This is a genomic window from Rhodococcus sp. NPDC019050, assembly GCF_055664235.1.
In genome coordinates this window covers 1-57,671 of sequence record NZ_JBVOON010000005.1, presented here as the reverse complement: position 1 = coordinate 57,671, position 57,671 = coordinate 1, and the positions used below count along the sequence as shown (strand labels likewise).

The 57,671-nt window shown below is 66.9% G+C and carries 50 protein-coding genes and 1 pseudogene (1 of these 51 running past the window's edge); 38 read left to right on the top strand and 13 right to left on the bottom strand.

Translation table 11 applies throughout. The features are described 5' to 3' along the window. The 7 genes from AC0B44_RS07925 to tuf form a co-directional block, all read left to right on the top strand. On the top strand, positions 1-619 hold the 3' portion of the coding sequence (locus tag AC0B44_RS07925; RefSeq protein ID WP_169619523.1) for a TetR/AcrR family transcriptional regulator. The gene continues 11 nt to the left of window position 1, outside the view; the window shows 619 of its 630 coding nt (coding positions 12-630); its start codon lies off the left edge, out of view; the stop codon is at positions 617-619. 10 nt (positions 620-629) lie between these two features. Continuing rightward, positions 630-1,184, top strand: coding sequence for a DUF3558 domain-containing protein (locus tag AC0B44_RS07920; RefSeq protein ID WP_378527999.1), 555 nt, complete (start codon positions 630-632; stop codon positions 1,182-1,184). After that, positions 1,184-1,741: a DUF3558 domain-containing protein gene (locus AC0B44_RS07915; protein WP_378528000.1), complete on the top strand. Its 558-nt coding sequence runs from the start codon at positions 1,184-1,186 to the stop codon at positions 1,739-1,741. Before AC0B44_RS07920 ends, AC0B44_RS07915 begins: the two co-directional genes overlap by 1 nt. Positions 1,742-2,077: 336 nt before the next feature. Next, positions 2,078-2,452: a 30S ribosomal protein S12 gene (rpsL, locus tag AC0B44_RS07910; protein ID WP_072704519.1), complete on the top strand. Its 375-nt coding sequence runs from the start codon at positions 2,078-2,080 to the stop codon at positions 2,450-2,452. Continuing rightward, a complete protein-coding gene (rpsG, locus tag AC0B44_RS07905) occupies positions 2,452-2,922 on the top strand; it encodes a 30S ribosomal protein S7 (RefSeq protein WP_072704522.1) in 471 nt (156 codons plus the stop codon). Before rpsL ends, rpsG begins: the two co-directional genes overlap by 1 nt. Before the next feature lie 144 nt (positions 2,923-3,066). Beyond that, positions 3,067-5,169 carry an elongation factor G gene (fusA, locus tag AC0B44_RS07900; RefSeq protein WP_471902359.1) on the top strand — a complete coding sequence of 701 codons (2,103 nt, stop codon included), beginning with the start codon at positions 3,067-3,069 and terminating at the stop codon, positions 5,167-5,169. Between the two features lie 95 nt (positions 5,170-5,264). Further along, a complete protein-coding gene (tuf, locus tag AC0B44_RS07895) occupies positions 5,265-6,455 on the top strand; it encodes an elongation factor Tu (protein ID WP_169651244.1) in 1,191 nt (396 codons plus the stop codon). Positions 6,456-6,545: 90 nt separating this feature from the next. On the opposite strand, the gene AC0B44_RS07890 is transcribed toward tuf, so the two are convergent. From AC0B44_RS07890 to AC0B44_RS07870, 5 genes are read right to left on the bottom strand one after another with little or no spacing between them, the layout of a single operon-like run. Next, a complete protein-coding gene (locus tag AC0B44_RS07890; protein WP_471902358.1) occupies positions 6,546-7,112 on the bottom strand; it encodes an Asp23/Gls24 family envelope stress response protein in 567 nt (188 codons plus the stop codon). Continuing rightward, the gene (locus AC0B44_RS07885) at positions 7,109-8,152 is read right to left on the bottom strand and encodes an Asp23/Gls24 family envelope stress response protein (RefSeq protein ID WP_471902357.1); all 1,044 of its coding nucleotides are present in this window, start codon (positions 8,150-8,152) and stop codon (positions 7,109-7,111) included. Before AC0B44_RS07885 ends, AC0B44_RS07890 begins: the two co-directional genes overlap by 4 nt. Continuing rightward, positions 8,145-8,339, bottom strand: a complete 195-nt coding sequence (locus tag AC0B44_RS07880) for a DUF2273 domain-containing protein (RefSeq protein ID WP_169619528.1) — start codon at positions 8,337-8,339, stop codon at positions 8,145-8,147. Before AC0B44_RS07880 ends, AC0B44_RS07885 begins: the two co-directional genes overlap by 8 nt. Then, the gene (locus AC0B44_RS07875) at positions 8,336-8,662 is read right to left on the bottom strand and encodes an Asp23/Gls24 family envelope stress response protein (protein WP_296549335.1); all 327 of its coding nucleotides are present in this window, start codon (positions 8,660-8,662) and stop codon (positions 8,336-8,338) included. The genes AC0B44_RS07880 and AC0B44_RS07875 overlap by 4 nt, the downstream gene beginning before the upstream one ends. Next, the gene (locus AC0B44_RS07870; RefSeq protein ID WP_169619529.1) at positions 8,659-9,117 is read right to left on the bottom strand and encodes an Asp23/Gls24 family envelope stress response protein; all 459 of its coding nucleotides are present in this window, start codon (positions 9,115-9,117) and stop codon (positions 8,659-8,661) included. Before AC0B44_RS07870 ends, AC0B44_RS07875 begins: the two co-directional genes overlap by 4 nt. Before the next feature lie 228 nt (positions 9,118-9,345). Between AC0B44_RS07870 and AC0B44_RS07865 the strand changes: the two genes are divergently transcribed. From AC0B44_RS07865 to AC0B44_RS07855, 3 genes are all read left to right on the top strand, one after another. Continuing rightward, complete coding sequence (locus AC0B44_RS07865) at positions 9,346-10,524, top strand: NAD(P)/FAD-dependent oxidoreductase (protein WP_471902356.1); 1,179 nt, start codon at positions 9,346-9,348, stop codon at positions 10,522-10,524. A gap of 74 nt (positions 10,525-10,598) precedes the next feature. After that, positions 10,599-11,399: a glutamate racemase gene (locus AC0B44_RS07860; protein ID WP_471902355.1), complete on the top strand. Its 801-nt coding sequence runs from the start codon at positions 10,599-10,601 to the stop codon at positions 11,397-11,399. Between the two features lie 46 nt (positions 11,400-11,445). After that, complete coding sequence (locus tag AC0B44_RS07855; protein ID WP_471902354.1) at positions 11,446-12,174, top strand: DNA alkylation repair protein; 729 nt, start codon at positions 11,446-11,448, stop codon at positions 12,172-12,174. Between the two features lie 49 nt (positions 12,175-12,223). Here AC0B44_RS07855 and AC0B44_RS07850 read toward each other — a convergent pair whose 3' ends face one another. From AC0B44_RS07850 to AC0B44_RS07835, 4 genes and pseudogenes are all read right to left on the bottom strand, one after another. After that, positions 12,224-13,279, bottom strand: a complete 1,056-nt coding sequence (locus tag AC0B44_RS07850; protein WP_471902353.1) for a 2Fe-2S iron-sulfur cluster-binding protein — start codon at positions 13,277-13,279, stop codon at positions 12,224-12,226. Between the two features lie 270 nt (positions 13,280-13,549). Beyond that, the gene (locus AC0B44_RS07845; RefSeq protein ID WP_378528011.1) at positions 13,550-14,029 is read right to left on the bottom strand and encodes an SRPBCC family protein; all 480 of its coding nucleotides are present in this window, start codon (positions 14,027-14,029) and stop codon (positions 13,550-13,552) included. Positions 14,030-14,055: 26 nt separating this feature from the next. Further along, positions 14,056-14,373 carry an ArsR/SmtB family transcription factor gene (locus AC0B44_RS07840; RefSeq protein WP_471902523.1) on the bottom strand — a complete coding sequence of 106 codons (318 nt, stop codon included), beginning with the start codon at positions 14,371-14,373 and terminating at the stop codon, positions 14,056-14,058. 101 nt (positions 14,374-14,474) lie between these two features. Beyond that, positions 14,475-14,914, bottom strand: a pseudogene (locus tag AC0B44_RS07835) (nitroreductase family deazaflavin-dependent oxidoreductase). Between the two features lie 171 nt (positions 14,915-15,085). Between AC0B44_RS07835 and ggt the strand changes: the two are divergent. The 6 genes from ggt to AC0B44_RS07805 all read left to right on the top strand — a co-directional run bounded on the left by ggt (position 15,086) and on the right by AC0B44_RS07805 (position 21,468). Then, positions 15,086-17,065, top strand: coding sequence for a gamma-glutamyltransferase (ggt, locus tag AC0B44_RS07830; protein ID WP_471902352.1), 1,980 nt, complete (start codon positions 15,086-15,088; stop codon positions 17,063-17,065). A gap of 109 nt (positions 17,066-17,174) precedes the next feature. Beyond that, positions 17,175-18,101 carry an ABC transporter ATP-binding protein gene (locus AC0B44_RS07825; RefSeq protein WP_471902351.1) on the top strand — a complete coding sequence of 309 codons (927 nt, stop codon included), beginning with the start codon at positions 17,175-17,177 and terminating at the stop codon, positions 18,099-18,101. Further along, positions 18,098-18,859, top strand: coding sequence for an ABC transporter permease (locus AC0B44_RS07820; RefSeq protein ID WP_471902350.1), 762 nt, complete (start codon positions 18,098-18,100; stop codon positions 18,857-18,859). Before AC0B44_RS07825 ends, AC0B44_RS07820 begins: the two co-directional genes overlap by 4 nt. Next, positions 18,856-19,938: a sensor histidine kinase gene (locus tag AC0B44_RS07815; protein ID WP_471902349.1), complete on the top strand. Its 1,083-nt coding sequence runs from the start codon at positions 18,856-18,858 to the stop codon at positions 19,936-19,938. Before AC0B44_RS07820 ends, AC0B44_RS07815 begins: the two co-directional genes overlap by 4 nt. Beyond that, positions 19,935-20,540: a response regulator gene (locus tag AC0B44_RS07810; RefSeq protein WP_471902348.1), complete on the top strand. Its 606-nt coding sequence runs from the start codon at positions 19,935-19,937 to the stop codon at positions 20,538-20,540. The genes AC0B44_RS07815 and AC0B44_RS07810 overlap by 4 nt, the downstream gene beginning before the upstream one ends. 88 nt (positions 20,541-20,628) lie before the next feature. Continuing rightward, complete coding sequence (locus AC0B44_RS07805; protein WP_471902347.1) at positions 20,629-21,468, top strand: alpha/beta fold hydrolase; 840 nt, start codon at positions 20,629-20,631, stop codon at positions 21,466-21,468. Position 21,469: 1 nt separating this feature from the next. On the opposite strand, the gene mftM is transcribed toward AC0B44_RS07805, so the two are convergent. Then, positions 21,470-22,279, bottom strand: a complete 810-nt coding sequence (mftM, locus tag AC0B44_RS07800; RefSeq protein WP_471902346.1) for a mycofactocin oligosaccharide methyltransferase MftM — start codon at positions 22,277-22,279, stop codon at positions 21,470-21,472. A 6-nt stretch (positions 22,280-22,285) separates the two neighbouring features. Then, positions 22,286-22,909, bottom strand: coding sequence for a mycofactocin system transcriptional regulator (gene mftR, locus AC0B44_RS07795; protein ID WP_471902345.1), 624 nt, complete (start codon positions 22,907-22,909; stop codon positions 22,286-22,288). Positions 22,910-23,030: 121 nt separating this feature from the next. Between mftR and mftA the strand changes: the two genes are divergently transcribed. Genes mftA through AC0B44_RS07760 form a run of 7 tightly spaced genes read left to right on the top strand, consistent with a single transcriptional unit; the run spans position 23,031 to position 30,659 of the window. Beyond that, the gene (mftA, locus tag AC0B44_RS07790; protein ID WP_068159438.1) at positions 23,031-23,126 is read left to right on the top strand and encodes a mycofactocin precursor MftA; all 96 of its coding nucleotides are present in this window, start codon (positions 23,031-23,033) and stop codon (positions 23,124-23,126) included. Positions 23,127-23,128: 2 nt separating this feature from the next. Next, positions 23,129-23,428, top strand: coding sequence for a mycofactocin biosynthesis chaperone MftB (gene mftB, locus AC0B44_RS07785; RefSeq protein ID WP_296550397.1), 300 nt, complete (start codon positions 23,129-23,131; stop codon positions 23,426-23,428). Positions 23,429-23,453: 25 nt separating this feature from the next. Then, positions 23,454-24,698 (top strand): mycofactocin radical SAM maturase, encoded by a 1,245-nt coding sequence (mftC, locus tag AC0B44_RS07780; RefSeq protein ID WP_471902344.1) that lies wholly within the window; start codon positions 23,454-23,456, stop codon positions 24,696-24,698. Between the two features lie 22 nt (positions 24,699-24,720). Beyond that, positions 24,721-25,935 carry a pre-mycofactocin synthase MftD gene (gene mftD / locus AC0B44_RS07775; RefSeq protein WP_471902343.1) on the top strand — a complete coding sequence of 405 codons (1,215 nt, stop codon included), beginning with the start codon at positions 24,721-24,723 and terminating at the stop codon, positions 25,933-25,935. 9 nt (positions 25,936-25,944) lie between these two features. Further along, the gene (locus AC0B44_RS07770; RefSeq protein ID WP_471902342.1) at positions 25,945-27,849 is read left to right on the top strand and encodes a mycofactocin system FadH/OYE family oxidoreductase 1; all 1,905 of its coding nucleotides are present in this window, start codon (positions 25,945-25,947) and stop codon (positions 27,847-27,849) included. A 32-nt stretch (positions 27,850-27,881) separates the two neighbouring features. Continuing rightward, positions 27,882-28,694: a mycofactocin-coupled SDR family oxidoreductase gene (locus tag AC0B44_RS07765; protein ID WP_471902341.1), complete on the top strand. Its 813-nt coding sequence runs from the start codon at positions 27,882-27,884 to the stop codon at positions 28,692-28,694. A 3-nt stretch (positions 28,695-28,697) separates the two neighbouring features. After that, entirely contained in the window at positions 28,698-30,659 is a 1,962-nt protein-coding gene (locus AC0B44_RS07760) for a mycofactocin system FadH/OYE family oxidoreductase 2 (protein WP_471902340.1), read from the top strand. A 15-nt stretch (positions 30,660-30,674) separates the two neighbouring features. Here the strand turns inward: AC0B44_RS07760 and AC0B44_RS07755 are convergent, their stop codons facing one another. Next, positions 30,675-31,658 (bottom strand): GNAT family N-acetyltransferase, encoded by a 984-nt coding sequence (locus AC0B44_RS07755; RefSeq protein ID WP_471902339.1) that lies wholly within the window; start codon positions 31,656-31,658, stop codon positions 30,675-30,677. Between the two features lie 215 nt (positions 31,659-31,873). Between AC0B44_RS07755 and AC0B44_RS07750 the strand changes: the two genes are divergently transcribed. From AC0B44_RS07750 to AC0B44_RS07715, 8 genes are all read left to right on the top strand, one after another. Then, entirely contained in the window at positions 31,874-33,163 is a 1,290-nt protein-coding gene (locus AC0B44_RS07750) for an ATP-grasp domain-containing protein (protein ID WP_471902338.1), read from the top strand. Further along, positions 33,121-35,256 (top strand): CocE/NonD family hydrolase, encoded by a 2,136-nt coding sequence (locus AC0B44_RS07745; RefSeq protein ID WP_471902522.1) that lies wholly within the window; start codon positions 33,121-33,123, stop codon positions 35,254-35,256. Before AC0B44_RS07750 ends, AC0B44_RS07745 begins: the two co-directional genes overlap by 43 nt. 48 nt (positions 35,257-35,304) lie before the next feature. Beyond that, positions 35,305-35,991: a mycofactocin biosynthesis peptidyl-dipeptidase MftE gene (mftE, locus tag AC0B44_RS07740; protein WP_471902337.1), complete on the top strand. Its 687-nt coding sequence runs from the start codon at positions 35,305-35,307 to the stop codon at positions 35,989-35,991. Further along, positions 35,988-37,406, top strand: coding sequence for a mycofactocin biosynthesis glycosyltransferase MftF (mftF, locus tag AC0B44_RS07735; protein WP_471902336.1), 1,419 nt, complete (start codon positions 35,988-35,990; stop codon positions 37,404-37,406). The genes mftE and mftF overlap by 4 nt, the downstream gene beginning before the upstream one ends. 1 nt (position 37,407) lies before the next feature. Next, a complete protein-coding gene (mftG, locus tag AC0B44_RS07730) occupies positions 37,408-38,877 on the top strand; it encodes a mycofactocin dehydrogenase MftG (protein ID WP_471902335.1) in 1,470 nt (489 codons plus the stop codon). A gap of 129 nt (positions 38,878-39,006) precedes the next feature. Then, complete coding sequence (locus AC0B44_RS07725; protein ID WP_471902334.1) at positions 39,007-40,293, top strand: GAF domain-containing protein; 1,287 nt, start codon at positions 39,007-39,009, stop codon at positions 40,291-40,293. A gap of 75 nt (positions 40,294-40,368) precedes the next feature. Next, complete coding sequence (gene adh / locus AC0B44_RS07720) at positions 40,369-41,892, top strand: aldehyde dehydrogenase (protein WP_471902521.1); 1,524 nt, start codon at positions 40,369-40,371, stop codon at positions 41,890-41,892. Between the two features lie 74 nt (positions 41,893-41,966). Beyond that, positions 41,967-42,563: a DUF779 domain-containing protein gene (locus AC0B44_RS07715; RefSeq protein WP_471902333.1), complete on the top strand. Its 597-nt coding sequence runs from the start codon at positions 41,967-41,969 to the stop codon at positions 42,561-42,563. Here the strand turns inward: AC0B44_RS07715 and AC0B44_RS07710 are convergent. Continuing rightward, on the bottom strand, positions 42,479-43,675 hold the full coding sequence (locus tag AC0B44_RS07710) for a DUF418 domain-containing protein (protein WP_471902332.1): 1,197 nt from the start codon (positions 43,673-43,675) through the stop codon (positions 42,479-42,481). The genes AC0B44_RS07715 and AC0B44_RS07710 overlap by 85 nt on opposite strands. Before the next feature lie 88 nt (positions 43,676-43,763). On the opposite strand from AC0B44_RS07710, the gene AC0B44_RS07705 reads away from it, so the two are divergent. The 7 genes from AC0B44_RS07705 to AC0B44_RS07675 all read left to right on the top strand — a co-directional run. After that, positions 43,764-44,348, top strand: a complete 585-nt coding sequence (locus tag AC0B44_RS07705; protein WP_471902331.1) for a TetR/AcrR family transcriptional regulator — start codon at positions 43,764-43,766, stop codon at positions 44,346-44,348. 166 nt (positions 44,349-44,514) lie between these two features. Then, complete coding sequence (locus AC0B44_RS07700) at positions 44,515-45,063, top strand: hypothetical protein (RefSeq protein WP_471902330.1); 549 nt, start codon at positions 44,515-44,517, stop codon at positions 45,061-45,063. A gap of 116 nt (positions 45,064-45,179) precedes the next feature. Further along, a complete protein-coding gene (locus AC0B44_RS07695; protein ID WP_471902329.1) occupies positions 45,180-46,847 on the top strand; it encodes an AMP-binding protein in 1,668 nt (555 codons plus the stop codon). 140 nt (positions 46,848-46,987) lie between these two features. Beyond that, on the top strand, positions 46,988-47,257 hold the full coding sequence (locus AC0B44_RS07690) for a GlsB/YeaQ/YmgE family stress response membrane protein (RefSeq protein ID WP_471902328.1): 270 nt from the start codon (positions 46,988-46,990) through the stop codon (positions 47,255-47,257). Between the two features lie 83 nt (positions 47,258-47,340). Next, on the top strand, positions 47,341-49,293 hold the full coding sequence (locus AC0B44_RS07685) for an acetoacetate--CoA ligase (protein WP_471902327.1): 1,953 nt from the start codon (positions 47,341-47,343) through the stop codon (positions 49,291-49,293). A 64-nt stretch (positions 49,294-49,357) separates the two neighbouring features. Then, positions 49,358-49,708, top strand: a complete 351-nt coding sequence (locus AC0B44_RS07680) for a hypothetical protein (protein ID WP_169619563.1) — start codon at positions 49,358-49,360, stop codon at positions 49,706-49,708. Positions 49,709-49,995: 287 nt separating this feature from the next. Then, positions 49,996-57,671, top strand: a 7,676-nt coding sequence (locus AC0B44_RS07675) for an amino acid adenylation domain-containing protein (RefSeq protein WP_471902326.1), incomplete at its 3' end; no start/stop codon positions are given.

Here is a 57,671-nt window from a genome sequence, read left to right as displayed (position 1 = left end):
ACCCAAGCAGGACCGCAGTCGAGCGACACGTCTGCGCCTGCTCGAATCCACGATAGATTGCCTGGCCGAGTTCGGCTGGGCGGCGACCACCGTCGGCGTCGTCGCGGAACGCGCCGGAGTGTCGCGCGGGGCGACCCAGCACCATTTCCCCACCCGTGAGGATCTCATCACGGCTGCTCTCGATTTCATGTTCGACAGCCGGATGGAACGCGCCCGGAACGAGACGCCCGACGTGCCGCCCGGCAGCGCTCGCACCGAGGCGGTCGTGTCACGTCTCGTCGAGCAGTACACCGGCAATCTGTTCAACGCGGCGTTGCAGGTCTGGACCGCCGCGGCGGCGGATCCCGCGCTGCGCGAACGCCTTCTCCCGCTCGAGGAGCGTTTCGGCCGGGTCGCGCACAAGGTGGCTGTCGAACAACTCGGCGCGGACGACTCCGATCCGGTGGTGCACCGCATGGTGCAGGCGACTCTGGACCTCGCCCGTGGCCTCGGCCTGGCCGACGTCCTCACCGACGACTCGGTGCGACGCCGCGAGATCGTCAGGCACTGGGCGGCCCAGCTCGACACCGTGCTGGAAGACGCCCGGCGTCGGCGCGCAGCAGGCCCTGCGGCTCGGTAGTGTCTCGGCCATGTCCTTCGAGCGGACCGGTAGCAGAGCGGCGACGGCGGCCCTGGCATTCCTGGCGATGCTCGTCGCGGCCGGATGCGGCTCCGGCGACGATGCCGCAGACCAGGTGCAGACCTCGACGACATCGGCTGTGACCGAGCCGGGCCCGCTTTTCGGGGAGTGCGGGTCGCTGACCGACGACGAGGTGGCGAATGCGTTCGCGCTCGGTCCGTTCTCGTCTGTCACCCGCAACTCCGTCGGCTGTGAGTGGGAACTCTTCGTGGGTGGGCCGAGCGTGAGTTTCAGCTGGTACCGGGGAAGTCCGATCGGCAGGGAACGGGCCGGGTCCGATCTGATCGGCCGTCCTGCAACGGATGTCGAGGTCGGGGGCAATCCCGGCTTCCTGGGTTCGTCCCAGTCGCTGGACGGGCAGACGACCCTGTGCGAGATCGGGGTGCAGTTCGGCGGCGACTTCATCCATTGGTCCGTCTCCTACGGGAACTTCCCGCCCGCGGCCGACGCGTGTGCGGTCGCTCGCAGCCTCGCGGAGACCAGCGTCGACAGGGCGCAGCAGTGATGCGCCGGGTCCCGCTCCGGCCGGCCGGTCGTCGTCTCGGCGCCGGCATGGCAGCGCTGGCGGTCTGCGCCACGGTGCTCACCGGATGCTCCCGGACGATCGAGGGCCGCGCGGTGCAGGAAGGTGCGGGTGGCGGCGGAAACACCGAGGAATTCACCCGGCTGCTCACCGAGTGCGACGCGGTCGCGGACCCGCAGATCGCCGAGGCGGTCGGAGCCGAAGCGGTGTACCGGGGGTTCTTCGGAGCGATCTGCCGGTGGGAGGGCGACGGGCCCGGCGGCGTCGTGAAGGTCACCTTCAACTGGTTCGAGACGGGCTCGCTCGACCACGAGCGCTCCGCTGCGGAACACCTCGGGTACGCGGTGGAGAACACCACGGTGGAGGGACGACGGGCCCTGCAGATGCGCCGGCCCGACGACCCGTCGTCGTGCGGGGTGAGTTCGGGTGCCTCGACGACCGGTATCTTCGGCTGGTGGGTGCAGTACCAGGGCGGTGGGCCGGACCCCTGCGAGGCCGCTGCTACCTTGGCACGGCTCACCTTGAACCTCAGCAGCTGACCGTGGCTGGGGCCGACCAGGGTCGAGCGGGTCCTCGGTTGCCTACCTCACTTTGACCTGATGCTCGCCAGCCGGGTATCGTTGTGGGTCGTGTCCGGCAAGCCCGGACCGGTCTGTGTGCCTATGCGAGGTAGTGCCGTGCGCGTCGTCTGTAGAAGTCTGCAGTTACGAGTTCCCGGCTGCCTGTGTGGGGGTACGCGACACACCCGACCTCGTGTGCACACGAGGGGCGAGTGAGGGGCAGCTAGCTCTCTTGTCCCAACCGATGGATCCCTAATTTCAGAACAGCCAGTGTTGCTCGTGTGAGCAGCTCCAGACAACGAAGAAAGCCGGTTAATGCCAACCATCAATCAGCTGGTCCGTAAGGGCCGCCGCGACAAGACCGTCAAGGTCAAGAGCGCGGCCCTCAAGGGCAGCCCGCAGCGTCGCGGCGTGTGCACTCGCGTGTACACCACCACCCCGAAGAAGCCGAACTCGGCTCTTCGTAAGGTCGCCCGCGTGCGCCTCACCAGCTCTGTCGAGGTCACCGCGTACATCCCGGGTGAAGGCCACAACCTCCAGGAGCACTCGATGGTGCTCGTGCGTGGCGGTCGTGTGAAGGACCTTCCCGGTGTCCGCTACAAGATCATCCGCGGCTCGCTCGACACCCAGGGTGTCAAGAACCGCAAGCAGGCCCGTAGCCGCTACGGAGCGAAGAAGGAGAAGGCCTGATGCCACGTAAGGGTCCCGCTCCCAAGCGTCCACTGATCGCCGACCCGGTTTACGGGTCCCCGCTGGTCACCCAGCTGGTCAACAAGATCCTGATGGACGGCAAGAAGTCCACCGCCGAGCGCATCGTCTACCAGGCGCTCGAGCAGGCACGTGAGAAGACCGGTACCGATCCGGTCGTCACCCTCAAGCGCGCGCTCGACAACGTCAAGCCCGCCCTCGAGGTTCGCAGCCGCCGCGTCGGTGGTGCCACCTACCAGGTGCCGGTCGAGGTTCGCCCCGGCCGTTCCACCACCCTCGCACTTCGGTGGCTGGTCACGTTCGCACGTCAGCGTCGTGAAAAGACCATGGTGGAGCGCCTCGCCAACGAGCTCCTCGATGCGAGCAACGGCCTCGGTGCCGCTGTGAAGCGTCGCGAGGACACGCACAAGATGGCTGAAGCCAACAAGGCGTTCGCGCACTACCGCTGGTGAGTCGAGGCCGATCGGGAGGCACCGTGATCCGGACCTCCCGATCGGCTGCTCGCACAACTGTGTCGGTCCCGTAAAGGCCGGCTGACAACACAAGAACATGGGTCCGCACAAAAGGACCGACACTAGCTACGAGCGGGGTTACCTGTGGCACAGGAAGTGCTGACCGACCTGAACAAGGTCCGCAACATCGGCATCATGGCGCACATCGATGCCGGCAAGACCACCACGACAGAGCGCATCCTCTTCTACACCGGTGTGAACTACAAGATCGGTGAAACCCACGACGGTGCTTCGACCACCGACTGGATGGAGCAGGAGAAGGAGCGTGGTATCACCATCACCTCCGCCGCCGTCACCTGTTTCTGGAACAACAACCAGATCAACATCATCGACACGCCCGGCCACGTCGACTTCACGGTCGAGGTCGAGCGGTCCCTGCGCGTCCTCGACGGCGCCGTTGCCGTCTTCGACGGCAAGGAAGGCGTCGAGCCCCAGTCCGAGCAGGTCTGGCGCCAGGCTGCCAAGTACGACGTTCCGCGCATCTGCTTCGTCAACAAGATGGACAAGATGGGCGCGGACTTCTTCTTCACCGTGCAGACCATCATCGACCGTCTCGGCGCGAAGCCGCTGGTCCTGCAGCTCCCGATCGGTGCCGAGGATGCCTTCGACGGCGTCGTCGACCTCGTCGAGATGCGTGCGCTGACCTGGCGTGGCGTCACCGAGATCGGCACTCCGCCGACCATCGAGGAGATCCCCGAGGATCTCGCCGAGCTGGCCGCGGAATACCGCGAGAAGCTTCTCGAGACGGTTGCCGAGTCCGACGAAGAGCTCATGGAGAAGTACTTCGGCGGTGAAGAGCTCACGGTCGACGAGATCAAGGGCGCCATCCGCAAGCTCACCGTGGCCTCCGAGCTGTACCCGGTGATCTGTGGCACCGCGTTCAAGAACAAGGGCATCCAGCCCATGCTCGACGCTGTCATCGACTACCTGCCGACTCCGCTGGACATCGGCGAGGTCGAGGGTCACAAGCTGAACGACGAGGAGACCGTCCTCACTCGTAAGCCGAGCAAGGACGAGCCGTTCTCGGCTCTCGCGTTCAAGATCGCGGCGCACCCGTTCTTCGGCAAGCTCACCTTCGTGCGCGTCTACTCGGGTCGTATCGATCCGGGTGCCCAGGTGCTCAACGCCACCAAGGGCAAGAAGGAGCGCATCGGCAAGCTCTTCCAGATGCACGCCAACAAGGAGAACCCGGTCGACGAGGCCGTGGCCGGCCACATCTACGCGATGATCGGCCTGAAGGACACCACGACCGGTGACACCCTGTGCGACCAGGCGAACCCGATCGTCCTCGAGTCGATGTCGTTCCCGGACCCGGTCATCCAGGTCTCGATCGAGCCCAAGACCAAGTCCGACCAGGAGAAGCTGGGCACCGCGATCCAGAAGCTCGCCGAAGAGGATCCGACCTTCTCGGTCGAGCTCGACGAGGAGACCGGCCAGACCGTCATCGGCGGCATGGGCGAGCTCCACCTCGACATCCTCGTCGACCGCATGCGTCGGGAGTTCAAGGTCGAGGCCAACGTCGGCAAGCCGCAGGTCGCGTACCGCGAGACGATCACCAAGCCGGTCGAGAAGCTCGAGTTCACGCACAAGAAGCAGACCGGTGGCTCCGGCCAGTTCGCGAAGGTCGTCATCGCTCTCGCGCCGTTCCGCGGCGAAGACGGTGCGACCTACGAGTTCGAGAACAAGGTCAGCGGTGGCCGCGTGCCCCGCGAGTACATCCCGTCGGTCGACGCGGGTGCGCAGGACGCGATGCAGTACGGCGTGCTCGCCGGCTACCCGCTGGTGAACGTCAAGGTCACGCTGCTCGACGGTGCGTACCACGACGTCGACTCGTCCGAAATGGCGTTCAAGATCGCCGGCTCGCAGGCCCTGAAGGAAGCCGCCCGCAAGGCAGCTCCGGTCATCCTCGAACCGCTCATGGCTGTCGAGGTCACCACCCCCGAGGACTACATGGGTGAAGTGATCGGCGACCTCAACTCCCGCCGTGGCCAGATCCAGGCCATGGAGGAACGCAGTGGTGCCCGTGTCGTGAAGGCGCTGGTTCCGCTCTCGGAGATGTTCGGATACATCGGTGACCTGCGGTCGAAGACCCAGGGCCGCGCGAACTTCTCCATGGTGTTCGATTCCTACGCAGAGGTTCCGTCGAACGTCTCGAAGGAAATCATCGCCAAGGCGACCGGAGAGTAACCTTCGGGTTATCTCCCTCGGTCACCTGCACGACCAAGTAATACAAACCGCACTGCTGCATACTGCAAGCAACAACAGTCCAGGAGGACATTCCAGTGGCTAAGGCGAAGTTCGAGCGGACCAAGCCGCACGTGAACATCGGCACCATCGGTCACGTCGACCATGGCAAGACCACCACGACGGCCGCCATCACCAAGGTGCTGGCAGACAAATTCCCGGACCTGAACGAGAGCTTCGCGTTCGACCAGATCGACAAGGCTCCCGAGGAGAAGGCTCGTGGTATCACGATCAACATCTCCCACGTCGAGTACCAGACCGAGAAGCGCCACTACGCGCACGTCGACGCCCCGGGTCACGCGGACTACATCAAGAACATGATCACGGGTGCCGCCCAGATGGACGGCGCGATCCTGGTCGTGGCCGCAACCGACGGCCCGATGCCCCAGACGCGTGAGCACGTGCTGCTCGCTCGCCAGGTCGGCGTGCCGTACATCCTCGTTGCGCTGAACAAGGCCGACATGGTCGACGACGAGGAAATCCTCGAGCTCGTCGAGATGGAGGTCCGCGAGCTCCTCGCTTCGCAGGAGTTCGACGAGAACGCTCCGGTCGTCCCGATCTCTGCTCTCAAGGCACTCGAGGGTGACGAGAAGTGGGTTCAGTCGATCGTCGACCTCATGCAGGCCGTCGACGACTCCATCCCGGACCCGGTCCGCGAGACCGACAAGCCGTTCCTCATGCCCGTCGAGGACGTCTTCACGATCACCGGCCGCGGTACGGTCGTCACCGGCCGTATCGAGCGTGGCGTTGTCAACGTCAACGAAGAGGTCGAGATCGTCGGCATCAAGGAGACCTCGACCAAGACCACGGTCACCGGTATCGAGATGTTCCGCAAGCTGCTCGATCAGGGCCAGGCGGGCGACAACGTCGGCCTCCTCGTCCGCGGCATCAAGCGCGAGGACGTCGAGCGTGGACAGGTCGTCGTCAAGCCGGGCACCACGACTCCCCACACGGAGTTCGAGGGCCAGGCTTACATCCTCAACAAGGAAGAGGGCGGCCGCCACACGCCGTTCTTCAACAACTACCGTCCGCAGTTCTACTTCCGTACCACGGACGTGACGGGCGTTGTTACCCTTCCCGAGGGCACCGAGATGGTCATGCCCGGTGACAACACCGAGATGTCCGTCAAGCTGATCCAGCCGATCGCCATGGACGAGGGCCTTCGCTTCGCTATCCGCGAGGGTGGTCGTACCGTCGGCGCCGGTCGCGTCACGAAGATCATCAAGTGAGCTAGTTCCTCACTGACGCCAACGGCGTCCACCCTTCGGGGTGGACGCCGTTCGGCGTTTCCGGGGGCTGTGCCGCCCAGGTTCTCGTCGTCAGTCGTGTTCGGGGTGCGGCGGATCGAGGTGCAGCAGCACCTGTGTGGCGACACGGGCGCCCCCGAGCGCGCACGCGGCGCGTTCTGCGGTGTCCTCGGCGTGCGCCGTGAACTCGGCGACGTCGATTCCCGGCTCGGCATGCACCACCACCGACAGAGTGGGCAGGTGCCGTTCCACCACCGCGCGGCCGCGCGCCGACCGCACCCCCGGGAGTCCTGCGAGTTCGCGTGCCACACCCTCCGCGACGGGGCCCAGTTCGACGCCCAGCGTCGCGTCGGTCACCTCGTCGAACAACTGCACCGTCGAGGTGCGACGGCGGGACAGATTCACCACGAGCAGGACGATGCCGATCGCGGCTCCTACGGCGAACACGGTCCATAATGCGGGTGTCCACCAGTCCTGGTCGGGAACGTCGATGACGCGTGGCCGGTCGAGTTGCGAGAGCCGGTCCCGCGCGAGGGGCACCTCCCACAACCAGGCGAGCGCGAAGGCGCCGATTCCGAGCAGGGCGAAGCCCGTCACGAGCGCGAAGAAACGGTTGGCCAGCACCGTACGGAGTTTCATCGGCGCGTTCCTCCCACGGCGTTCGCCCGCGTCTCTGCGGGGGTGATCTTCACGATCAGTGGAAGGGGATCGGCGAGCAGCGAGAGATTCGGTTCGACCTCGGCGCGCACGGTCGCGGTGAGTTCGGCGACCGGCACTTCGGGGTCGGCGACTATCCGCACCACCGCGCGCCGGCGATCGACCACAGTCAGCGCTGTGCGTACACCGGGGAGCGCCGACGCCCGGGCACTGCACATGCGGGCGACGTCGGTACGCCGCATCCACACCGTGTCGACGGGACCTGAGACTCGGAGCGGGAGGTGGGTGCGTCGCCGTGGCTTGACCGCCGCGAACAGCAGCGCGGCACCGAGCAGCACCAGCACCGCGGCCACCGGACCGATCCACGGTTCCCAGTGCAGCCTGCCGAACCACTCGAACGCGTTGCGGAGCCACGGCGCTCCCGCGTAGGTGCCGCGCACGATGAGAAGTTCGCGGGCGGCGACGAACGAGAGTCCGAGCGCGCCGATCGCGATGAGCGCCGCGGCCGGCGCCGCCGCCGGGGTCGCGAGCGGGGGCAGCGGTTGCACGACCGGTATCCGCGCGCGGGACTCGGTGTGAGCGACGATATCCGATTCGAGGTACTCGACAGGCACGGATTGCTCGGCCGGTTCGTCGTCGTGTGCCTGGGGGGTCGCGGCGACGAGGACGTTCAGTTCGGTGACGTGCAGGCCCGTGTAGTCGTGCAGGTGACGCGCGACGGCGTCGTGCACCCTCCGCGTCAGTGCCGCTGCGTCGTAAGGCCATTCGGCGGCGATGAAGAGATTCACCGCGACCGCCCGTCCGCCGGTGGTCACATCGGCACGAGGAAGTTCCCGGCCCGTGAGCAGACTCAGGTTGCCGGTGTGCCGGACCACGCCGGGAACCTGGAGTGCGGCCGACGCGGCGATGCGTTCGACTGCGCGGTCCTTGATGACGAGGGTGCCGCGGTTCCCGACCGTGTCGATGTCGTCGAGCGTGGAGCCCGGCAGTGGCCCGGTCTCCGTGGGGACGCCATCAGCCACGGCCGCGGCTCCGCAGAATCGCACCGAGGTCGAGCAGACCGTCCCGGTGTGCACCGATTGCGGCACCGAGCGCGCCGAGAAGGACCGCGAACAGCAGTCCGCTGACGCCCCCGAAGATCCCGGCAAGAGCGAGGAGGAGACCGGCGATCAGGCCGACCGCGGTGTTGCCGGTGGGAGTGTGGTTCACGGGGACACCTGTTTCTGTTCGAGGTGGACGTCTTCGATCGTCACATGCACCGGAGGGCCGACGACCGCTTCGACGAGCGCTCGCACGGTGTCGGCGAGGGCCGGCAGATCGGCGGGGTATTCCGCGGTGATGTGCACGGCGCACCCCTCGGGTCCGAGCCGGATCCCGGGGATCCGGCGTCCCGGCAGGTAGGTCGCGACCGATCCGAACGGGCCGCTGTTGAGCCCGGCGACGCCTGCGACACCCGTGACGATCTCGGCGACGAGGTCTGCGACCTCGGGGTCGGGATGCGTACGGGGGTCCGCGCCGGGAGACGAGGTCACTGCACTCGAGGCTTGAGCTCGTCGGCTGCTGCCGCCTCGTCGTACAGCACCACGTCGAAGACGGTGATGTTGACTTCCGTGACCTCGAGACCGGTCATGCGTTCGACGGCCGTGATCACGTTGTGCCGGATCGCGATCGCCAGCTCGTGGAGCGCCACGCCGTATTCCGCGACGATGCCGATATCGATCGCGGCCTGTTTCTCGCCGACCTCGACCGCGACGCCCTGCCCGTGGTTGATTCGTGCTCCGGGGATGCGGTCGCGCAAGGCGCCCACCACCCGGGCGGTTCCCGCCCCGACGTCGAACACGCCGCTGACCTCGCGTGTCGCGATGCCTGCGATCTTGGCGACCACCGCGTCGGCGATGATCGTCCGACCCTGGCTGTCGAGGGGACCGGAGAACGAACCGGTACCGAACTGGATGCGGCTGATTCCTGCGCCGCTGTCGCTGGTCATGAGTGCTCCTCGTGCCGTGTGGGTCGTGGGGAACGTGCGGGCCGTGCGTTGTCCATCATTATCCGCCCGGCAGGAGGGATATGCCGGGCAGGACCGTCACCGTGTTGTCCCGCGGTGTCGTTCGGGGCGCTGCCCGATCGGCGCGCTGTCCACCCCCGTACGTGCGTTTGGTATGAAGAGTGCACGCACACGGGTGGCCGAGGTCACGCGATCAGGAGGATGTACCAGGTGGCAGTCGAACGGATCGTAGTAGCAGGAGCCGGTCTTGCCGGTGTGCGAACCGCGGAGGAGTTGCGGCGTGCGGGGTACGAGGGCGAGATCGTCCTGCTCGACGACGAAGGCCACCTGCCCTACGACCGCCCGCCGCTGTCGAAGGACGTCATTCGCGGCGAGCGTGAGGACACCACACTCCGCCCCCGCGAGTTCTTCGAGGAACAGCGCATCGACCTGCGGCTCGGCAGTGCGGCCCGCTCCGTCGACACCGAGGCGCGCACCGTCACGCTCACCGACGGAACCGAACTTCCGTACGACGAACTGGTGATCGCGACCGGTCTTCGTGCCCGGCGCATTCCCGGTCTGCCCGATCTCGGCGGCGTCCACGTGCTGCGCTCGGTGGACGACGGCCGCGCGTTGCGGGCCGCGATCAGGCCCGGTGTCCGTGCCCTGGTGGTCGGCGCCGGATTCATCGGCTGTGAGGTCACCGCCAGCCTGCGGTCCCTGGGCGTCGACGTCGTCCTGCTCGAGCCGCAGCCCACGCCCCTCGCCTCGGTACTCGGCACCGAGGTCGGTTCCCTGGTCGCACGACTGCACACCGACGCCGGAGTCGACCTGCGTGCGGGAGTCGGGCTCGTCGAACTGCGCGGTGACGGACACGTCACGGCGGCGGTGCTCGGCGACGGGTCCGTGATCGACATCGATCTGGTGGTCCTGGGCATCGGCTCGGTGCCGGTCACCGAGTGGCTCGAGGGTTCCGGCATCGAACTGGACAACGGCGTCGTGTGCGACGACACGGGCCGCACGTCGGCCCCGCACGTGTGGGCTGTCGGCGACGTCGCGTCGTGGCAGGTTCCCGGTGGTGCCCGCAAACGTGTCGAGCACTGGACCAATGCAGGGGAGCAGGCCACCGTGCTCGCCAAGAAGATCGTCACCGGGGAATCCGGGGGCGTCGGCCAGGTGCCGTATTTCTGGAGCGATCAGTACGACATCAAGATCCAGGGCCTCGGTGCGGTTCGCGCCGACGACACGGTGCATGTCGTGCGCGACGACGGACGCAAGTTCCTCGCGTACTACGAGCGTGAGGGCCGCCTCGTCGGTGTGGTCGGTGGCGGACTCCCCGCGCAGGTGATGAAGACCCGGATGAAGATCGCCGCGGGCGCGCCCATCGAAGAGTTGCTCGCCGCAGTCTGAACATCGCCGCAGTCCGAATACCGGTATCCGCATCCCTCGATGCCGCCGGTGGGGCGAAGGGCTAGATTCGTAGGGTGATCGTTGCGCTCATCGACTCGGGATTCGGTCTGCTGCCGACTGCTGCATGGCTGCGGCGGATGCGTCCGGATCTCGACCTGATCCTGTCGATGGACCCGGAGTGCGCTCCCTGGGGACCGAAGCCGGCCGAATGGGTGTCCGAGCGGGTGGTGACCACCGCCCGGCGCGCCGTCGACCGCGGTGCCGATGTGGTCGTGCTGCCGTGCAACACGGCGTCGGTGACCGCTCTGGACGCTGTGCGCGCCACGCTCGGGGACGACGTTCCGGTGGTCGGGACCGTGCCCGCGATCAAGCCTGCCGCGGCCGTGTGCAAGTCGGTGGCGATCTGGGCGACCGCCGCGACGACCTCGAGCCGCTACCAGGCCGACCTCGTCGAGAAGTTCGGTAACGGCAGCGAGGTCGTGGGCATCGCGTGTCACGGACTCGCCGACGCCATCGACCGGGGTGACCGGGATGCCGCCGACCGGGCGATCGCCGACGCCGCGGCGCGCACTCCGGACGGCGTCGAGGGCATCGTCCTCGGCTGCACGCACTACCCGCTGGTGGCGGATTCGATCCTTGCGCGGTTCCCCGAGGGTGTGCGCTTGTTCGACAGCGCGGAGGCGGTGGCCCGGCAGACCCTGCGTCGTCTCGCCGACCTCGAGGCCGATGAGCCGGGCACCCGCGAGTTCGATGACAGTTCCGGAGTTTCCGGCCGCGTCGAGGTGTACCTCAGCGGCACACGCGGAGCGCTCCCGGCGGGCGCGGAGGCGTTCGCGGCGGGACGGGAACTGCTCGCCGCCGCGACCACGACGTAGGAGTCGATCGGCTCGGTGCTGATCTCTGCGCCGTAAGCTCCCTGTCGTGACCCCTGATCTGCCGAGCGCGGGAGACGTGCGCACCGAGCTCGATGCGCTGGCCGACCCGGACGCCGCCGTCGGCATGAGTCGCTTCTTCAAGACCGGTCCCGGCGAATACGGCGAGGGCGACGTCTTTCTGGGACTACGGGTTCCGCAGACTCGTGCTGTGGTCCGGAAGTTCCGTGACCTGCCGGTCGGCGAGGCACGTCTGCTGCTGGACAGTGAGGTTCACGAACACCGTCTCGCCGGGCTGCTGGTTCTCGTGGACAGGTTCGCGCGTGATCCGTCTGCCCGGTCCGAGGTGCTCGAGGTCTATCTCGATGCCCTCCGCTGCGAGCGGGTGAACAACTGGGATCTCGTCGATGCCTCCGCCGATCACATTGTCGGGGAGTGGGTCCACGCGCATCCCGGCGACGCCGGCCTGCTGACGACGCTGGTCGACGATCCGAATCTGTGGCGACGCCGCGCCGGGCTGCTCTCGACGTTCGCGTTCGTGAAGAGGGGAGAGGCCGAGCCGACCCTCGCCGCTGTCGAACGCGTCCTCGACGATCGTCGGGATCTGATCCAGAAGGCGACAGGATGGATGCTTCGGGAGGTCGGCAAACGCGTGGACCGAGCGGTTCTGCTGGACTTCCTGGAGCGTCACGCGGCCGCGATGGGCCGGACGGCGCTGAGTTACGCCACCGAACATCTCGGCGCGCAGGAACGCGCCCGGTTCCGGGCGCTTCGCTGACGCAGCGTGGGCGGCACCCGACGGTGCCGCCCGCGCTGTGTGAGGTCTGTCAGAACTCGATCTTGAGGTGGTCGGTCACCGGTCGTGCCTGGCATCCCAGGATGTAGCCGGCCTCGATGTCCTCGGGATCGAGCACATCGCAGTTCTCCATCTCGACCTTGCCTTCGAGGACCGTGCACGCGCACGACCCGCACTCACCCTCCTGGCAGGAGTAGGGCACGTCGATGCCCTTCGCGAGCATGATGTCGACGAGGGTCTGCTTGCGCGGCCAGGTCAGCGTATGGACCTCCCCGTCGAGTTCGACGTCGACGGTCGCCGCGTCCGCTGCCTCGTCGTCGCTGACCTCGACCGGCGCCTGGTCGGCGAACGGGTCACCGGAGAGTGAATTGAACACCTCGGCGTGGACCTGGGTCCGGGGCATCCCGATGCTCTGCAGCGCCTGGTGCACGGTGTCCATGAAGGGGCCTGGACCGCACATGAACGCTTCGCGATCGGCGTACGGCGCAGCGAGTGCCGCGAGTTGGTCGACGCTCGGGAGTCCCTGCACGGATTCGAGCCAATGGATGACGGTCAGTCGCGTCGGATACTTCTCTGCGAGGGTCCGCAGTTCGTCGGCGAAGATGACCGACGTCTCGTCGCGGTTGGCGTAGATCAGAGTGATCTTGCCGGACCCCTGGGTGAGCGCGGACTTCAGGATCGCGATCACCGGAGTGATGCCGCTACCGGCACCGAAGAGCACGAAGTCGTGATCGAAGGACTTCGGGGTGAACACCCCGGCCGGCGGCAGGACCTCGAGGGTGTCGCCCGCCGCGACGGTGTCGCAGAGCCAGTTCGAGCCGTAACCGTCGGAGGTGCGTTTGACGGTGACCTTGGGGGCGTCGTCGGTGTGCGGCGAACTTGCGAGCGAGTAGCAGCGCGCCACCGATCCCGTGCGCTCGCTGGGAATACGCAGTGTCAGGAACTGGCCCGGCTTGTACGCGAACTTGTCACGGAGTTCGTCCGGGACGTCGAAGACGATCGACTTCGCGTCGGCGGTTTCCTCGACGACGGCGGATACGGTGAGAATCACCGATCGTGAGCCGTGCGGCACCTCGACAGTCGTCATGGTGTGTGTCGTCCTCTCGTGCAGACCGTGCGTGAGCTGTGGCGCTACCCCGGATGTTCCCGTTCTCCGATGTTCTCGAACCTCGAATTCTAGAACGCGTTCTAGTTCAAGAGTAACAGCGGGGCGCCACCCCGGAAACGGTACCGGGCGCTCGTCGACGCACCGTCACCCCTCCCGCACAGTGGAAACTTCGCACCGGCGCCACCGGACCCACCCGCGCCGCCCGATGCGGCCGCGCCCGTGTCGGGTGCGGCCGCTTCCGGGTGAGGATCAGGCGGTGGCCTTCGAGAGAAGCTCCTCGATCCGTTCGTAACAGTCGACCATGCCTTCCTCCCATCCCGAGGAGGCCATACCGTCGCGTGCCTCGAGGCTGGGATACACAGCGTGGCCGCTGAGCTTGCTGCGGCCGTCGCCGAGGTCCTCGAAGGTCATGAACTCGATGCTCACGACATCGCGGAATTGATCGAATTCGAAGGTCTGGATGGCGAATTCGTTCTCCCGCACGGTGTGGAACACGCCGGAGAAGGTGTACGAACCGCTGTCGTCGCTGTGCGTGTACCGGTACGAACCACCGCTACGGAAGTCGTAGTGGTCCAGGTCAATGGACACCCCGCGCGGCCCCAGCCACTGAGCGACGAGAGCCGGATCCTGATGTGCTCGGAAGATTTCGGAGACGGGATAGTCGAACTCGCGCTCGTAATCGATGAACGGAACGCCGTCCGGGACGTTGACGTGCAGTGGGTTGCTCATGTCGATGCCTCTCGCAGGGAGCGGGATCACCCCGGTGGGGGGTCTGTGGTGTCGGCCGTGTCCCCGGCCAGCACAGCGTCGAGGCTGCGGAACTGCTGCTCCTTGACCAACCGATATCGGTCGATCCAGGAGGTCAGCGCCTCCAACTGCGCGGGATTCAGGTGGACGGGGCGTCGCTGGGCGTCGCGAGTGCGGGTGACGAGTCCAGCTTGCTCGAGTACCTGAATGTGCTTCGAGATCGCTTGGGTCGTGATCGCGAAGGGTTCCGCGAGTTCGTTGACGGTGGCCGGGCCCCGGCTGAGCCGGGCGACGATGCGTCGGCGAATCGGGTCGGACAGGGCCATGAAAGCCCGGTCGAGCCTGTCGTCGTCCGCGTTCACCTGCTTGCCACCGTCCTTATTCAACCTTTCGGTTGAATAAAGCATCCGCCCGGCCGACGGGCATGTCAAGACCCTGCTCGGATGCGACGCAACGCGAGCACCGGAATGGTGCGCACCCCCGCACCTTCTCCTCGTAGCCGGCGAACCCCGGATAGCGCGCCGCCTGCTCGGCGTAGATACGGTCGCGCTCGGCGCCGATGATCTCCTCGACGGCGACTTCGTAGGTGTCGGTGCCGATCTCGATCTCCGTGCGTCCCGCGGTGCTCAGGTTGTAGTACCAGGCGGGATTCGTGGGAGCGCCGCCCTTGCTTGCGAAGACGTATACCGTCGCGTCGTCGTCGGGGTCGGGCAGATACATCATCGGTGTGACCATCTCGCGTCCGCTCTTGCGGCCGCGGTGATGAACCAAAGTCATCGGTGCACCTTCGAAGGCGCCACCGACACGTTCCTCGTTGCTCCTGAACTCTTCGATCACACTCGTGTTCCAGTCATCCGGCGAACTCATCGCTGGGCCTCCTCGACGTGCAGACGGAGCACCCGTGGCGGACGACCACGCAACTCGGTCGTTCGTGCGGGGCGACTTGCAGTACCGCACATCACGATAGAAGGTCTGCTGCCGCCTCGCGGAACGACGTTTGCCCGGCGGAGACCGCCTTGTCCGGCTACCGTCGTCAAGATGATCTCGGTGGGGGGAAATCGGTCGGGAATACGTGCCGCTCTGGCTGCGACGGCTGCACTCGCACTCTTGGGCGGATGCGCGTCGAGTACGGACGGTGATTCGGAGAGCACCGCAGCGCCCGCGGCGGCGGTATGCGGGGCGACGCCCAACGGCGCGCCGTTGACAGGTGATGCACCGCCGCCGGAGACCGGGGATCGGGATATCTCCACCAACCCCGAGGTCGCCACCGGCTATCGCAGCGGCATGACCGCTGTGAGCACTGAATCCTTCGCGGTCTCCACGGCCAACCCCGTCTCCACCGAGGTGGCGTGCGAGGTCCTCCGCGACGGCGGAACGGCGGCCGATGCGCTCGTGGCTGCGCAGATGGTGCTCGGACTCGTCGAGCCGCAGTCGTCCGGCATCGGCGGTGGCGCGTTCCTGATGTATTTCGACGCCGAATCCGGCCGCGTCCAGGCATACGACGGCCGCGAGACGGCCCCCGACTCGGCCGACGAGAACTATCTCCGCTGGATCAGCGACACCGACCGTACCGAGCCCAAGCCCGATGCCCGCGCAAGCGGTCGTTCGATCGGGGTACCCGGCGTCCTGCGCATGCTCGAGATGGTGCATGCCGAGTACGGCGACCAGGAATGGCGGAGTCTGTTCGCTCCGGCTGTTGATCTGGCCGACCGAGGCGTGATCGTCAGTGACCGGATGGCGCAGTCGATTGCCGATTCCGCCGAGCAACTCGCAGTCGACGACGAAGCACGCGCGTACTTCCTCGAGCCCGACGGTAGCCCCAAGGCCGCGGGCACCACGCTGACCAATCCGGCGATGGCGAAGACCCTCGGCGCGATCGCCACCGAGGGTGCCGACGCCTTCTACACCGGCGACATCGCGCAGGCGATCGTCGAGGCGACCACGAGCGAGACCGGCGGCCGCACACCGGGAACGATGACGCTCGACGACCTTGCGACCTACGAGGCGAAGGAACGCACGCCGTTGTGCACGCCCTACCGCGACCACGAGATCTGCGGGATGCCGAACCCGTCGTCCGGCGGCACCGCCGTGGCGGCCACCCTCGGCATCCTGGAGAACTTCGACCTCGCGTCGCTGGGGCCGGCCGACGTCGATGCGGACGGCGGAGTGCCGAATGCGGAAGCCGTGCATCTGATTTCCGAGGCCGAGCGGCTGGCGTACGCCGACCGCGACAAGTACGTCGCTGACTCCGATTTCGTGCCGTTGCCCGGGGGTTCGCTCCAGACCCTGGTCGACCCGGAATACCTCTCCACGCGGGCTTCGCTGATCGACCCGGGCAAGAGCATGGGCACCGCGCAGCCGGGTGACTTCGGCCCGGTTCCGCTCGGGGTGCCCGCGCAGACCCCCGAGCACGGCACCAGTCATATTTCGGTGGCCGACAGTTACGGCAACGTCGCCGCGATGACGACGACCATCGAATCGGCGTTCGGGTCGTTCCACATGGTCGACGGTTTCCTGCTCAACAACCAGCTCACCGATTTCGCGGCCGAACCGGCAGGCAAGGACGGGCTGCCGGCGGCCAACCGGGTCGAGCCCGGCAAACGGCCACGCAGTTCGATGGCCCCGACACTGGTGTTCGAACGGACATCCGACGGGCAGCGAGGCGATCTGCAGATGGTCGTCGGATCGCCCGGCGGGTCGGTCATCATCCAGTTCGTCGTCAAAACGCTTGTCGGAATGATCGATTGGGGCCTGGACCCCCAGCAAGCGGTCTCGGCCGTCTCGTTCGGTGCCGCCAACACTCCCGTCACGGGTGTCGGGGGTGAGCATCCCGCCGTCGATGCATCCGACGACGGTGCGCAGGACCCCCTCGTACAGCAACTTCGGGAGAAGGGGCACGAGGTCTCCGTCGCGCCGCAGTCGAGTGGCTTGAGCGCACTGCAGCGCGACGAGGCGGGCTGGGGCGGGGGAGCCGATCCGCGGCGCGAGGGAGCGGTGATGGGCGATCCGGCACCGTGACAGCCCCTCTCCACCACGCGCCGGCACCGAGAAAAATGACATCCGTCATCTCGGATTCGTGACGCCCGGGTATGTCGCTCGGCGTCCGCGGGCGCGCACACTTTCGGACATGGAACACACAGGCGCCACGGCCCTCGAACTACGCGGGGTCGTCAAGAGCTTCCGATCCCGAGGTGCTGACCCGGCGCGGGCGGTGGAAGGCCTCGACCTGACGGTCCGGCGAGGCGAGGTGGTGGCGTTGCTCGGACCGAACGGCGCCGGAAAGACCACCACGCTCGACATGGTCCTCGGACTGACCGCCCCGACGTCCGGGTCGGTGACGGTGTTCGGCGGAGGCCCCCGGCAGGCCGTAGCCGACGGTCGCGTCTCCGCGGTCCTGCAGACCGGCGGGCTGCTCCGGGACCTCACGGTGCGTGAAACCGTGCGCATCATCGCGTCGACCTTCGACACCCACCGCGACATCGACGACGTCCTCGCCGGTGCAGGACTCACCGGGCTTTCCGATCGGATGGTGTCGAAGTGCTCGGGCGGCGAACAGCAACGGCTGCGGTTCGCTCTCGCGCTGCTGCCCGACCCCGATCTGCTGGTGCTCGACGAGCCGACCGCGGGCATGGATGTCGCGGCGCGCCGGACGTTCTGGGAGGCCATGCATGCCGAGGCGCACAGATGCCGCACCATCGTGTTCGCGACCCACTATCTGGAAGAAGCCGATGCGTTCGCCGGCCGCATCGTCATGATGGCCGGTGGGCGAATCGTGGCCGACGGCCCCACCGCCGAGATACGCGCACGTGCAACAGGCCGGGTCGTCTCCGCAGATCTGGCACCGGGGCGCGAAGACGAAGCGCACGCGGTCCTGGCAGTGACCCCGGGGGTCGTGGACATCACCCGGATCGGACAACGTATCGAAATCCGTACCACCGATGCCGACGCCGCCGCGCGCGTCCTGCTCACGACTCTCGACGCGCACGACCTCGAAATCGTCAGCGCATCCCTCGAAACCGCGTTCCTCGCACTCACCAGGACGGCAGCACTGTGAACACCACATTCGTCGCGCTCGAGTTGCGCAGGAAGTTCCGCGACTACGTGAGCGTCTTCTTCATCGCCGTGCTTCCGGCCTTCTTCTACCTGATCTTCGGAGCCTCCCAGTCGTTCGCAACCGAGAGCGCCGGCAACGGCAACGTCGCGATGTACATCATGATCTCGATGGCGGCGTACGGGGCGGTCACCGCCACCACCGGCGTCGGGGGAAACGCGGCAGTCGAACGGATGCAGGGCTGGGGCCGGCAACTGGGCCTGACTCCGCTGACCGACGCGTCGTACGTGGTTGTGAAGGCCACCGTGGCGTTGGTGTTCGCCGCGATTCCGATCGGCCTGATCTTCGTGCTCGGGGCGTTGACCGGAGCGTCCGGCGACATGGGCGCGTGGATCCTCAGCGCGCTGGCCGTGCTCGTCGGTGCTGCGGTGTTCTCCGTCTACGGATTGGTGTTCGGACTGGCCTTCCGATCGGAAGCGGCCGTCGGCGCCGCGGGCGGCAGCCTGGTCATCCTCGCGTTCCTGGGCAACATCTTCGTCCCGCTGTCGGGCGCGGTGCTGACCATCGCCAAGTTCACGCCGCTCTACGGTTACGTCTCGCTCGCCCGGTACCCCGTGACCGAAGGTGTGCTCATCGACCGCGGCGGAAACCCGCTGCCGCCCGAGCCCCTCTGGGTTCCGGTTCTCAACCTGTCGGTGTGGGCAGTGATCTTCGTGGCGCTCGCGACCTGGCTGGTGCAGCGCGGGCGGGGCCGGCAATGACCTCGGGCGACGACGCGAACGTCGAAGATCCGTGGCAGCGGTTCCGCTGGTTCATGAGTTCGGTCTGGCTGGTGTTCCTGGCCTATCCGCTCTTCGAGGTGCTGACCACCGGACCCCCGGCGGGTCGCGTGCTTGGCACCCTCGCGATCGTGGCCTTCGCCGCCGTCTATTTGAACGGCTTTCACCGGTTGTACCGGGGCGAGGCTCCGCCGCGGGTCGCTGCCGTCCATCTGGCTCTGCTCGTCCTGCTCGCCGTGGGGGTGGGCCTCCATATCGGCCGCGAGGCATTCGGGATGGTGTGCTTCGTCGTGGCGTTCTCGACGCTGAGCCTGCCGATTGCCGGTGCGATGGCAGTGCTGCTCGCGGCTCTGGCGACCAGCGTGCTGGTGCCGCTGTGGACCGGCACGTTGGGGCGCGATTTCTTCTTCGCCCTGATCGTGCTGCTCGTCGGAGTCGTCACCGGTGTGGTCAGTCTGATCGACCGGCGCGGTGAGGAATACAAGGCTCTCCAGCACGAACTGGTCGTCGCCGACGAGCGCGATCGGATGGCCCGGGACGTCCACGACGTCGTCGGGCACAGTCTCACCGCAGTGTCCGTGAAAGCCGAACTCGCCGAACGCCTTGTCGATCTCGACCCGGAGCGGGCCAAAGCCGAACTCGCGGCCATTCGCTCTCTCACCCGCGAGGCGCTCGGCGAAGTCCGTGCCGCGGTCACCGGGCTTCGGGTCGCCCGACTCGGCGAAGAACTCGAGCGTGCACGCGCCGCACTCTCCGACGCCGGGATTTCCGTCTCCGTCCGCGGAGAGCCGGCGACACTCGATCCGCGACACCCGCTCGTGTCCGCGTGGGTGCTGCGCGAGGCTGCCACCAACGTGGTCCGGCACAGCGGCGCCGCCGACTGCACCATCGAAGTGGGTACTCGTTCGCTCTGCGTCCGCGACAACGGTGTGGGCATCGACGGACGACCGGAAGGCAACGGACTGCGGGGCGTGCGCGATCGGGTGCGCGCGGCGGGAGGGCAGGTCACCGTCGGCCCGGCAGCCGACGGCGGCACAGAACTGAAGGTGGACTATTCGTGATCCGATTGCTGCTGGCCGACGACCAAGCACTCGTCCGCGGCGCGCTCGCCGCGTTGCTCGGGCTCGAAGACGACCTGGTCGTCGTGGCCGAGGTGGGCCGGGGAGACGAAGTGCTCGAGACGGCACGTTCCTCGGCTGCGGAGGTGTGCCTGCTCGACATCGAGATGCCCGGCCTGGACGGGATCGCCGTCGCGGCACAACTCGCCCGTGAACTCCCGGCGGTGCGGTCGCTGATCGTCACAACCTTCGGCCGTCCCGGATACCTGAGGTCGGCACTGGAGGCGGGGGCGTCGGGTTTCGTCGTCAAGGACACTCCCGCGGCCGAACTCGCCGACGCCGTGCGGCGGGTGCGGCGAGGGGAGCGGGTGGTGGATCCGGCACTGGCGGCGGAGTCGATCGCCGGGGGTCACAATCCGCTGACCGAACGGGAACGCGACGTGTTGCGGGCGGCTCTGGCCGGGCACACCGTCGCCGCGATCGCCGATGCCGTGCATCTGTCCCCGGGCACGGTCCGGAACTATCTGTCCTCGGGGATCGGCAAGACCGGAGCGAGCACCCGCGTCGAGGCCGCGCGGCGCGCGGAGCAGAGCGGATGGATCTGATCGTGCGGTAATCGGTTGACACCGTTTCGTCCGCACCCGCACGCTGGAGTCACCGCCCGGAGTGATCGCCCACCCGAAAGGTGCGTCCATGCCCACCGTCGATCTCGCCGCAGGTCCGGTCCACTACGTCGAACGGGGGGACGGGCCGGCCGTGGTGCTTCTGCACGGACTGCTCATGAATCACACGGTGTGGGACGAGGTGATCGACCTGTTACCCACCGGGTTCCGTTATGTCCGACCGGATCTGCCGCTCGGCGCACACCACGAACCGATGCGCCCCGACGCCGATCTGAGCTTGCACGGCCTGAACCGGCTGATCGCCGATTTTCTCGAGGCGCTCGAACTGGACGACGTGACGCTGGTGCACAGCGATTGGGGCGGCGCTCTGTTCCTCACCGCATACGGCCTCGACGAACGCGTCGGGCGTCTGATTCTGCTGCCGTGCGAGGCCTTCGACAACTTCCCGCCCGGGTTGCCGGGCAAGATGGCGGTCGTTGCTTCGCGTATCCCGGGCGGTCTCCCACTCGCGCTGCGGCAACTCCGGGTTTCGTGGTTGCGCAACTCTCCGTTGTTGCTCGGGTGGATGGCACGTCAACCGCTGCGCGACGATCTCGTCCGCGCCTGGACCGAGCCGGGCATCCGGAGCAAGGACATCCGCCGCGACCTCCGCAAGTACGTCTCGACCCGCTTCGTGGGAGCCGAACTCGTCGCCGACACCGAAGCGCTGCAGCGTTTCACCGGTTCGGCTCTGGTGCTGTGGTCGTCGGCGGGAAAGGTCATGCCCCGCAGTCACGGACGACGGCTCGCGCAACTGATTCCGGATGCGACGCTCGTCGAGGTCGACGACGCCTACGTGCTGTCGATGCTCGACCGGCCCGAGGTGGTCGCGACGGCGATGTCCGAGTTCCTCGTCGGCAAACCCGCGTAGCTCACACGAGGTCGACGATCAGCCAGCCGCCGTGGTGTTCGAAGACCTCGTAGCGGAGTCCGGTGGTGCGTCCGATCGCATCGAGCGACTCGAGGTCGAAGGTCCGGATGTGACCGTGGCACGCGGTCGCCTCGTCCTCGAACGGCACCGCGACCACCACACGCTCGCGGGCGAGGCGCAGAGCTTCGGCGAGCACGGCAGCACCCGTGTCCTCGTCCACGTGCTCGAGGAGATGGATGGCCGTGACGGTGTCGGAACTCCTGTCGGGTACGGGTACGGATGCTGCATTGCACACGAGGGTGTCCACCGTCAGGCCCAGTCGCGGCGCGACGGCGTCGAGCAACCGCATGGTTCCGGGCAGGATGTCGGTGGCGACCACGTCGAACCCCGCGCCCGCGAGCCGCAACGGCAGGAACCCGAAGCACGACCCCAGGTCCAGCACGCGGCCACGTACCGACGCGGCGGCCATGTCGTGGATGGGGGCGAAGTCCGCTGTGCCGTCGAGGAGTTCGCCGAGTGAGTTGCGGTAGTAGGTGACCCACGCGTCGAGAGCGCCCGGGACGGTCGAGCGGACGAGTCCGACCATCGTCAACTCGAACTCGTCCTGCCCGAACTCGGCGTCCTGCACGGATGCGGTCACGTCGGCGACCAGCCGTTCACTGAGCAGGTCGGGGGTGAGCGAATGCGTGACGCGCAAACCGTCGGTGGTGCGGTGCAACCGGAGCGGACCGGACGGCACCCGCTCGACGGTGACGTGGTCGTGGGTCCAGCGGCCCGGTGGGCACGGTGCGAGGGAATCCAGCACAGCCATTGTCTGTCAACCTCTTTCGAGTGTGCGATTGCTCGGGCCGAGTCCTTCGGCGAGTGTGAGCATTCCTGCTCCCAGCAGGTCGTGCAGGTCCGAGTCCGCGTCGGTGAGCCACTGCTCGTACGACGCGACGGCGACCCCGAGCACGAGGTACGCGACGGTCCTCGGAATGTGGTCGGCGGGGCGGGCACCGGTGTGGCGCGCGACGAACTCGGCGATCGCCGCTCGCCACCCCTGGTACATCACGGACGAGTACCCCTGGAGGGCGGGAGTGCGCAGGATCAGTTCCATCCGGGCGCGGTGCCGCTCGTTCTCGGATGCGGGAAAGGTGTTGAAGTCGAGCAGGGCGGAGGTGAGCGCGGCCGCGAGCGACTCGCCGGGTGGTACCTCTGCGAGCCGTCGCCGCATCTGTTCGAGCTGGCTGTCGAAGTCACCCCACGCGACCGCATTCTTCGAGGGGAAGTACCGGAAGAAGGTGCGCCGCGCGATGCCTGCCGCCTCGGCGATGTCGTCGACGCTGGTCTCGTCGAAGCCGCGGGTGCGGAAGAGTTCGATGCCGACCGCGGCGAGCGATTCTCTGGTGGTGGAGGGGCGCCGGCCGGTCCGGGTGGACGGCTCTCGGCGGTCAGGCATATTTCCCTCGATTCATGGATGACATTCTGCACTCGATGCCATTACAGTGGTGAACCGAGTCACAACGCTAGCCCTGTTGTGACCTGGACTCCACATGTGGAGTGAAACTCGAGGAGGAATCATGTCCGATCGTGACAACGCGGTAATCGAGTCCGAGTTGATCGAGGAGTCCCTCGTGGAAGAGGTCTCGATCGACGGCATGTGCGGCGTCTACTGATCATGTCCGCTCCCGGAGCCACCGCCGTGGCCACCACACAGTTCGATCCGGGCGCCACGTGGCGGCTCCACCCGCAGGTAGCGCTTCGCCCCGAACCTTTCGGGGCGTTGCTCTACCACTTCGGCACCCGCAAATTGTCGTTCCTGAAGAACACCGTCATCGTCGACGTCGTCAGGTCCCTCGACGACCACGCGTCGGTGCGGGAGGCCTTGCGCGCCCATGGAATCGACGAGAGCGCCGAGCGGCCCTATGTGCGTGCCCTCGGGACCCTGGCCGACTCGCACATGATCGTCCCCGCCTGACGCCCCGACCCAGCAAGGACCCGCTATGACGTCTCTGCTCGAACCTCCCGTCACCACCGCGCCTCCGAAAGTCGGTCGTCTCGTCGACCAGTTCGAGAAGGGCCTCGACGCGCCGATCTGCCTGACGTGGGAACTGACCTACGCCTGCAACCTCTCGTGTGTGCACTGCCTGTCCTCGTCGGGCAAGCGCGACCCCCGTGAGCTGTCCACGGAACAGTGCAAGGCCATCATCGACGAACTGCAACGCATGCAGGTGTTCTACGTCAACATCGGTGGCGGCGAGCCGACCGTGCGCTCGGATTTCTGGGAACTCGTCGACTACGCCACCGACCATCAGGTGGGTGTGAAGTTCTCGACCAACGGCGTGCGCATCGACAAGAAGGTCGCGGCGCGGTTGGCAGCGTCCGACTACGTGGACGTGCAGATCTCCCTCGACGGCGCCACGGCCGAGGTCAACGACGCCGTACGCGGCCCCGGTTCCTTCGCCATGGCCGTCCGCGCTCTCGAGAATCTGTCCGAGGCAGGCTTCCGCGACGCGAAGATCTCCGTCGTGGTCACCCGCCACAACGTCGACCAGCTCGACGAATTCAAGGCCCTCGCAGACCGTTACGACGCGACCCTCCGCATCACCCGCCTGCGTCCGTCGGGCCGCGCCGTCGATGTCTGGGACGACCTGCACCCCACGCACGACCAGCAGCGTCAGCTCTACGACTGGCTCGTCGCACACGGCGAAGGCGTACTCACCGGCGACTCGTTCTTCCACCTGTCCGCCTTCGGCGGCGACAGCGGGGCCGGTGCCCTGCCCGGTCTGAATCTCTGTGGCGCCGGGCGCGTCGTGTGCCTGATCGACCCGGTCGGTGACGTGTACGCGTGCCCCTTCGCGATCCACGAGAACTTCCTCGCCGGCAACATCCTCACCGACGGTGGTTTCGCCTCGGTGTGGAAGAACTCCGAGTTGTTCCGGGAACTGCGCGAACCGCAGTCCGCCGGGGCCTGCGCCTCGTGCAACTTCTACGACTCGTGCCGCGGCGGCTGCATGGCCGCGAAGTTCTTCACCGGTCTTCCGATGGACGGACCCGACCCGGAATGTGTTCAGGGATACGGACAGTCGGCCCTCGAGGCCGACCGCACCGTGCCCCAGTCGAGCGTGGACCACTCCCGCACCGGAAAGCGGGCGGAGCGTCGCACCCCGGCAGCGCCGGTGCCTCTGACGTTGCTCGCCAAACCTCCCGCCAAATTCTGCGACGAGAGCCCTCTCGCAGGCCTGTAGATCTCGAGGAGAGATGTTCACGATGGCCAAGTTCTCGTGGCTGAAGAACCCCTGGAAGCAGAGCGACTGGTTCGAAACGGTCGCCGTGGCGCAGGAGCGTGCCCGCAAGCGCCTGCCGAAGTCGGTGTACGGAGCGCTCGTCGCCGGGTCCGAAGCCGGCATCACCGTCGACGACAACCTCGCGGCGTTCCGCGACCTCGGATTCGCCCCGCACGTCGCGGGACTGTCGGAGAAGCGCGAAATGAGCACCAGGGTCATGGGGCAGGACGTGGCCATGCCCGTCCTCATTTCGCCGACCGGTGTCCAGGCCGTACACCCGGACGGAGAGGTGGCCGTCGCCCGCGCAGCGGCTGCGCGGGGAATCGCCATGGGCCTCAGCTCGTTTGCGAGCAAGCCCATCGAGGACGTGGCCGCGGCCAACGACAAGACCTTCTTCCAGATGTACTGGGTCGGCAGCCGCGACGTGCTCGTCCAGCGCATGGAACGCGCCCGTGCAGCGGGCGCGAAGGGCCTCATCATGACCCTGGACTGGTCGTTCTCCAACGGCCGAGACTGGGGAAGCCCCGCCATCCCGGAGCGGATGAGTCTCGACGCGATGGTGAAGTTCGCACCCGAGGGCATCCTCCGGCCGAAGTGGCTTCTGGACTGGGCCCGTACCGGTGGCGTCCCCGACCTGACCACTCCCAATCTCACGCCGCCCGGCGGTGGCGACACCCCGACGTTCTTCGGTGCGTACGGCGAGTGGATGAGTACTCCGCTGCCCACGTGGGAAGACGTGGCCTGGTTGCGTGAGCAGTGGGGCGACGCTCCCTTCATGCTCAAGGGCGTCATGCGCGTCGACGACGCCAAGCGTGCGGTGGACGCGGGCGTCACCGCGATCTCGGTGTCCAACCACGGCGGCAACAACCTCGACGGCACCCCCGCGCCGATCCGGGCGCTTCCGGCTATCGCGGAGGCTGTCGGAAACGACATCGAGGTTCTCCTCGACGGCGGCATCCGGCGCGGTAGCGACGTCGTCAAGGCCGTCGCTCTCGGCGCCGACGCGGTCATGATCGGCCGTGCCTACCTGTGGGGTCTCGCAGCCAACGGCCAAGCCGGGGTCGAAAACGTCCTCGACATCCTCGGTGGCGGCATCGGTTCCGCGCTCCTGGGGCTGGGCCGGGATTCCATCCACGACCTCGTGCCCGGCGACGTCGTCGTCCCGCCCGGTTTCCGCCGGGATCTGGGAGTCGAGTAACCGCTCGGGATGAGCGTCGCTCTCACCGATTCGATCACCCTCGCCGGCCGCACCGCGCCGTCGAGGGTGATCTTCGGTCCGCACGAAACCAATCTCGCTGTGGGACGGGCACTGTCGGATCGCCACGCCGCATATTACGAGCGTCGTGCGCGGGGTGGCGCAGGAGTGCTCGTCACCGAGGTGGCGTCGATTCACCCGTCCGACCATCCGTACGAACGGGCACCCCTTGCGGCGCAGTGCGGTGACCGATGGGCGGAGATCGTCTCGGCCTGCCGACCCCACGGAACGCTCGTCCTTGCCGGACTCGGGCACTGCGGCCTCCAGGGCAACAGCGCCTGGACCCGGGCACCGCTGTGGGCGCCGTCGCGAGTGCCCGACCCTGCCACCCGTGAACTCCCGGCGGAGATGACCGGTGCCGACATCGACTCTGTGGTCGACGGTTTCCGCGCTGCGGCATCGCGCGCGGTCGATGCGGACGCCGACGGCATCGAACTCGACGCCGGACCCACCGCGCTGCTGCGGCAGTTCCTGTCCGGACTGACCAACCACCGCACCGACCGTTACGGCCGCGACAGGCTGCGGTTGCTCCGGGAGGTCATCGCGGCCGTGCGCGCCGAACTCGGATCCGGGCGGATCCTGGCGTTGCGTCTGAGCTGTGACGAGAACGCCCCGTGGGCCGGCATCACACCGGAACTCGCCGCCGGATACGCGCGTGAACTCGCCGCCTCGCTCGACCTGCTCACCGTCGTGCGCGGGGGCTTGTTCACGCCGGAGACGTACCGGCCCGACGCCCACACACCGTCCGATTTCAATCGCGAATTGTGCCGGCAGGTCCGCGTGGCCGTCGAGGGTCTGGTGCCGGTGGTGTTGCAGGGCAGCGTCGTCGAGCCTTCGTCAGCCCAGGACGCCCTCGATCTGGGGGTGTGCGACGCGGTGGAGATGACCCGCGCGCAGATCGCCGACCCCGATCTCGTCGACTCGATCCGCGACCACCGCGATCCGCGGCCGTGTGTGCGCTGCAATCAGGCGTGTCTCGTGCGCGACTTCCACAACCCGGAAGTGGGATGTGTCGTCAACGCGGAGGCGGGGCAGGAGAACGGGTCCGCCACTCGTGCGGCCACCGAAGTGCGAGACGTGCTCGTCGTCGGCGGGGGACCTGCGGGCTTGGAAGCGGCACTCGGTCTTGCGGGGCGGGGCCACCGAGTGACCGTCGCCGAGCGCGCCGACCGAGTCGGAGGCATGTTGCACACCGCGGCGCTGGGACCGGGCGCGCCTGCGTTCACCGAACTCGCCGCGTGGCTCGAACAGCGGTGCCGCGACCTCGGCGTGGTCGTTCGCGCCGACACCGTCGTCACCGCGGACGACCTCGACGCCGCGCAGGTCGCCGGCACCGCGGTGGTACTCGCCACCGGCAGCCGTGCCCGCCCTCCCGCCGTCGCGGGGGAGGAAGGCAACGGCTGTTTCACCGCCGCGCAGGCCCTCCGCTCTCCGGAGACCGTGCCTGCGCGGGTCGTCGTGTGGGATCCGGTGGGCGGGCGGGTCGGTGTCGCGGTGGCGGAGCATCTCGTCGCCCACGGACGGACGGTCGACTATGCGACGCCAGACCCCATTCCCGGATCGAGGCTGGCGCCCACCGGCGACCTGGTCGGCGCGAACGTCCGGTTGCAGCGAGCGGGCGTGCGACGGCACCTCGGCGTTGCGGTGGGTGCGGTCGACTCGTCGGGGGTGCGTCTCGTCCATCGGGTGACCGGATCGGAGGTCACCGTGGGGGCGGCGGCACTCGCCGACTGCTCAGTGGGACTCCCGGATGACAGATTGCGCCGACCGGGGCTGGATGAGATCGGTGACTGCATCGCTCCTCGGACGGTGCGGGAAGCGATCCGGGAGGGGCACCGTCTCGCCTCGGAACTGTAACCTGTTTCATAGACCGATCTGGAAGGATCTCCATGGGCGAGTTCGACGGCAAGGTTGTCTTCATCACCGGTATCGCGCGAGGTCAAGGACGTAACCACGCCTTGAGGTTCGCCCGGGAGGGAGCGTCGATCATCGGAATCGACGTCGCGAAGCCGGTCTCCGAGTACATCACCTACGAGCAGGCGACCGAAGACGACTTCCGCGAGACCGTCCGTCTCGTCGAGGAGGCCGGGGGCAAGATCGTCGCCCGCATCGCCGACGTCCGCGACAGCGCCGCCCTGCGCGCTGCGGTCGACGAGGGCATCGCGCAGTTCGGCCGCCTCGACGTGGTGGTCGCGAACGCCGGCATCTGCAGCTGGAACCGATTCTGGGAAATGCCCGACGAGCAATTCGAAGAACTCGTCGACATCAACCTCACGGGTGTCTTCAAGACGTTGAAGGCCGCGGCACCGGCGATGATCGAAGCAGGCAACGGTGGTTCGATCATCGTCGTCAGCTCGGTTGCCGGGCTCAAGGCCATGCCCGGACAGGCGCACTACGGCGCGGCCAAGTTCGGGCTCGTCGGTATCACTCAGGCCGCCGCAAAGGAACTGGGCGAGTTCAATATCCGCGTCAACTCGATTCACCCGTACGGTGTGAAGACCCCGATGGGCACCGACCAGGGATCGCTGAAGATGTTCGAGCGATTCCCGGCCTGGCTCCCCAACTTCGCCCCCATCCTCACCGAGAAGCCGATCGCCGATCCCGACGACACCTCCGACGCGGTGCTGTTCCTCGCGAGCGACCGCGCGAAGACGATCACGGGCAGCCAGATGGCCCTCGACCAGGGCAACTCCAAGGTCTAGCCGGTGCCGCGCAACACGGCCGGTCCCGATCCCCGGGACAGTCGCAGGATCGGTCCGGCCACGTTGCGCAACCGGATCATCTTCCCCGCCCACCTGACGAACTTCGCGGTGGACGGATCGGTCACCGATCAGCACATCGCGTACTACGAGGCGCGCGCCCGCGGCGGGGCAGCGATGATCGTCACCGAGGAACACACCGTGCATCCCTCGGATCGGCCCTACGAGAAGTTGATCCGGGGCTGGGATCCGGCTGTGCTGCCCGGGTACCGCCGCCTCACCGACGCGGTGCACGCGCACGGCACACGAATCCTGGCCCAACTCAACCACAACGGCGCCCAGGGCAGTTCGATGTACACAGGCCGTCCTTTGTGGGCACCCGGTCCCGATCCCGACCCGCTGTTCCGTGAAGTGCCGATGACGATGGGCGAGCGCGAGATTGCGGAACTGGTCGACGGCTACGCGACCGTCGCCCGTCGGTGCGCCGAGGGCGGATTCGACGGCGTCGAGATCCAATGCTCCCAGGCATCGATCCTGCGCGCCTTTCTCGCACCGGGGATCAACACACGCACCGACCGTTACGGTGACGGTCTCGCCGGACGGGCGCGACTACTGCTCGAGGTCGTCGACGCCGTGCGGGCCGCTGTGGGACGCGAGCGCATCGTCGGTGTGCGCCTGAGCGGGCACGACGGCACGACGGGCGGAATCGAACTGGGCGACGCAGTCCGGGTGGCGCGCATGCTCGACGAAAGCGGTGCCGTCGACTACCTCGGTACGTCGATCGGTGTCGCCACCGAGACGTTGCATCTCGTCGAGGCACCGATGTCGACGCCGCACGGGTACAACCTGTTCGTGCCCGCAGCGTTCCGCGAGGCGGTATCGCTCCCCGTCGTCGGCGTCGGACGGTTCACCGCGCCCGAGCAGGTCCGGGCCGCTCTGTCCGAGGGAGTCTGCGACCTCGTCGGGGCGGTGCGGGCTCAGATCGCCGACCCGGACTTCGCCGCGAAGACTCTTGCCGGGCGCGACACCGAGGTGCGGCCGTGCATCGGCTGCAACCAGGAATGCATCGGGCGGGTGGGGCTGGGCCGCTCGATCGGGTGCACCGTCAACCCGCGTGCCGGCCGGGAATCCGTGCCGCTACCCCCACCGCGCATGCCGGGCAGTCGGGTGCTGGTGATCGGTGGCGGACCGGCCGGACTCCAGGCGGCTGCGACCGCAAGGCGACTCGGGCACGGTGTGACCTTGTGTGAGCGCGAACCGTTTACCGGCGGCCAGATTCGCGGCGCAGCCACCGCGCCCCACCGCGGCGAACTACTCGCGGTGGTAACGAGTCTCGAAGCAGAGTGTGCTCGCGCGGGCGTCGAGATCAGAACCGGGGTCGAGGTCGACTCCGGCTTCGTCCGCGCCCACCGGCCCGACGCCGTGATCGTGGCAACGGGGGCTAGGCCGCATCGTCCGGCGTGGGCCGGCGACTCCGTGAGGGTCGTCGACGTCCGCGATGTGCTCGAGGGGCGTGCGAATCCGCGGGGGCGGACGCTCGTCGTCGACGACTTGGGCTTCCACCAGGCGACGTCCGTTGCGGAACTGCTCGCCGGACGTGGCTGCGCCGTGACCGTGTGCACCGGCGGCATGATCGTCGGACAGGATCTCGGTCTCACGCTCGACATGGACGGATGGACACGGCGCGCTCACGCTGCGGGGATCGTGCAGATCACCGATGTGATCGTCACCGGAATCGTCGACAGAGACGACGCGGCAGAGGTGTCGTTGCTCGATCATCGGACCGGTGCCGGCCGCGTGACCGTTGTCGATTCGGTCGTCGTGGTCACGCACCAGTCCCCGGTGGACGAACTCTGGAACGAACTGTCCGAGAGCGGTGTCCGCGTGTTCCGGGTGGGCGATGCTGTGACCCCGCGCCGGGTGCACGCCGCTGTTCTCGAGGGAGATGCCGCCGCAATCGCGGTGTGACCCTCCCGGGTACCCTCAGGACCCGAGTTCGCGGCGCATCGCGACGCGGGGCCGCTGGTCCAGTCCCAGTTCCGTTTCGCGCGAGCGGATTCCGCGCAGGCCGGGGGTGAGTTCATCATCGGTGAGGATTCGGAAGCCGAGACGCTCGTAGTACGGAGCGTTCCAGGGGACCTCGCGGAAGGTCGTGAGGGTCAGGGCCGGATACCCGTGGTCGCGAGCCCACCCTGCCGCGTGGTCGAGCAGTTCCCGGCCGATGCCGTGCCGGGAATGAGCCGGATGCACGGAGACCTGCTCGATGTGGAGTGCGTCATCGACAGGCTCCGCGGTCAGGTACGCCACCGGAGTGCCGCTGTCGTCGAACGACACCCAGACCGAGCCCGCAGCCAGGTAGCGTCGCAGCTCGGCGACGGTGGGCGGTGCGTCCTCGGAGACGAAGGTCATTCCCAGTTCGGCGAACTGCTCACCCGCGGCGCGTTCGATTGCCTGGAGCAAGGGAAGTTCGGTCTCCGTCGCGCGACGGATGCGCGGCAGGTCCTTCGCGAAGTACAGCGACGTTTCCGAATCGGCCCAGATACCGAACCGTTCGCTCATCGGGGCGTATCCGGCGGCGGTGTACATGGCTATCGCTTCCGGTTGCGCAGTACCGGTTTCGAGCACTATGCGGCGGCGTCCCGCGTCCGCTGCGGTGCGCTCCAGCGCGTCGAGCAGACGGCGCGCAATTCCGCGCCGCCGGGAATCGGCGCGCACGTACATCCGCTTGATCTCTGCGTCGCCGTCGCGCAGACCGGGATGATCCGAGTCGTACGCGCGCCAGCCGCCGATGCCCATCGGGGTCGTTCCGGAATGCGCGAGCAGGAAGAGTCCCCGTGGCGGCGCGAACTCCTCGGGACGGAGTTCGGTGTGGTCGGGCCCGCCGTACCGCCGCACGTATTCGAGCTGAACCTCGTCGATGAGGGTTTGCACGTCGGGGTCGTCCAAGGGGCGCGGTTCGATCTGCACGAGACGAGACTACGTGCCGGCCCATGGGCGCGACCGAGTCCGGTCCACCGTGCGGCCCGACCCGCTGATCCCCGGTGAAAACTCCACATCCGGCTCGGCGACCGGAGCCAATATCCGGGCCGCCACCTGCGACGGAACGCCTGAATCACACTTTGCGGCACGGTGCGGCAAAACCGGGGATGTTTATCGAATCGTTGCATGGGCACCCGTCGGTGATGCAGAAGAACATTTTCATCCCGGCCCTGACCGATCAGCAGCGAGACAAGCTCGACACCCTGTCGAATGCCGACCAGTTCCGGTTCCACAGCCTCCTCGACTACGAGTCGCTGATCGAACCCGAGACCTACGTCTTCCAGGACCTGCTCGACCGGGCACGCAAGCAACTCGACGAATTCGACGGCAGCGTAGACGCAATCGTCGCGCACTGGGATTTCCCGACGAGCGTGCTCGCTCCGATCCTCGCCGCCGAACGGGGACTGCCTGCGCCGACGCTCCGCAGCCTCCTCCAGTGTGAGCACAAGGCGTGGAGCCGGATCGAGCAGAAGAAGAGCATCCCCGAATGTGTCCCGGGCTTCGCGGTTTTCGACCCGTTCGACGACAACGCACTGGACTCGATCGACCTTTCCTTCCCGTTCTGGGTCAAGCCCGTCAAGTCGCACTCGTCCCAGCTGGGGTTCGAGATCGGTAGCGCCGAGGACTTCGCAACAGCCGTCGAACAGATCCGCGCCGAGATCGGACGTGTCGGCGACGCCTTCGACGAAGTGCTGACCATGGTGGATCTGCCGGCCGAACTCGAGGGAGTCGGTGGCAACATGTGCCTCGCAGAAGACATCATCACCGGTATCCAGGTCGCGCCCGAAGGCACGATGTTCAACGGCGAGTACAACATTCACGGCTTCTTCGACATGCGGAAGGACGATGCGGGCCACAGCTTCGACAGGCTCGACTACCCGGCGCAGTCGGTTCCCGAGGACGTCCAGCAGCGCATGATCGACCTGACCGAGCGGTACCTGCGGCACATCGGTTTCGACAACGGTTGTTTCAACACGGAGTTCATGTGGGACGAGAAGACGGGAAAGCTCTCGCTCATCGAGGTCAACACCCGCATCTCGCAGTCCCACAGTGACCTGTTCGTGAAGGTCGACGGGACATCGAACCACGAGGTCGCGATCGACATCGCACTCGGCGTGCAGCCGAGCATCGAAAAGGGCCGTGGACGGTACCGCCACGCGGCGCAGTGCCATATCGGCTACTACTCCGACGGCATCGTGCGCAGCGTTCCCAGCGCCGACGACCTCGCCCGTGTCTGCGAAGAGATCCCGGATACGGTGGTGGACATCAAGGTTCGGGTGGGAGACCGGCTCTCCGAACTCCCCAACCAGGACGGCTACCGCACCGTCCTCGCCACGTTGTACATCGGTGCCGACGATGTCGGCGGTCTCGAGAAGTACTTCGATCGTGCATCCGAGTTGCTTCCGTTCGGGATCGACGCGATTTCCGAATAAGGCCTTCCTGCCTGCGTCATGCTCAACCGATCGACAGGAAGGTACTCGTGCAGACAGTGACGTCCTTTCCCCACGATGTTCGCGTCATCGAGAACACGTTCATCACCATGCCCGACGGCTGTCGGCTGTCGGCCCGCATCTGGCTTCCGGAAGGAGCCGAGAGCAACCCGGTTCCCGCTGTGCTGGAATACATTCCGTACCGGCACCGCGACACCACTCGAGCAAGAGACGAACTCAACCATCCCTACATCGCAGGTCACGGATACGCCTGCATCCGAGTCGATCTGCGCGGCAGCGGTAACTCCGACGGAGTACTCGAGGACGAGTACCTTCCCGCCGAGCAGGACGACGCGTGCGCTGTGATCGAGTGGCTTGCGCAGCAACCCTGGTGCGACGGCAACGTCGGCATGATGGGCATCTCGTGGGGCGGCTTCAACAGCCTCCACGTTGCGGCGAAGCGGCCCCCGGCACTCAAGGCGATCATCAGCGCGTCCGCCACCGACGATCTGTACGTCGACAACATGCACTACATGGGTGGGTGCCTGCTGTCGGACAACCTGTCGGAAGCCACCGTGATGTTCGCCTTCAACAGCATGGCCCCCGACCCGGCGATCGTCGGCGACCGGTGGCGTGACATGTGGCTCGAACGATTGCAGGGCAGCGGCCTGTGGGTCGAGAAGTGGCTCGAGCACCAGCACCGGGACGACTATTGGAAGCGCGCCTCCGTCAACGAGAACTACGCGGACGTGCAATGCCCCGTGTTCGCGGTCGGCGGCTGGGCGGACGGTTACACCAACGCCATCTTCCGGCTCATGGAGAACCTCGACGTCCCCCGCAAGGGACTCATCGGGCCCTGGGGGCACAAGTACCCGCACCAGGGCGTGCCCGGTCCGGAGATCGGGTTCCTGCAGGAAGTCGTCCGGTGGTGGGACTACTGGCTCAAGGGGATCGACAACGGCATCATGGACGAACCGATGCTCCGGATGTGGAAGCAGGGCAGCGTCCCGCCGCATCCGCGCTATCCCGAACGCCCCGGCAAATGGATCTCCGAGCCGTCGTGGCCCGCGCCGGGCATCGAGACCCACGAATACACGCTCACGCGCTTCGGACTGGATGGCGATGCCGATCCGGACGAGGTCGCGCGCCGCGACCTGACGGTGTGCTCGCCCCTGAGCCTGGGGATGGCGGGCGGCAAGTGGGCGTCGTATGCGGCCACTCCCGACCTGCCGTCCGATCAGCGGGAAGAAGACGGCGGCGCACTGGTTTTCGAAACAGAGGCGCTCGACGAACCTCTCGACGTGGTCGGGCTTCCGAAGGTCGATCTCGAGATCAGCGCCGATAAGCCGGTGGCGATGGTCGCGGCGAGGCTCAGCGACGTCGCTCCGGACGGCCAGGCCACTCGCGTCACGTACGGTCTGCTGAATCTCACGCACCGTGACGGCAGCGCCGACCCGCAGCCCCTCGAACCGGGCCGGAAGTACCGCGTGCGCATCAAGCTCAACGGGATGGCGCAGGAATTCCCCGCCGGCCACCGCATTCGCTTGTCGTTGTCCACCTCGTACTTTCCGTTGGTGTGGCCGACGCCCGAACTCGCGACCCTCACCGTCACCACCGGTGAGAGCCGTCTGAGTCTGCCCGTTCGTCCGCGCCGAGACGCCGAGGACGCGGCGCTGCCCGCGTTCGGTGAGCCCGAAGGCGCGGAATCCTCCGCGGTCACGCGGGTCGAGCCGGGCGAACACCACTGGCGGACCTCGCGCGATCTCGAAACCGGTGTGACCACACTGGAGATCAAGGACGACCAGGGAGAACTCTTCGTCGAAGACACCGGCACCACGATGCGGAGCGCAACGACCGAGTGGTTCAGCTTCCAGGCGAACGACGTGGAGTCGGCGCGCGGCGAGACCCAGACCGTGCGCTACCTCGGCCGAGGGGGCTGGCAGACGGAGGTGCGGACCCGGACGGTGCTGACTTCGACACCGGACGAGTTCGTGGTCACGGCGCAGTTGGATGCGTACGAGTCGGACGAGGTCCACGGCAAGCGACGTGTGTACTCGGAGAATTGGAACCGGGAGATACCGCGTCTGCTGGTGTGACACCACGCAGTAGCGGTGCGGGCCGTCCGACGCACTAGCATCGGACCGGTGATACGGGATCTTGCCGGCGCCCGCTGGACCGACGTCGAACCGGAGCGGTGGACGGTTGCGGTACCGGTCGGATCGCTCGAGCAGCACGGCCCGCACCTGCCCCTGGATACCGATACACGGATCGCCACGGCCGTTGCCGAGGCCCTTCCCGACGTCCTCGTGGCTCCGCCGCTCGCGTACGGCGCGAGCGGCGAGCACGAGGACTTCCCGGGAACGGTGTCCATCGGAGTCGAGGCGCTGCGCACCGTATTCGTGGAGTACGGGCGCTCGATCTTCCGCTGGGCGCGGCGGGTGGTGTTCGTCAACGGGCACGGCGGAAACGCATATGCGCTGGCCGAAGCCGTGGCGTTGCTGAGGTACGAAGGCCGCGACGCGGCCTGGATACCGTGTGCGGTGCCCCGCGCCGACGCACATGCGGGCGCAACCGAAACGAGTCTGATGTTGCACCTGCGCCCGGGTGCGGTCGATATGGCGCGCGCAGTCGCCGGGAACACAGATCCGATCCCGAGTTTGATGCCACGACTGCGGGAAGCCGGTATTGTTTCGGTGTCGGCGAACGGGGTTCTCGGTGATCCCACCACCGCAACTGCGGAGCAGGGGGCCCGCTTGTTCGCACACCTGACGGAACGAGCAAGATCGCAGGTCGCTCGGTGGGAACCGGGCACGGAGGGGGGACTTCGGTGAGTCAGGCGACAACACCCGAAATAGCGCAGACCCCCGCAGGCCGCCTACCCGACGGGTTCGGGGTGCGCATCGACCCCCGGGTGCGGCGATTCGCGGGCGGACAAGTTCTCATCGGCGGTTCGCCCACTCGAATGCTCAAACTGGCACCCGCCGCCGCGGCGATGATCGACGGCGACCACCTCGAGGTCGTCGACTCCCGCACGGCGGTGGTTGCACGTCGTCTCCTCGACTCCGGCGTCGGAAATCCGCGGCCCACGAGACTGCCGTCCACCTCGGACGTGACCGTGGTCGTTCCCGTCCGGAACAACCCCGCCGGAGTGCGTCGGTTGCTGCAGGCGCTCCCCGGCCTCGAGGTGATCGTGATCGACGACGGTTCCGACAGCCCGATCGTCACTCCCGACAACCCCCGTGTCCGGGTGCTCCGATCCGACGCCTCGCGCGGACCCTCCGCCGCGCGGAACCGCGGATTGCGTGAAGCGCAAACAGAATTCGTTGCTTTCCTCGACTCCGATGTGGTTCCCCGCATCGGATGGCTCGAGGCATCGCTGGGCCATTTCAGCGATCCCGCGGTGGCGCTCGTCGCACCCCGCATCGTCGCTCTCGATCCCGACAACGGATCCTTGGCGCGCTACGAACACGCACGCTCGTCCCTGGACCTCGGCCGGCGGGAAGCCGCCGTCGTCGCAGGTAGTCCGGTGTCGTACGTGCCGAGTGCGGCAATGGTGGTTCGTCGTGAAGCTCTCGCCGGGTGCGGCGGCTTCGACGAGGCGATGCACGTCGCCGAGGACGTCGACGTGTGCCGGCGCCTGCGCGCCGCCGGATGGCGACTCCGGTACGAGCCGATCGCGCGAGTCGCCCACGACCACCGCGTGGGATTCCGGGAATGGTTCTCCCGCAAAGTTTTCTACGGAACCGGTGCTGCACCGCTGGAAGTGCGACACCCGGGAACCGTGCCCCCGATGGCGATCTCCGTATGGACACTCCTGGCGTGCTCGGCCGTCGCCACGCTCACGCGCTTCGGCCTCGTCGTGGCAGTGCTGAGCCAATTCATGACGCTCCTGCGGTTGCGTCGCATGTTCGCCGAACTCGAACGGCCCACGCGCATCGCGGCGGTGCTCACCGGGCAGGGCTTCGCGGGCGGTATGTGGCAGGTCGCCTCCGCGGTGTGCCGGCACTATTGGCCCCTGACTCTCGTGGCGGCCGTACTGTCGTCGAAAGTGCGCCGTGCGGTGGTGGCTTTCGCTGTGGCAGAGGGACTCTGGGACTGGTATTCGCACCGCGAGGACGGTGGACTCGACCCGGTCCGGTACGTCTTCTACAAGCGTCTCGACGACATCGCGTACGGCGCCGGACTGTGGAAGGGCGTCGTCGACGCCCGCGATCCCGCGGCGCTCGTGCCCGATATCCGGACCTGACGTGCTTCCCGTGCACGCCGACATCGTGGTGGTCGGTGGTGGGAGCGCGGGATGCACCGTCGCTGCCACACTCGCCGAACGTTCCGGACGCTCGGTGGTCCTGCTCGAGAGCGGACCGGGTTACGGCAGCATCGCGGCCGCGCCTGCCGAGCTGCTCGACGCGGCGAGACTTCCCGTCGGACCCGAAAGTCTTTATACGGCACAGTATCCTGCACTATTGGGCCGTCGGGACGCCACCATTGCGCGGGGGCGGGTGCTCGGTGGCTCGGGCGCTGTCAACGGTGGGTACTTCGTGCGCGCGCGCCCCGCGGATTTCGACGACTGGCCGTCGTCGTGGTCGTTCGGTGAGGTTCTGCCGCACTTTCGCGCACTCGAGAGCGACACGGACTTCGACGACGAATGGCACGGTGCCACCGGTCCGGTACCGGTCGCCCGCACGCCCTGGGACCGGATGCATCCGGTCGCGCGCGCGTTCCACGGGGCCGCCGTCGCGGCGGGCCACGCTCCGGTCGACGATCTCAACGCACCCGGCCCCGACGGAGTAGGACGGGTCCCGCTCAACATCTCGCACGGGATGCGCATGAGCCCGGCGCTCGCGTTCCTGATGCCCGCGCTCGACTCCCCGAATCTGACGGTCTGCTGCAACGCCGACGTGCGCCGGATCGTGATGTCCGGCGCCGAGGCGGTGGCCGTAGAGGTGGACGACGGTCGCGGCGTCACCACCATCGAGGCCGGGAGCATCGTGCTCTGCGCCGGCGCGATCGAAAGCCCACGGCTGCTGATGCGGTCCGGTCTCGGGCCGCGGGACGAACTCCGCAGGCTCGAAGTTCCGTCCGTCGTCGATCTTCCCGGTGTGGGGCGCGGACTCACCGATCATCCGGAAGTCGTTGTCCCGTACCGGTATCGAGGGGAGTTCTCGACGCGGGCACCGGTACTGGAAACGGTAATGCACACCGGCGAACTCGAACTCCGCCCGTACACGGCACCCTTCGCCGACTCGGTTCCGGGCAGTGGAGTCGAGGTTCCCGTGCTGGGAGTCGTGCTCACGCGGCCGCGCAGTCGCGGACGCCTGGTCTTCGACGCACGCGATCCCCGTGCTGCGCCCGTTGTCGACTACGGCTATCTGGAAGATCCGCACGACCGGGCAGCGCTCCGCGACGGGGTGGCGTCGGCGGTCCGTTTGCTCGCGACCATGCGTGACGTCGTGGACGCGGGGAGTATCGGAGTGGAAGCCGCAGCCGTGGACGACGCGTGGCTCGAAGCGCACCTCGGTACGTCACAACATCTGTCGGGCTCGTGCAGCATGGGTTCCGGGGATTCGGCGGTGGTCGACGACCGTTGCCGCGTTCACGGGGCCGAGCGGCTTTTCGTCGTGGACACGTCCGTGTTCCCGCAGGTGCCCAGTCGGGGGCCGCACGCCACGGTGGTGATGCTCGCGCGGCGCATCGCGGCAGCCTTCCGGGTGCCATGACTGCGTGCGGTCGTGCCGGATCGAGGTGATTCCGACGTGCTGTGACCTGGACTACAGTGGCTCCCGGTGGAAGGCGAGGAGGTCAGCAGTCGGATGATCGACCGTGGGGGTGCGAAAGCCGGTTCCTGCATGGCGTTACGCCCCGGCGACGACGCGGACGCGCACGCACTTCGTCTGTCCGAACTCCACCGGGCCGTCGTGGGAACAGCCGGCGACGGCGGGCGATCCGCACGACTTCGGGAGGCACCCACGGCGGTACGCCCCGTGGTGCGCGAATCGTGGCTGCGCAGTCTCGGGCGGTCGCTCGACCCGGACGTGATCGGCCAGCCCGCGCTGTTGAGTGGGGCCGACCTCGAAAACTATCGCGCAGGGCACCCGATGGCGCTGATCCGTCCCGTGGTGCGGAAACTCCTCGTGGAGGACGCCGCGGACAGCGGCCTGCTGATCGCGATCAGTGACGAGCGCGGGAGGTTGCTGTGGATCGAGGGTGATCACGCCGCACGCGACCGCGCCGTGACGATGAGTTTCGCGGAAGGGGCCGACTGGAGCGAGGAGCATGTCGGTACCAATGCACCCGGAACCGCGCTCGCGCTCGATCACTGTGTCCAGATCTTCGGTGCCGAGCACTACAACCGCGCCGTGCACGACTGGAGTTGCTCTGCGGCCCCGGTCCACGACCCGGGTACCGGCAGGATCCTCGGTGCCCTCGACATCACCGGGGGACCGCGCGTCGCAGTGCCGGAGGTGCTGCAACTCGTGCGGGCAACGGTTGCTGCCGCGGAGGCCGAACTGCGGCTGAGCATGCTCGCGTCGCCGAGGGCCGAGCCTGCCGGCCCCGCGGTTCTCGAAACGTTCGGGTCGGGACGGGCGGCCCTCGTCCGTGGCGGGAACCGCGTCCCGCTGTCGCAGCGGCATGCCGAGATCCTGTTGCTTCTCTGTGAGCATCCCGAGGGTCTGGGTACGCAGCGGCTTGCAGTTCTGCTCGACGAGAACGAACTCGACTCCGTCACGGTTCGCGTCGAAATCTCCCGTCTGCGAAAAGTTCTCGGTCCGGATGCCGTCGACTCGCGACCGTATCGGCTCCGGGCGGAGTTGCGCACCGATGTCGCGGACGTGCGTGCTGCACTCGATCGCGGCGACGTGGACACTGCGGTGCGCCGCTACACGGGCCGTGTGCTTCCGGACTCGCGTGCGCCGGGTGTGATCGACATCGGGGACGAGTTGGACACCCGGATTCGGGGCGCATTGTTGCGTCGCGGTTCGGCTCCGCTGCTGGCGCGCTGGACGACGTCCGTACACGGCCGGGAAGACCTCGCAGCGTGGACGGCCTATCTGGGATGTCTGGACCCGGAATCGAATCTGTTCGCTCAGGTCGAGGCGAAGATCCGCATGCTCGACCGGAACTTGGCAACGTAGTTGCAACGGTGCGTTTCGTAGTGTCCGGGGTCACACCCTGAAAGGGTGCTGGTCGTCGATACGCAGGAGAACACCATGACCGAGTACGCCCGCCCCGGTTCCCCCGATGCCCTGATGTCCTTCCGGTCCCGTTACGACAACTGGATCGGTGGCCGATGGGTGGCGCCCGCGACAGGCGAGTACTTCGAGAACGTGACCCCGGTGACCGGACAACCGTTCACCGAAGTCGCCCGGTCGACGGAAAAGGACATCGAACTCGCTCTCGATGCCGCGCACGCCGCCGCACCCGCGTGGGGCAAAACTTCACCCGCAGAGCGTGCGCTGATCCTGAACCGGATCGCCGACCGGATCGAGGAGAACCTCGAGGCGGTCGCGCTCGCCGAAACGTGGGACAACGGCAAGCCCATCCGCGAGACGCTCAACGCCGACATCCCGCTCGCGATCGACCATTTCCGGTACTTCGCCGGTGCGATTCGGGCACAGGAGGGGTCGATCTCCGAGATCGACTCGGACACAGTGGCCTACCATTTCCACGAACCGCTGGGCGTGGTGGGCCAGATCATCCCCTGGAACTTCCCGATTCTGATGGCCGTGTGGAAACTGGCTCCGGCGCTCGCAGCCGGAAACGCGGTGGTGCTCAAGCCCGCCGAACAGACCCCGGCGTCGATTCTGTACCTCGTGGAGCTGATCGGGGACCTGCTCCCCGACGGTGTCGTCAACGTCGTCAACGGATTCGGTACCGAGGCGGGCAAGCCGCTTGCGTCGAGCCCGCGGATCCGCAAGATCGCGTTCACCGGTGAGACCACGACCGGCCGGCTCATCATGCAGTACGCGTCGCAGAACCTCATCCCCGTCACACTCGAACTCGGTGGTAAGAGCCCGAACATCTTCTTCTCGGACGTGTTGTCCGCAGACGACGACTATCAGGACAAGGCGCTCGAGGGCTTCACCATGTTCGCGCTGAACCAGGGTGAGGTGTGCACCTGCCCGTCGCGTTCACTCATCCAGCACGACATCTTCGACGATTTCCTGTCGCTCGCGGCAGTGCGCACGAAAGCGGTCCGGCAGGGCAACCCGCTCGACACCGACACGATGATAGGTGCGCAGGCGTCCAACGACCAGCTCGAGAAGATCCTCTCCCACATCGAGATCGGCAAGAGCGAAGGTGCCAAGCTGATCACCGGCGGTGAACGTGCCGACCTCGGTGGTGACCTGTCCGGCGGCTACTACGTGCAGCCGACGATCTTCGAGGGCCACAACAAGATGCGGATCTTCCAGGAGGAGATCTTCGGGCCCGTGGTGTCGGTGACGTCGTTCCGGGACTTCGACGATGCGATCGAGATCGCCAACGACACGCTCTACGGTCTCGGCGCCGGTGTCTGGTCGCGTGACGGGGGAATCGCCTATCGCGCCGGACGGGCGATCCAGGCCGGCCGGGTGTGGACCAACACGTATCACCAGTACCCGGCACACGCGGCCTTCGGTGGTTACAAGCAGTCCGGCATCGGTCGCGAGAACCACCACATGATGCTCGATCATTACCAGCAGACGAAGAACCTGCTCGTCTCCTATGCCCCGAAGGCACAGGGCTTCTTCTGATCCACCTCGGTGCCCGCATCGCTCGTGTCGGGGGGTGCGGGCACCGGTCGGAGCCCGCGAACGAAAGGTGAATCGTGTCGACCCCTGCTCGGTTGCTGGCCACGGTTGCGGCCGTGGACCTTCTGCGACGTCTGGTCGCCCGCAACGGATCGCTCATGATGCACCAGTCGGGAGGGTGTTGCGACGGGTCGTCACCGATGTGCTTTCCGGACGGCGAGTTCCTCGTGGGCGACCGTGACGTACTGGTGGGGGTGCTCGACCTTCGTCTCGACACGAGCGCGACGCGCCCCGACCCGCCCTCCGGTTCCGACGCCGTCCCGGTGTGGATCTCGGGTTCCCAGTTCGAGGTGTGGAAACACACCTGCATGGTGCTCGACTTGGTTCCGGGGCGGGGAGCGGGATTCAGTCTCGAAACTCCCGAAGGCGTCCGATTCCTCTCGCGGGGAAGGGCATTCACGGCGCGGGAGAACGAGCAGTTGGCAGAGTCCACCGTCCTGCTCGGCCGGGACTGGGCCGGCGGTACCCGCCCCGGCGCGTCGCGGGTACCGCTCGTCGTGACCGACGCCGCCGATGCGTGGCCGGTACCTCAGCCGTCGACGCGTGAGACGGAGACCCGTGGCGGCACGGCCTTGCCCGAAGGAGTGTTCGATCCACCGGCGAGCGCCTGGTAACTCGCATTCCACAGCCACTCGACGGGCCCGCGCTCGAAGCGCGACAGCCACAATCGCGCGACGACCATGAGTGTCGCGGACACGGCGACGAACAGGGCTACGGTCGCCGGGACGATCGTGGTTCCGTCCAGTCGTGCGGCCATACCGAATCCCCAGCCGTAGCACACGATCGAACACAGGATGTTCTGTAAGATGTAGCAGCTCAGCGCCATTCGTCCTACCGGCGCGAGCACTGAACCGATGCTGCCGGGGGTGCGGCCGTCGGCGTAGCGGTGGGCGACGGCCGTGAGAAGTGCGAAGGCCACGATCGGGGCTGTGCCGTAGCGCCCGAGGACGAGTCCCGCGTCGGACCCGGACAAGCCGAGCGCGAAGTCGAGGGGGAGCGCCACGCCGAACCCGACGATCATGAGTATGCGCCGGAGTCGAGCGCGTCCCGGGTCGAGGACGCCACCTGCATACAGGCGCGCTCCGATCAGGAAGAGCGCAATCGACAGCGGCAGGATGAATACCGTCTCCAGTCGGAACAGTGCGAAGTTCTCGGCGCGGAACACGACGAGATCCCAGAAAGAGCCGTCGGCATACGGATTCGGAGTCAGCGTCCGATTGCCAGGGTTCGGAGGGAGTGCAGCGAGCGCGGCGATCGCCACGGTGAGCATCGCCGCGTGCAGGGCGAGTGCGCAGGCGATCCATAACCGCTGGGACCGCACCCCGGTGGACAGGACGAAGGCGACGACGAGTCCGGTGATCGCGTATCCGGTCAGTACGTCGAACTCGGTGAACAGGAAATAGTGCAATAGTCCGTCGACCATGAGAAGCGCTGCACGCCAAGGATATTTACCGGGCCATGGTAGGCCTCGTCCGGCCGCCGAGCGTTGCTGGATTGCGAGTCCGATGCCGAACATGATCGTCAGGAGGCCGAGGAATTTCCCCTGCGTGACCTGTTGAAGCACGTCCTGGACGAAGCTCCACCCGCCGGCTGCCCGTCCCGTTCCGTTGATGTAGCCGACCAACCCTTCCACGTTGGTGAAGATCCAGATGTTCGTGCCGAGAGTGCCGAGGATTGCGATGCCTCGCAGTATGTCGAGCGCCGCATATCGAGGTGTAGTGCTCATGGAAATCCCTTCCATGGGATGCAGAGCTTAAGTAGCACGTTCGTGCTTGCAAAAAGTGATGCTAACACGGTCGTGCTAATATGGTCCAGTGCCGAAACTGATCGATCACGACGCCCGTCAACAGGAGATCGCGGAGGCTGTCTGGCGGCTCATCCTCCGGGAGGGCGTCGGAGCGGTGTCGATCCGGGAAGTCGCGGCGGAAGCGGGCCTGTCCACCGGTTCCGTGCGGCACGTCTTCCCGAGCAAGTCGGCGCTGCTCGGATATTCGATGCGACTGGTCCACGAACGGGCGGCGGAGCGGGCCGCGTCCCACGTGGATATGAACGAAGTCCGGAAAAGCGCACTCGCGATCCTGTGCGAGTTCCTTCCCCTCGACGATCTTCGCCGCTGCGAGATGCTCGTGAATCTCGCGCTCATCGCCGAAGCGCCCGGCGATCCGGAACTCGGCGCCATCGCGGCCGACGCGCAGATCGCATTCCGCGAGGGCTGCACGAACATCATGCGGGGGCTTTTCGGCTCGGGACTCGTGGCCGCCGGCCGCGACCTCGAGGTGGAAGCGTCGCGCCTGCACGCCCTCGTCGACGGTCTCGCGATGCACGTGCTCGTCGGGGGCGGCGATACTCCGGAATCGGCAGTGGCCGTTCTCGAACTGCATATCGATTCGCTCGCCTGACCCTGCGGAGGTCTCGTCGCATTCCCCGGGAGGATCCGAACCCCGGGTGGTTCACCCGTCGATGGCGCCGGTGCGCCAGAATCGGAGCGGGATCCGACCGGATTCCGCGATCCGCGGGGCGTGGGCCCTGCATGTTCGTCGCCCGTGGGGCGGTGAGGAGTGGACGATGGCCTTCGCGGGCAACGTGGACGAACTGGCTCTGCTGCAGACGGTGCGCCTGAAGAATCAGGTTACGGCCGAAGTGGTGGCCGCGCACCTGGGTGTGGCGGTGGCGGCGGGGCAGGCTGCGGTCGATGCCCTTCTCTCCCAGGGCAAGGCGCAATCTGCCGGTGAGGGCATCGAACTCACCGACAAGGGGATGCACGAGCTGACCCATCAACTCGAGGCGGAGCGCGTCTCGATCGACGAGGATTCGATCGACGAGTTGTACGACCGATTCGTACCCATGGACGAAGAACTCGCGGAGATGCTCGCCGAACCGGAGGCGGACGGCTTCATCGACGCGCTGCTCGACTTCGACCGGCGTGCGCAAGACCTGTTCGACGATGTTTCTGCGTTCGTCCCCCGTCTGTCGCGATACCAGGACTTGTTCGCGGAAGCTCTCGAGAAGGTGAAGGGCGGCGCGCTGGCGTGGGCCACCGCGGGCAACATCGACTCCTACGCCACCGTGTGGCGGGAGATGCGCGAGGAACTCACCGGCGCCGCCGCGCGCTGACCTGGCACTTTCGTACGACGGTGTGACCGCGGTCATGATTCCCCCTTTTCGGGGGTGGTGGTGAGTGACCGGGGTCACTACCTTCCTTCGTATCCGCTGCCACGAAGGAGAACACGATGTCCGGCATCACCGTCGATCCTCTGCCGAGCTACTCCCAGGGCGCCTGGAACGTTCCACTTCTCGGCGACACCATCGGCGACAACCTCGACCGCACCGCCGCGCGTTTCGGCGATCGTGAGGCGCTCGTCGATCGCGCCGCCGGAAAGCGCTGGACCTACAGCGAATTCGTGGCCGACGTCGACGTGGTCGCCATGGGCATGCTCGGCTCGGGAATCGTGAAGGGTGACCGGGTAGGTATCTGGGCGCCGAACTGCTGGGAATGGGTTCTCGTGCAGTATGCGACGGCGAAGATCGGCGCGATCCTGGTCAACATCAATCCGGCGTACCGATCGCACGAACTGCAGTACGTCCTCGAACAGGCGGGCGTGCGGATGCTGGTGTCCGCGGCCGCATTCAAGACATCCGACTACGCGCAGATGATCGAGACCGTCCGCGGCAACTGTCCCGACCTCGAGGATGTCGTGCTGCTCGGCTCCTCGCGCTGGGACGACCTCGTCGCAACCGGACGGGCGGCCCTCGCCGACGGGCGGTCGGCGCTCGCCGAGGCGCAGTCGGTCCTGTCGCCCGACGATCCGATCAACATCCAGTACACCTCGGGCACCACCGGATTCCCCAAGGGCGCCACCCTCAGCCACCACAACGTGCTGAACAACGGGTTCTTCGTCGGCGAACTCTGCCATTACACCGAGCAGGACCGGGTGTGCATCCCCGTTCCGCTGTACCACTGCTTCGGTATGACGATGGGCAACCTCGCGTGCACGAGTCACGGTGCGGCCATCGTTCTCCCCGCCCCCGCGTTCGACCCCGCCGCGACACTCACGGCGGTGGCGGAGGAGGACTGCACCTCGCTGTACGGCGTGCCGACGATGTTCATCGCCGAACTTGCGGATCCCGCCTTCGACGAATACGACCTGTCGAGCCTGCGCACCGGCATCATGGCCGGCTCTCCGTGCCCGGTCGAGGTGATGAAGCAGGTCATCGACCGCATGGGGATGAGTGAAGTGTCGATCTGTTACGGCATGACCGAGACCTCACCGGTGTCGACGCAGACCCGCAGCGACGACAGTATCGAGCGGCGTGTGGCCACCGTCGGCCGCGTGGGGCCCCATCTCGAGGTGAAGATCGTCGATCCGGTGACGGGGTTGACGGTCCCGCGCGGCGTACCCGGGGAGCTGTGCACTCGTGGTTATTCGGTCATGCTCGGATACTGGGAGCAGCCGGACAAAACGGCCGAAGCAATCGATGTCGCTCGGTGGATGCACACGGGTGACATCGGGGTCATGGACGCGGACGGATACGTGTCCATCACCGGCAGGATCAAGGACATGGTGATCCGCGGGGGAGAGAACATCTATCCGCGTGAGATCGAAGAGTTCCTCTACACCCACCCGGACATCCTCGACGCCCAGGTCGTGGGGGTGCCGGATGCGAAGTACGGCGAGGAACTCATGGCCTGGATCCGCATGCGTGAGGGCGCCGAGCGACCTCTCGATGCGGAATCGCTCAGGGCGTTCTGCGACGGGAAACTCGCTCACTACAAGATCCCGAGGTATGTGCACGTCGTCGACGAGTTTCCGATGACGATCACGGGCAAGGTTCGCAAGGTCGACATGCGTGAACAAGCACAAGCCATCGTCGCCTCCGCCGTGACGCGGGAACGGTAGCGGGACCGGGTGCGGTGACGAATTCGGCCGTACCCGCGCGAACCGGCTCCTTTCGCCTGTTTCAAGGCAGACACTGGGAGGGTACAGAGTCGTCGAAGACGCGCAGGCCATCCGGCCGCGCCGTAGAAGAGGGGCTCACCATGGGACAAATCATCGGCACGATCATTTTCGGTGCGGTCATCGGCATACTGGCCCGATTGGTGATCCCGGGCAAGCAGGCCATGGGGATGATCATCACGATCGTCATCGGCATCATCGGTGCGCTGATCGGCTACTGGCTCTGGGGCATTCTCTCCTCCGAGGGCAACGAGGATACGAGCGACATCGACTGGATTCGCTGGATCATCAGCATCATCGTGGCCGTGGTCCTCACGCTGATCTACACCTCGGCTACCCGCGAGAAGCGGTAATCCCTTCGAGTGCGGGTCCCGTCCGGCAACACCGGGCGGGGCCCGTCCTGTCATCGCGCTCTCGCCGAGGAAGGTGAATTGCCTTGCAGCCGCAGTGGATCCCCACCCGTGCAGTCGCCGAGCGTGCGAACGTCACCGAATTCGCGCGGTTCGTCGAACGACGGCACGGACTGAACCTGCTGGACTACAGGGCCTTGTGGGAGTGGTCGGTCGAGGCTCCGGGCGACTTCTGGACAGCGGTGTGGGACAACTTCGAAATACATTCGCACACCGATCCCGGACCGGCTCTCGCCGACGCGGCCATGCCCGGGGCCGTGTGGTTTCCCGGTGCCCGCCTCAACCTCGTCGAGCACGTCTTCCGCGACCGGCCGCCGCTGGGTCCGGCTGTCGTGTATCTCGACGAGTCGGGGGACCGAACCGAGATGACCTGGTCGGAACTCCGACGGCAGACAGCCTCGTTCGCCGCGACCTTGCGCGCTCACGGTGTCGGTCCCGGAGATCGGGTCGTCGGGTACCTGCCGAACATCCCGGAAGCTGTCGTCGCGCTGCTCGGTACCGCTGCCGTCGGCGCGATATGGGCTGGGTGCGGGCAGGATTACGCCGCGCCGGCCGCACTCGACCGCCTCGGCCGTCTCGAGCCCCGAGTCCTCGTCACGACCACCGGATACCGCTACGCCGGCAAATGGCACGACCGCACGGACGAGATGAACCTGCTCCGCGACCGGCTGCCGGGCCTCGAACTGACAGTCGTCGTACCCCGCGGATCGGCCGGCGAGATACCGGAACCGGCCACGGCGTCGGGATCGCTGCTGATGTGGGACGACGCTTTCACGACGGATCATCCCCTCGAGACCGTCGCGGTTCCCTTCGACCATCCGCTGTGGGTGGTGTTCTCCTCCGGAACGACGGGACCACCGAAAGGGATCGTCCACGGCCACGGCGGGGTCCTGCTCGAACATCTCAAGGCGCTGTCGCTCCACCTCGACCTCGGGCCGCGCGATCGCTACTTCTGGTACACGAGTCCGAGCTGGATGATGTGGAACTTCCTCGTCTCCGGTCTCCTCGTCGGGGCGACAATCGTCTGTTACGACGGTGCCCCGTCGCATCCCGAGGTCGACCGGCTCTGGCGGATCGCCGCCGACGAACGGGTCACCGTGCTGGGCACGAGTCCTGCCTACGTAACAGCCTGCAGCAAGGCGGGCGTGGTGCCGCGGGCCGACCACGATCTCTCCGAGTTGCGCAGTGTGGGTGTCACCGGCTCGACCCTGCCCGTCACGGGGTCGCTGTGGCTGGCCGAGAATGTGGGCGCCGACGTGCAGGTCATGTCGATCTCCGGTGGTACCGACGTGGTGACGGCGTTCGTGGGCGCCGTGCCGACCGTGCCTGTGTGGCCGGGTGAGATCTCCGTCCCGTGCCTCGGCGTGGCAGTGGACGCGTACGACGAGCACGGCCGGTCCGTACGGGGCCGGGTCGGTGAACTCGTCGTCACCGCACCGATGCCGTCGATGCCCGTCCGATTCTGGGACGACCCGGACGGCAGCCGCTACCGCGATTCGTACTTCTCCGTCTATCCGGGGGTGTGGCGTCACGGGGACTGGATCACCGTGACAGACCGCGGCACGTTCGTCATGCACGGGCGCTCCGACTCCACCCTGAACCGTCAGGGAGTGCGGATGGGCAGCGCCGACATCTATCAGGTCGTGGAGTCACTCCCCGAGGTCACTGAAGCCCTCGTCCTCGGAATCGAGTATCCCGACGGTTCGTACCGGATGCCGTTGTTCGTCGTTCTCGCAGACGGCACCGAACTCGACGACAGGGTGGCGGATCGGATCCGTTCCGCGATCCGCGTGCAACTGTCCCCGCGGCACGTGCCCGACGACATCGTCGCCGCACCGGGGATCCCGCACACCCGTACCGGGAAGAAACTCGAGGTGCCGCTCAAACGGATTCTGCAGGGGGCCGACCCGGCGAAGGTGATGGACCGCACCGCAATCGATGCGCCGGAACTGATCGATTGGTACTACGACCACCGCTGATGCACGCCACGTCTGAGTGTGGCCTAACTGGACTACCTGCGCCCGGAATGGTCGGATTGCCGGTATGGACATCGCAATCAAGATCTTTCTCATCCTGCACTTCATCGGTCTCGCCGGCATCATCGGCTCCTGGCTCACGGTGCTCAAGCAGCCGCGCGTCGTCGTCGGCATGCTGCACGGCGCGATCCTTCAGGTGGTGACCGGTATCGCGCTCGTGGGTCTCCGCGAAGCTCAGGACGTCGTCGAGGTGAACCACATGAAGATCGGCATCAAGCTGCTGATCGCCCTGGTCATTCTCGTCGTCGCGATCATCGGCCTGAAGAAGGAGAAGAAGAACCCGGGTTCGACCGCAGTTCTGGCGCACACGGCCGGCATCCTCGCCATCGTGAACGTGATCATCGCCGTGTCCTGGTGACCTTCGACGGCTCGTTCCCTCGGTGAGCCGGGGCCTGTGTCGGAACCCTGTAGATTGTTCCGGGTGTGTACGACATGGGCTCCGGTACCGACCGGTAAGTAAGCTGCTTCGGGCGCCTCGGCCCGTCAGGCGGGGGTCCGCTACTGCGTCCGGTCCTGCGGAATGTCTCACCGCCCGGCCACGCCGTAACGATCTCCCCCTGATGCGCAGATACCCCTAGAGGTTGCGTGCATGTTCGTGTCGGGAGTGCGGGCAACTGCCCGGTGGTGAGAGGAAGGTTGGGGGATTTGGACTCGCTCGGGAAAGGCGGATCGCAGGCGAAGAACGCAGGGGGCGCGGTACCGCCCGGAGCGTTCCCGCTCTCGCCTGCGCAGTTGGGCATGTGGTTCGCCCAGCACGTCGACCCGACAGTGCCCGCCAACATCGCTCAATACGTCGAGCTCGAGGGTGACCTCGACGTCGATCTCCTCCGCGAATCCAGTGCCCGCGCTGCGCTCGAAATGGGATCCGGGTTCCTCCGGTTCATCGAGGTCGGGGCACAGCCCTACCAACTCGTCGATCCCTCGCTCGAAGCGCCGCTCGGTTTCGTCGACCTGAGCGGTGTCGACGACCCCCGCCAGGCCGCGCTCGACTGGATGCGCGACGACCGCAGCCGTCCCGTCGATGTACTGCGCGACCGTCTCATCGCCGCAACCGTGCTCCGGATCGGCGAACGCCGCTACTTCTGGTACAACCGCGTGCACCATCTGGCACTCGACGGTTTCGCCGCCGCCACGTTCATGACCCGCATCGCCGAGTTGTACACGGCAGCGGTCGAGGGCGTGGAGCCGTCCCCGAACCGCGCGTCGGACCTGCACAAGGTCTACGACGTCGAGATGGAGTACCGCGGTTCGAAGCGATTCCTCGACGACCGTGAATACTGGGCCCGGCAGATCGACGGGATCGAGGAACCCACCAGCCTCTCCGGCCGGACCGCCGCGCCCGCGCCGGTCAGCCGCATCGACACCGCCGCGCTGTCCGAGGAGACCGAACGGCGAGTCGGCGAACTCGCCGAGCGCGAGGGCGCGAGCCTGGCCACCGCGGTCGTCGCTGCCTTCGCCGCGTATCTCGCACAGATGACCGGCCGGACCGACGTCGTGCTGAGCCTGCCCGTCGCGGCGCGCACCACGGCGGTGCTCCGACGCTCGGGCAGCATGGTCTCGAATGTGGTGCCGCTGCGCCTGAGCGTCACCGACGAGACGACCGTCCGCGATCTGATCGCCGCGTCGGGCGCGGCCGTCTCGGGTGCGCTGCGCCATCAGCGTTACCGGCACGAGGACATCGTGCGCGATCGTGACGCCGGATCCGCGGGGCAGGCGACGTTCTTCGGCCCGTGGGTCAACATCATGCTGTTCGACAACGAGGTCCGTCTCGGGGACATGGTGGGCGGAATCAATATTCTGTCCACCGGACTGATCGAGGATCTCGGTGTCAACATCTACCGCAGCGGTGGCGTCCATACGCACATCGACTTCGAGTCCAATCCCAATCTCTACGGTCCGGAGCAGTCCGGCGCCGACCATGCCCGCTTCATCGAGTTCTTCGACCGGTTCGTCGGATCGGATCCGGAACGGCCCGTGTGGAACATCCCCCTTGCGGGAGACGCCGAACTCGACAACGCGGTCACCGAGTGGAACCGCACCGACCATCCGGTCCGGCAACGTGATCTGCTCGCGCAGTTCCGCGAGCAGGCCGCAGCCACACCTGATGCCACAGCGCTCGTCTTCGAAGGCGAGTCACTGACCTACGGTGAATTCGCTTCCCGGGTCAACACTCTCGCGCGCGCACTGATCGATCTCGGTGTCGGACCCGAATCGCTTGTCGGACTGTGCATCCGGCGTTCGCTCGATCTCGTGGTCGGCATGTACGCGATCGTCGAAGCGGGTGGGGCCTGGGTGCCCATCGACCCCGACCATCCGGCCGACCGGACGGCATACATCCTCGACACGGCCAAGCCCGCGGCAGTACTGACCACCGCGCGCGACGACGTGGAACTGCCGGACGGCGTCACCGCGGTCGAGATCGACACCTTCGACTACTCGCGCGGCGACGCACGCCCGATCACCGACGCGGACCGGCACGGTCCGGTCCTGCCCGACACCACCGCGTACGTCATCTTCACCTCGGGGTCGACGGGCCGGCCCAAGGGCGTGGCCGTCAGCCATGTCGCCATCGACAACCAGATCCAGTGGATGAACGACCAATACGGGCTGTCGTCCGAGGATGTGTACCTGCAGAAGACCGCAACGACGTTCGACGTGTCGCTGTGGGGATTCTTCATGCCGCTGCGTGTCGGCGCGACCCTCGTGATCGCGACGCCCGACGGCCACCGTGACCCGGTGTACGTGGCGAACAAGATCGCCGAGCACCGCGTGACGATCACTGACTTCGTGCCGTCGATGCTCACCGTCTTCGTGGCCAACGCCGCCGACGGAAGTTGCGACTCCCTACGGCACGTCTTCGTCATCGGCGAGGCACTGCCGTCCGAGACCGCGGCCGAGTTCGCCCGGCTGTGTTCGGCGGGCCTGCACAACCTGTACGGACCCACCGAGGCGGCGGTGTCCATCACCTACCACCGCGCGGGCCCCGGCGACGTCCACAGTGTCCCGATCGGTGTTCCGCAGTGGAACAGTCGCGCGTACGTCCTCGACCGGCGTCTGCGTCCGGTTCCGGTCGGGCGGCCCGGCGAGCTCTACCTCGCGGGTGTTCAGCTCGCACGTGGCTACCTGGATCGTCCTGACCTGACCTCGGACCGCTTCCTTGCCGACCCGTTCGGCGGGCCGGGCGAGCGGATGTACCGCACGGGCGACCTCGTGCGCTGGGAAGCCGAGAGCGACGGCACCGGAATCCTCGAGTACATCGGCCGAACCGACTTCCAGGTCAAGTTCCGCGGTCAGCGCATCGAATTCGGTGAAATCGAGGCGGTGCTGCTCGCTCACCCCGCCGTCTCGCAGGCCGTTGTTCTCGTTGTCTCGACGCCGACCGGTGACCAGCTCGTGGGTTACCTGGTGGCCGCACCGGCGCAGACGATCGACACCTCCGATCTCGCAGACCATGCGGGTCGCTCGTTGCCGTCGTACATGGTGCCCGCATCGCTCATGGTGCTCGACGCGCTCCCGCTCAACACCAGCGGAAAGCTCGACCGGAAAGCCTTGCCCGAACCCGTATTCAGCAGCACCCGCACCTTCCGCGAGCCGTGCAGCCCGGCCGAGCGCGTGGTGGCAGCGGCCTTCGGCGAGGTACTCGGCGCCGAACGCGTGGGTCTCGACGACGACTTCTTCGAACTCGGCGGCAACTCGCTCGTCGCGACGCAGGTCGTCTCGCGCATCGGCGCGGCGCTCGACACCCAGGTTCCCGTCCGCGCGCTGTTCGAGGCATCGACCGTCGTGGGACTCGCCACACGTATCGCGAAGCAGGTCGGATCCGGTGCCCGAGCGCCGCTCACCGCAGCCACGCGACCAGATGTTCTGCCCCTTTCCACTGCACAGCAACGGATCTGGTTCCTCAATCGGTTCGATGTCACCACTGCGGCTTACAACCTGCCCTTCACCGTGCGGATGACAGGCGCGGTGGACCCTCATGTGGTGTCCGATGCGTTCTCGGACGTGGTGGCCCGGCACGAGAGCTTGCGCACCGTCTACCCCGAAGTGGACGGCGACCCCCATCAAGTGATCCTGCCGCTCGAGCAGGCCGTCTCGCCGCTCGAACCGGTCGATGTCGACGAGGACGGTCTACGGGCAGCGGTCGTCGAACTCGCTGGACGCGGTTTCGACGTTGCGATCGAGGTTCCGTTCCGAGTCGCGCTGTTCCGGCTCGCTCCCGACACCTATGTGCTCGCGATGGTGCTGCACCACATCGCAGCCGACGGATCCTCGTTCGGACCGTTCGCACAGGATGTCGTCGCCGCCTACACGGCGCGCGCGGAGGGACACGAACCGCGCTGGTCGCCCCTGCCGATCCAGTACGCCGACTACGCCCTGTGGCAACGACAGGCTCTCGGAAGCGAGTCCGATCCGGGTTCGGCTGCTGCGCAACAAATCTCTTTCTGGGTTCGGGAGCTCGACGGCCTCCCGGATCAGCTGGATCTGCCGGCGGACCGGATGCGCCCTGCCGTCGCAAGCTACCGCGGCGCCAAGCACCGATTCGAGATCGGCGCCGAGACACACCGTGGACTCGTCGAACTTGCTCGCGGACACAGCGCCTCGCTGTTCATGGTCGTCCACGCCGCATACGCGGTACTCCTTTCACGACTGAGCGGATCGAACGATATCGCCGTCGGCACCGCGGTCGCGGGACGCGGCGAAAAGGAGCTCGACGGCCTCATCGGCATGTTCGTGAACACGCTGGTGCTGCGCACGCGCGTCGATCCCGGACTCTCGTTCGGTGAATTCCTCGACGTGGTCCGTGAAATCGACCTGACCGCATTCTCGAACGCGGACGTGCCTTTCGAGCGTCTCGTCGAGGTGCTCAACCCGGCACGATCCACAGCGCGTCATCCGCTGTTCCAGGCGGCGTTGTCGCTCGAGCCCGGTTCAGCACGTGAGGTGTCCTTCGCCGGAGTCCACGCCGTCGGCACCGAACTGGAGATGCCGATCTCGAAGTTCGACATCCAGCTGTGGCTGACCGAAAAGACCGGCAGCGACGATGAACCCGCCGGCTTGGGTGCCACCTTCGAGTACGCGACGGATCTCTTCGACGCCGGAACGGTCGCCGTCTTCGCAGAACGTTTCGTGAGGATCCTCGACGGCATCGTCGCGGACACGTCGGCATGTGTGGGCGACCTGTCCATCCTCTCTCCCGGCGAAGCCGAGCTGCTGCTCACCACGACGGGTCCCGATGCGGGTGAACCGGCCACGCTCGTGGACCTGCTCACCGCGCGTGTCGCCGCCCACCCGGAGCGGACCGCCGTTCGCGACGGTGACATCGTCCTGACGTATCGCGACCTCGACGCGTGGTCGAGCTGGATCGCGCGTTATCTGATCGAGCGTGGCGTAGGGCCCGGAGACATTGTCGCGCTTGCCTTCCCTCGCTCGTGGGAGATGGTGCTCGGTGTGTGGTCCGTTGCGAAGACGGGAGCAGCCTACGTTCCGGTCGACCCGGAATACCCGGTCGACCGAGTGACCCACATGCTCGAGGACTCGTCGGCTCTGCTGGGCCTGACGACGGAGGAACACGCCGTCGGTCTGTCGCCCGCCGTCGAATGGGTTCGCTTCGACGACCCGGCATTCGTCGCCGCGTGCTTGGCGCACTCGGGCGCACCGGTCACCGACGAGGAGCGGTGTGCTCCGCTCCGGGTCGATCACCTCGCATACGTCATCTACACCTCCGGGTCCACCGGGCGTCCGAAGGGCGTCGCGGTAACCCACCGTGGCCTCGCAGGCCTCGTCCGCGACTGTGTCGACCTCTACGGGGTGACTTCCGAGTCTCGGATTCTGCAGATCTGTTCGCCGAGTTTCGACCCCTCGGTTCTCGACTTTGCGATGGCTGGTTACACCGGTGCCGAACTGGTGATCACTCCGCCGACGATCTACGGCGGAGTCGAACTGCGGGCGCTGATCCAGCAGACCGGTGTCACCCACGCGACCATCACGCCTGCGGTGCTGGGTTCCGTGGATCCCGCGGGCCTCGACTCGCTCCAGAGCCTGAACGTCGGTGGCGAGGCCTCCACGACGGAACTCGTGGCCCGGTGGGCGCCCGGCCGCCGATTCTTCAACGCTTACGGACCGACCGAGACCACGATCGTGTCGACCCGCGCTCTGCTCGATGCCTCGGGACCGATCACCATCGGCGGCCCGACAGCGGGCGTCCAGGCACTCGTGCTCGACGGCCGTCTTCGTCCGGTCCCCGCAGGAGTGTCGGGCGAGCTGTATCTCGCCGGCGACGCTCTGGCGCGGGGCTATCACCGACGTGCTGCGCTCACTTCGGATCGGTTCGTCGCGAACCCGTTCGGAGCGCCGGGTACCCGCATGTACCGGACCGGTGACGTGGTTCGCTGGGACGATCAGCGCCGCCTCGTGTTCGCCGGACGATCCGACTTTCAGGTCAAGGTCCGCGGATTCCGGATCGAACTGGGCGAGATCGACGTTGCCTTGCAGACGCATCCGCTCGTCGATTTCGCAACCACCGTGGGCCACGACATGCCGTCGGGACAGACCGCACTCGTGTCGTACGTGCACGGCGCTCCGGGTATCGACCCGTCTGCGTTGTCCGACCACGTGGCCCGGTCGTTGCCGTCGTACATGGTCCCCTCGCAGATCGTCGTCCTCGACGAGATCCCGCTGACGCCCGTCGGAAAGCTCGACCGCCGAGCACTGCCGGAGCCCGAACTCGGGATCAGCTATCGCGAATTCCGCGCGCCGACGACGCCCATCGAGGGAACCGTCGCTGCCGTCTTCGCCGAGGTGCTCGGCGTGCAACGTGTCGGACTCGACGACGACTTCTTCGAACTCGGCGGAAACTCGCTCCTCGCGACCCAGGTGGTGTCCCGACTGGGTGTGGCACTCGACGCGCAGGTTCCCGTGCGTGCACTGTTCGAATCGAGCACCGTCGCCGCCCTGGCAGTTCGCGTCGAGCAGGAGGCCGGGCGCGGTGCCCGTGCGGCACTGGCGAAAATGCCGCGGCCCGAGCGTGTTCCGTTGTCCCTGGCGCAACAGCGCATGTGGTTCCTCAACCGCTTCGATTCCCGCTCGGCGACATACAACCTCCCGATGGCGTTGCGGCTGACCGGAGCCCTCGACGTAGCGGCACTTCAGGTATCGATCATGGATGTGATCGACCGCCACGAGTCGCTGCGCACCGTCTTCCCCGATTCGCCGGAGGGACCCCACCAGGTCGTACGGGCGGCCGCGGAAGTCGTACCCAATCTGACCCCGCTCCGGATCGACCGGGACGAGTTGGCCGGCGCGATGCGGCGACTCGCGTCCACCGGTTTCGACGTCACCTCCGAGGTACCGATCCACGCCGAACTCTACGAACTCGACCGCAACGAGCACATTCTTGCGCTCGTGGTCCACCACATTGCCGCAGACGGATGGTCCACCGGACCGATGGCACGCGACATCATGGTCGCGTACGCCGCACGCACCGAGTGGGAAGAACCCTCGTGGGCACCGCTTCCCGTTCAGTACGCCGACTACACCCTGTGGCAGCGGGAAGTCCTCGGCTCCGAGGACGATGCGCAGTCACTGATCTCCGGTCAGCTCGACTACTGGCGTCGCACGCTCGCCGACGTTCCCGACCAGTTGGATCTTCCGGTTGATCGTCCCCGCCAGGCGACGCAGTCGTTCGCCGGCGCGACCGTGGATTTCTCGATCGACCGGCGCCTGCATCGAGACCTCGTGGCATTCGCGCGCACGCGCAACGCGTCCCTGTTCATGGTCGTGCACGCGGCCTTGAGCATATTGCTGGCACGATTGTCCGGTCAGCGCGACATCACGATCGGTACGCCGGTGGCCGGACGTGGCGAGCAGTCGCTCGACGACCTCATCGGTATGTTCGTCAACACGCTGGTGCTCCGAACAGACGTCGATCCGGACGCACAGTTCACCGACCATCTCGCACGGGCACGCGAAGCAGCACTGGGTGCCTTCGGGCACGCGGATGTCCCCTTCGAGCGTCTGGTCGAGGTTCTCAACCCCACCCGGTCCACGGCACGGCACCCGCTGTTCCAGGTCATGCTCTCGTTCGAGAATCTAGGTGCAGCGCACGTCGAACTTCGCGGTCTGACCCTCGACCTGCTCGAAATCGACACCGCGGTCGCGAAGTTCGATCTGCAGTTGACGTTGTCGGAGGGATACGCCCAAGACGGTTCGCCGGACGGTCTCCGTGCGGAGTTCACGTATGCGACCGAGCTTTTCGATGCCGCAACGGTGGAGGGGTTTGCGGAGCGGTTCGTGCGGATCCTCGAGTCGGTGGTGTCCGATCC

Excerpts from the sequence above, each read along its gene's own strand:
- AC0B44_RS07920 (WP_378527999.1), top strand. The coding sequence starts at position 630 with ATGTCCTTCGAGCGGACCGGTAGCAGAGCGGCGACGGCGGCCCTGGCA.
- AC0B44_RS07915 (WP_378528000.1), top strand. The coding sequence starts at position 1,184 with ATGCGCCGGGTCCCGCTCCGGCCGGCCGGTCGTCGTCTCGGCGCCGGC.
- rpsL (WP_072704519.1), top strand. The coding sequence starts at position 2,078 with ATGCCAACCATCAATCAGCTGGTCCGTAAGGGCCGCCGCGACAAGACC.
- rpsG (WP_072704522.1), top strand. The coding sequence starts at position 2,452 with ATGCCACGTAAGGGTCCCGCTCCCAAGCGTCCACTGATCGCCGACCCG.
- AC0B44_RS07890 (WP_471902358.1), bottom strand. The coding sequence starts at position 7,112 with ATGAAACTCCGTACGGTGCTGGCCAACCGTTTCTTCGCGCTCGTGACG.
- AC0B44_RS07870 (WP_169619529.1), bottom strand. The coding sequence starts at position 9,117 with ATGACCAGCGACAGCGGCGCAGGAATCAGCCGCATCCAGTTCGGTACC.
- AC0B44_RS07850 (WP_471902353.1), bottom strand. The coding sequence starts at position 13,279 with ATGACGACTGTCGAGGTGCCGCACGGCTCACGATCGGTGATTCTCACC.
- AC0B44_RS07845 (WP_378528011.1), bottom strand. The coding sequence starts at position 14,029 with ATGAGCAACCCACTGCACGTCAACGTCCCGGACGGCGTTCCGTTCATC.
- AC0B44_RS07840 (WP_471902523.1), bottom strand. The coding sequence starts at position 14,373 with ATGGCCCTGTCCGACCCGATTCGCCGACGCATCGTCGCCCGGCTCAGC.
- ggt (WP_471902352.1), top strand. The coding sequence starts at position 15,086 with ATGATCTCGGTGGGGGGAAATCGGTCGGGAATACGTGCCGCTCTGGCT.
- AC0B44_RS07825 (WP_471902351.1), top strand. The coding sequence starts at position 17,175 with ATGGAACACACAGGCGCCACGGCCCTCGAACTACGCGGGGTCGTCAAG.
- AC0B44_RS07815 (WP_471902349.1), top strand. The coding sequence starts at position 18,856 with ATGACCTCGGGCGACGACGCGAACGTCGAAGATCCGTGGCAGCGGTTC.
- AC0B44_RS07805 (WP_471902347.1), top strand. The coding sequence starts at position 20,629 with ATGCCCACCGTCGATCTCGCCGCAGGTCCGGTCCACTACGTCGAACGG.
- mftM (WP_471902346.1), bottom strand. The coding sequence starts at position 22,279 with ATGGCTGTGCTGGATTCCCTCGCACCGTGCCCACCGGGCCGCTGGACC.
- mftR (WP_471902345.1), bottom strand. The coding sequence starts at position 22,909 with ATGCCTGACCGCCGAGAGCCGTCCACCCGGACCGGCCGGCGCCCCTCC.
- mftA (WP_068159438.1), top strand. The coding sequence starts at position 23,031 with ATGTCCGATCGTGACAACGCGGTAATCGAGTCCGAGTTGATCGAGGAG.
- mftB (WP_296550397.1), top strand. The coding sequence starts at position 23,129 with ATGTCCGCTCCCGGAGCCACCGCCGTGGCCACCACACAGTTCGATCCG.
- mftC (WP_471902344.1), top strand. The coding sequence starts at position 23,454 with ATGACGTCTCTGCTCGAACCTCCCGTCACCACCGCGCCTCCGAAAGTC.
- mftD (WP_471902343.1), top strand. The coding sequence starts at position 24,721 with ATGGCCAAGTTCTCGTGGCTGAAGAACCCCTGGAAGCAGAGCGACTGG.
- AC0B44_RS07770 (WP_471902342.1), top strand. The coding sequence starts at position 25,945 with ATGAGCGTCGCTCTCACCGATTCGATCACCCTCGCCGGCCGCACCGCG.
- AC0B44_RS07765 (WP_471902341.1), top strand. The coding sequence starts at position 27,882 with ATGGGCGAGTTCGACGGCAAGGTTGTCTTCATCACCGGTATCGCGCGA.
- AC0B44_RS07750 (WP_471902338.1), top strand. The coding sequence starts at position 31,874 with ATGCAGAAGAACATTTTCATCCCGGCCCTGACCGATCAGCAGCGAGAC.
- AC0B44_RS07725 (WP_471902334.1), top strand. The coding sequence starts at position 39,007 with ATGGCGTTACGCCCCGGCGACGACGCGGACGCGCACGCACTTCGTCTG.
- adh (WP_471902521.1), top strand. The coding sequence starts at position 40,369 with ATGACCGAGTACGCCCGCCCCGGTTCCCCCGATGCCCTGATGTCCTTC.
- AC0B44_RS07710 (WP_471902332.1), bottom strand. The coding sequence starts at position 43,675 with ATGAGCACTACACCTCGATATGCGGCGCTCGACATACTGCGAGGCATC.
- AC0B44_RS07700 (WP_471902330.1), top strand. The coding sequence starts at position 44,515 with ATGGCCTTCGCGGGCAACGTGGACGAACTGGCTCTGCTGCAGACGGTG.
- AC0B44_RS07695 (WP_471902329.1), top strand. The coding sequence starts at position 45,180 with ATGTCCGGCATCACCGTCGATCCTCTGCCGAGCTACTCCCAGGGCGCC.
- AC0B44_RS07690 (WP_471902328.1), top strand. The coding sequence starts at position 46,988 with ATGGGACAAATCATCGGCACGATCATTTTCGGTGCGGTCATCGGCATA.
- AC0B44_RS07680 (WP_169619563.1), top strand. The coding sequence starts at position 49,358 with ATGGACATCGCAATCAAGATCTTTCTCATCCTGCACTTCATCGGTCTC.